Raw genomic sequence first — 57671 nt, 5'->3', positions numbered from 1 at the left:
GTGACGAATTCCATGCGTCTTCTGAAATTAGACGAACGGGTGCAGAAAATGCTGGTAGATGAGATGATTTCCACCGGACATGCCCGGGCCATATTGGGATTGGAAGATCCAGAAATGCAGTATATGGCTGCCCAGAAGATCTTTGACGAAAAGCTCAGCGTCCGTGAGACGGAAAAACTTGTGAAACAGCTTCTGAACCCCAAAAGGGTAACAGAAACAAACATGGATACTCAGACAGAGGCTATATACCAGACGTTAGAGGAAAAATTAAAAGGAATCGTGGGCACAAAGGTGTCCATTCAGAGAAATAAAAATAATAAGGGGAAAATAGAAATCGAATATTATTCACAGGATGAACTCGAACGAATCATTGAATTGTTTGAAACAATAAAATAAAGGGGAGAATTACAAATGAGCGCACTGTTTGAAAAGATGGGTGTGGATATGGGACTGATTGTCCTTCTGCTGATTATTCTGGTCATTGTATTGACAGTGATCACAGTGAGTATGTCCATTCGCCTGAGCCGGTTGAGCAGAAAATATCATAGCTTCATGAAGGGAAAAGACGGACAGTCCATGGAACGGGCATTTTCCCAAAAGTTCAAAGAAATTGACAAATTGGGGAGCCAAAGCGATAATCATCAGTATGATATCCATAATCTGAAAAAGCAGTATAAAAAGACATTAAACAAATACGGGATAGTGAAATATGATGCGTTTGATGACGTGGGAGGTAAATTAAGCTTTGCGCTGGCCATGCTGGACAGTGACAACACTGGTTTTATCGTAGATGCAATACACAGCCGGGATAATTGTTTTCTTTATTTAAAAGAAATTGTCAAAGGTGAATCCTATATTATGTTAAGCGATGAAGAGGTTGAAGCATTAAAAAATGCAGTTAACGACATTGATGAGGATATTATGTAAACTCTGCGAAAAATTATTTTAGAAATAAGATTCTGTACTTGAAAAACAGAAGACACTATTATATGATAAAAAGTAACGCCGGAATGGGAAACGCAGAATGCGGAAAGGGACTGTATCCGGCAGCAGGAGGAAATTATGTTAGACATTAAATTTTTAAGAGAAAACCCGGATATTGTAAAGCAGAATATCAGGAATAAATTCCAGGATGAGAAGCTTTCCATGGTGGATGAGGTAATCGCACTGGATAAGGAAAACCGCGAAATCAAGCAGGAGGTAGAAGCCCTCCGTGCGGAGAGGAACAAAGCCTCCAAAGAAATCGGAAAATTAATGGGGCAGGGGAAGAAGGAAGAAGCGGAGGCAGTGAAGAAGAACATAGCAGCTTCCGGCGACCGCATAGAAGCTCTGACAGTCCGTGAACGGGAAGTGGAGGAAGAGATCAGAAAGCGGATGATGTTCATTCCGCAGATCATTGACCCATCTGTACCGATCGGCAAGGATGACAGTGAGAATGTGGAGATCCAGAAATACGGAGATCCGGCGGTTCCTGATTTTGAAATTCCCTATCATACTGATATCATGGAGTCTTTCAATGGAATTGATCTGGACAGCGCCCGCCGCGTGGCCGGCAACGGCTTTTATTATTTAATGGGAGACATCGCCAGGCTCCATTCGGCAGTGATCTCTTATGCCAGAGATTTCATGATTGACCGTGGTTTTACCTACTGTGTGCCGCCTTTTATGATCCGCAGTGATGTTGTGACAGGCGTCATGAGCTTCTCTGAGATGGAAGCCATGATGTATAAAATAGAAGGAGAGGACCTGTATCTGATTGGGACAAGCGAACATTCTATGATCGGAAAATTCATTGACCAGATCATACAGGAGGATCAGCTTCCGTTGACTCTCACCAGCTATTCCCCCTGCTTCCGTAAGGAAAAAGGTGCGCATGGACTGGAGGAAAAGGGTGTATACAGAATTCACCAGTTTGAAAAGCAGGAAATGATAGTGGTGTGCAGGCCGGAAGAAAGCATGCAGTGGTATGACAAGCTGTGGCAGAATACTGTCGACCTGTTCCGCTCTCTGGACGTACCGGTGCGTACGCTTGAATGCTGTTCCGGGGATCTTGCCGATCTGAAGGTAAAATCCTGTGACGTGGAGGCATGGTCTCCCCGGCAGAAGAAGTATTTTGAAGTGGGAAGCTGTTCTAACCTGGGCGACGCCCAGGCAAGAAGATTAAAAATCCGTGTCCAGGGGGAAAGCGGAAAGTATCTCGCGCATACACTAAACAATACAGTAGTTGCCCCGCCCCGTATGCTGATCGCATTCCTGGAGAACAATCTGTGTGCCGACGGGACAGTCAGCATTCCAAAAGTCCTTCAGCCCTACATGGGAGGAAAAGAAAAGCTGGTGCCGGGCAAATAAAAGGCGAATGATGAAAAAAATAACAGAAAGGGGGTGCCAATATGCATAAATATTTAAAATCTATTGGTTTTACAAACCTGGATCAAAAAAGCGAGCTGGATAAATTACTGGCGGATGTGAGAGATCATTATGACAGGAAGAAAATTGTTGAGAACGAAGATCATCACCTATTTGCTGAGATTTCCAAGGAATATGGGTATGACTGCGGAATCACTGTCTGTGGAGAATATGATGAAGATGAGAATTTTCAGATGGAGTATTATTTCCCCTATTTTTCAGGTTCTCAGATCACGTCCTATGAGGAAATTGTTGTAGAACGCCATGCGGGAAAAGAATCCTATGCCGGCGCCTGTGATGATATGCGGGTTGGCATCTCACTGATTTTCTATCTGCTGAATGCAGGAGATTATATGAATGTGCGGCAGAACGGGATGCTGAGAGAACTGCAGACCTCATTGACACTGTCGGGGCTGGCCGCATCGGGTACGATCCTTCTTCCTGTATCGAAGAATGTAGAACAGAAAGAGGCGGATAAGAAGCTGTCCCAGCAGAGAAATTCACTGATCGCTGCAGCCCGGAACGGGGATGAAGACGCGATGGAGAGCCTGACCATGGAAGACATCGATATGTATACGATGATATCCCGGAGAATCCAGCATGAGGATGTATATACAATAGTAGATTCCTATTTTATGCCTTATGGGATTGAATGTGACCAGTATAATCTTATGGGTGAAATAACCGACTGTAATACGACTGTCAATTCACAGACAGGAGAGAAGCTGTACCAGCTGGGGCTCATGAGCAATGATATTCCATTGGATATCTGTATTAACGAAAAGGATCTGCTGGGCAGCCCGGAAGTGGGGCGTAGGTTCAAAGGAGTGATTTGGCTTCAGGGAATGATAAATTTCTGATAGATTTCCCATTGAAAAAAAGAACGATTTATAGTATGATAGTTATCGGGCATTAAAAATGCCCGATAACTGATAAGTTTCTGTAGCTCAGCAGGATAGAGCGTCCGCCTCCTAAGGAGGAACCAAGGTTATCACTTCTGGAAAAAACTTTCGAGTTCGAATCCAGTTAAGAAGGGTAAAAATTGACACAAAGGTGTTACCCTAAAAGGGGAGTGCTTTGATGTCACCAACATGAAAAATAATAGTAATTAACAGCTTGAAAAAAGCTGATAATTAAATAAAGGTTGCCATTACCAAAAAGCTGGAAAACCGCGTGTTTTCAAGGAAAAATGGCATTTTGTCTCGTTAGTTAAATGGATATAACATGGTCCTCCTAAGACTAAATTATAGGTTCGATTCCTATACGAGACGGCCAGTCAAAAGCGTTCGATTATTAGCAGAAATGCAAATAATGGGGCGCTTTTTTGATAAGAAAAATGCATGATTTTATTGCTTTGAGGATGATTTTCAGCTAATACAATGAAATAATTGTTAGCTGGCAGCTAATAAAAAATAGCGTTTTGCAAACAGACTGTATCAGAGATATTGCTAACATTTGGGGAAGTATCTGTTGTCACCAGTGATTTAGGGATGTAAAATACAGTAAATAAAAGGAAAAATCCTTTGCAGAATATAATTTGCAAACATATATTGGCTGAAACAATAGAGAAATATATTAGCTGTAGCTAATAGAAAACGAGATGCTCGTTTGGAACTGATTTCAAGAATAATCGGATCCAGACGAGCATTTTTTAGTCTGACCGAAGAAGGAGGAAATGATGACGGAAGTAACGAAAGAATTTATCCAGAAGAATGAAGATGAGAAGATCATTGAAATTGAGATTGAAAGACTCCGTTCTTTTAAAAATCATCCTTTTCAAGTGAAAGATGATAATGAGATGCATTTATTAAAAGAAAGTATTGAGAAGTACGGAATTTTCACTCCATTGATTGTCAGACCTGTACCAGATGGAGTTTACGAGATTATAGCGGGACACCGGAGAAGACATGCTGCTGAGTTACTGGGGTATCGAAAAGTACCGGTAATAATTCGTGTAATGAATGAAGATGAAGCTATTTTGAATATGGTAGATTCCAATCTGCACAGAGAAAAAATCAGTTTTAGTGAAAAGGCTTTTGCTTACAAAATGAAAAATGATGTACTGAAAAGAAAATCAGGCAGGAAAAAAGGCCAAATAGACCACAAAACGAAAAAGAAGAGAACAGTGGAGATTATCAGTGAAGAATGTGGTGATAGTCCGAAACAGGTACAACGGTATATTTCATTAACGAAACTAATACCGGAGTTTTTACAAAAATTGGATGATGAATTGATATCTTTTAATCCGGCAGTTGAAATTTCAGTGTTGAAGGAAGAAGAGCAAAAACAATTGTTGGAAGCTATGGATTATGCTCAGGCTGTTCCGTCTTTATCACAGGCACAACGGATTAAAAAGTTAAGTAAAGAAAACCAACTTACATTAGAGAAGATGCAGGAAATTATGAGTGAGATAAAAAAAGGTGAGATCACGAGAGTTGCTTTTACAAATGAGCAGCTTCACAAATATTTTCCAAGCAGATATACACCCGCCATGATGAAACGAGAAATTATAGCATTGTTGAAAATCTGGCAGAATGAAAATTGGGAGAAATAAATGGAGGAAAACAGTATGTGTAGAGTAATTTCAGTAGCAAACCAGAAAGGCGGAGTTGCAAAAAGTACAACGACTTTAAATCTTGGGGTAGGATTGGCAAGACAAGGAAAAAAAGTGTTATTGATCGATGCGGATCCACAGGGAAGTTTAACTGCAAGTCTTGGATATGTAGAACCGGATGATATTGGAACTACACTTGCAACTATTATGATGAATATTATCAATGACGAGGAAATTGCTGAGGAAGAAGGCGTTTTACATCATGAGGAACAAGTGGATCTCCTACCGGCCAATATTGAGTTATCTGCTTTGGAAGTAACCATGAGTAATGTAATGAGCAGAGAACTGATCATGAAGGAATATATTGATACGATGCGATCACGATACGATTATATTTTGATTGATTGTATGCCGAGTTTAGGCATGATGACTATCAATGCTTTAGTAGCTTCTGATACGGTTCTGATACCTGTACAAGCTGCATATCTGCCGGTTAAAGGACTTCAACAGTTGATCAGGACTATTTCTATGGTAAAGAAGAGATTGAACCGGAAGCTGACGATACAGGGAATTCTTTTGACAATGGTGGATTTTCGCACTAATTACGCCAAAGATATTGCTTCCAGAGTGAGAGAAACTTATGGATCTAAGATTTCTATCTTTGAAAATGTCATTCCACTATCAGTTAAGGTAGCTGAAGCAAGTGCGGAAGGAAAAAGTATTTATTGTCATTGTCCAAATGGAAAAGTATCTATGGCTTATGAAAATCTGACGCAGGAGGTTTTGGAAAATGAAAGGTAGAAGTGGAGAAAAAATCAAATTGACAAGCATTGATGAATTGCTGGGAGTAGTCAATGAAGAATCGGCAATGGAAATAGAAATCAACAGAATACATGCGTTTAAAGATCATCCTTTCAAAGTATTGGATGATGAAAAGATGGCAGATTTAGTAGAGAGTGTAAAGACCTACGGGGTATTGACACCAGTTTTATTAAGATCTGATGGTGAAAATGGATATGAGATGATCTCAGGTCATCGAAGAATGCACGCGGCTGTTAGAGCTGGATTGGAAACAATTCCTGCAATCGTGAGAGAACTATCGGATGATGATGCGGTCATTGCTATGGTAGATGCCAATATTCAACGAGAAGAATTACTTCCGAGTGAAAAAGCATTTGCTTATAAGATGAAACTGGATGCGATGAAGAGACAAGCTGGAAGACCGTCTCAGAAGAATTCTGGTCAAAATGACCAGAATTTTGGGAAGGTATCGCGTGATGTTTTAGCGGAAGAAGTTGGAGAAAGTTCAAAACAAATTCAGCGCTATATTCGCCTTACAGAATTGATTCCAGAATTATTAGATATGGTAGATGCAAAAAAATTGAATTTTACCATTGCCGTTGATATTTCCTATATTGATAAGGAGATGCAGAAATGGATCTACGAGTATATCCGGGATACAGGATTTATCAAACCAAAGCAGATTACAGCTTTGAGAAAACAGTTGGAAGAAGGAACTGTGAATCAGGGATTTATGATTTCGATTTTTAATAGCTGTATAGCAGTAAAAGCACCTGAACGAAAAGTGGTGTTATCAGGAAAGAAGCTCACAAAGTATTTTCCGGAAGATTATTCGGAAACGGATATGGAAAAGGTGATTGAGGCATTACTGGAACAATGGAAAAGAGAACAGGAATAAGGGGTGTCAAAATAAGACAACCCGAAGAAAGAAGAGATACAGAAGTTTAAAAAAAGGACTTCTATGAGAGAAAGGAAGGGAGGAAGATATATGGACAAAAAAATGAATTTTAAATATTTTTATGGAACAGAAGCAGACCAGTTTAGTTTTTACAGAATACCCAAAGCGTTATTGACCAATGACTGTTTTAAGGATCTTTCCAGTGATGCGAAAATCTTATACGGTTTGATGTTGGACAGAATGTCTTTATCCATTAAGAATCAGTGGTTTGATGAAGAAAATCGGGCATATATCTATTTTTCCATTGAAGATATCATGGAATTATTGAATTGTGGCAGAAATAAAGCGGTGAAATCTCTTCAGGAGCTGGATGATGAAAAAGGGATAGGTTTGATTGAAAAGCGTAGGCAGGGATTTGGAAAGGTTACAATCATCTATGTAAAATCATTTATTCAGGAGGAATGTGAGGAAGAGAAAAAAGAAAAATCAAAGATGGTGAAGTTTACAAATCAAACTTCTGTAGAGGAAGAAGAGACAGAAGAAATTTACATTTCAAACTTCAAGAAGTCCCAAAAACAAACTTCAAGAAGTCCCGAAAATAAACTTCAAGAAGTTTACATTTCAAACTCTAATAATACTAATATTAACAATACTAATCTTAGTGAGAATAAATCTAATCATATCGTATCTGCAGATGGGATAGGATCCGAAGAGGATGAGATGGAAACGTTACATGCGTATCAATCTCTGATCAAAGACAATCTGGATTATGATTCTTTGTTAGTGAGTCATCCTCATGACAAAAATCAGATTGATGAAATTGTGGATCTGATCGTAGAGACTGTCATGTGCAAGAGTGATAAAGTATTGATTGCAAGTAACTGGTATTCGGGAGCTTTAGTAAGAGGAAAATTCATGAAGCTGGATTATTCCCATGTAGAGTATGTGCTGCATTGTCTGGAAGGAAATACGAGTAAAATCAAGAATATCAAGAAATATTTACTTGCGGCATTGTTCAATGCCCCTTCAACGATAAACGGATATTACAGAGCAGAGGTAAATCATGATATGCCGTGGCTGGTAAGATAGGAGGATGGATATGGTTATTTTAAAATTGGCAGGAAGAGTGTTATTGGTTCCATTGTGGTTCATCATTTCAATCATAGGTGCCGGAGTGAAGCTGCTGGTACATATGGTGGCAATCGCAAAAAAGATATTGGGATTCGGAATTATGGCGTTGCTCATAGGAACAGTGATCTGTTACCAAGACTGGCTCCAGGCAGCTTTTCTGGCTTGTATGGGAGGTGTTCTGATTTCTATTTTATTTGCTGGAGAATTTATAGATACTGTAATCGACTTGCTTAGAGAAAAAATATGTGCATTGATTTTAGGTTAAAAAAGATGATGATAGTTGAAAGAGTCTTAGTGATTTCAGATGAAAATAGGGCCTCTCCACTTTAGGGAAACACATAGATTTAGCGGCAAATTATGGATGGCATCAGGTATTTTATGTATGCTTTGTGGACTTTTGGGGGAAAGCATGGCTGCATTGGTTGTGTATATTATAAGCATTATGGCAGCTGCAATCATTAGCATTCTCTACTCCTACTTTTTTTATAAGAAAAAGCTGGCAACCGGAGAAGGCTTAAAAATTCAGTATAATACAAAAAAAGTGTGATATATCTGATCATCGCAATTTCCGCTATTGTGTTTACTATATGGACTTTGTTTTGGGGAAGCATTCAGATTCGTTGTAATGATCGTGATTTTAACATTGAAGCAAAAGGATGGAATGATTATACAGGGAGTATTCGCAAATTGATAGTATTTCTTATGAAGAAAATGTATTGCAGAACGATAATGATTACAGAACTAATGGTTTTGGAAACCTGAAGTATGCTATGGGTAACTTCAAAAACGATATCTTCGGAGATTATATCCGCTATACTCATGCCTCCTGCCATTCATATGTTGTCGTGAACATAGATGGAAAAATATTAGTTGTAAATGGGGAAAATGACGCAGAGATAAAGGAAATCTATCAGAGAATAAGTGAGAAGGTGTCAAAGGAAAGAAAATAGTTGTCGGAAACGCTGAGAAGAAATTATTCTCAGTCAAATAACAAATTATTCTATTTTTCTCATTTAGCAAATCTGTTTTAATAGCGTTGACAAATGTGTAAAATGGAACGCTACATTGAATGCTGTGCAAAAGTCACCTCGAAAATCGTTCCCCCAGTCTTGCCTGATTTGATACAAATACTGCCATCATGTACTCTAACGATTTCACGGACAAAAGCAAGACCTAGCCCTACGCCACCCAGCTCCCGGCTTCTGGATTTATCCACACGGAAGAATGGCTCGAACACTCTCTCCCTAAGCTCCTTTGGTATTCCGCTTCCCGTATCTTCTACAGACAGATAAACATGCTTGTTTCTCTGATATGCGGTTACTGTAACCTGTCCGAGCGGATGATTATATTTGATGGCATTCTCAACCAGATTGTATACAAGCCTGTAAATAAGGATATCACTGCCTATCATAGTGGCATCCTCACATTTTCCAATCAGCTTTATATTCTTTTCCACGGCAAGAGGCTCAAGGTCTGCCAAAACCTCTTCAACAATAGCATCCAATATAATTTTATCATCCCTTCCCACCGTCTGAAGCTCACTCATGTCAAGAAGAGTCTTTACCATCCTGTTTAATTTATCATTTTGTTCCGTAACCATTTTTATGGTCTGCAAAGTGTCTGCATCATTTCCCGGGTGAGAGGCAGAATTATATAAATCAAGCTGTACCTGCATTAACGCTAATGGAGTACGCAGCTCATGTGCTGCATTTGCAGTAAACTGTCTCTGTATCTCAAATGCTTCCGACAGACGCTCAAGCATCTTATTATAAGAAATACCCAGCTGGTTCAGTTCCTTAACATTGTTTTCCTCTATTCTTGAATCAGACAGATTCCGAGCCTGTACCTCTTCAATTTTATCTGAAAACTCCCTGATTGGTCTGAGTGCATGCCCGCTTATAAAATAAGTGACGACACCTCCCAAAAGCGCCAGCAAAACCGTGATTATCAGACTGTTTCTTTTATAGTCGGCCTTATTATTGTACACCTGAAACGAAAATTCATCCGCAAACTCATCCCACTTATCGTCTGGTATGCTGATATATATTTCATCTGATTTGTTTCCTTTTTCATCCCACTGTGACTCTACCGCATCCTGCAGAGAATCGATGTAATGCACACCATTTTTATAGACAAACATAGTCAGGCAGCCACATATAATAGCAATACACAATGTAGTAATGCACGTAAGTCTCCACTGTAGCGACATTCTTTTCATCTGTCAGACTCCTCCCGTATTTTATAGCCTTCACCTACCTTGTTCTGAATGGGATCATATCCCAGCTTCGCCTTAAGCTTTTTTCTAAGTGAAGACATATGTACCCTGATTGCTCCGCTAAAGCTGTCTGCCGTGGCATCCCACACATGCTCTATCAGCTCCTCCTGACTCACCGGTCTGCCTATATTGATAAGTAAATATTCCAAAATACCATTCTCTTTTCTTGTCAGTGGAACCGGCTCTTCCTTTGCATATGCCTCGCGTTTAATCGTATCAAACTTTATTTCTCCGCATTTAAGACATATATCATTCTGTACAAATTTCCTTCTTGTCAGGCTTCTGATACGTGCCTCAAGCTCCTGCAGATGGAATGGTTTTTCCATGTAATCATTTGCTCCTGCATCCAGTCCCTCTACCTTATCAGCAATCTGACCTCTTGCAGATAATATCAAAACCTTAGTTTCATCATTGTATTTTCTAAGCTCCTTAAGAAGCTCCATGCCATCCATCCCCGGCAGATTCAAATCCAAAACTATCAGATCATAATTCTCCGACAGTATACATTCAAGAGCCTCTTTCCCATCATAACAGGTATCCACCTCATAACCGGCAGCATACAGACTCTTTGCAACCATATCACATATTTGTTTCTCATCCTCAACAATTAATAATCTCAAAATGTTCTCCTGCTTCTTAACAATAATTTTACAACCTATATTGTATAATACCAAAGTCAGCTGGTCAACAATACAACAAAAAGGAGCAACATTATGTTGAAATACCAAAAAACATGTCAAATCATTCTGCTTATCCTTGGTGTATCCATGATAAGCTATGGTGCAGTCAGAGGTGAGGCGGCTACAGTGCTTGGTAAAGCAATAAAACTATGTTTGGAGTGTGTCGGAATTGGATAAGGAAAAGAAATTACTATCAAGAAAACTGGCAAAAATACGTGGCTGGATACAGGCCGCAGCAACGCTGCTGACCAATATTCATATTCCAAATTTATTTAAGGGTAAAATATATCAGGGCAATGCAAAAACAGTATGCGTACCCGGATTAAACTGCTACTCCTGCCCTGCCGCGACAGGAGCCTGTCCAATAGGGGCATTTCAGGCAGTTGTCGGATCATCAAAATTTAAGTTTTCATACTACATAACCGGATTTTTTATTTTACTCGGTGTAACTCTCGGCAGATTTATATGTGGTTTTTTGTGCCCATTTGGATGGTTTCAGGATTTACTTCATAAAATCCCCGGAAAGAAATTATCCACAGCCAAACTAAAGCCTCTTAGGTACCTAAAATATGTCATTCTTATTGTTTTCGTTATACTTCTTCCGATGCTTGTAACGAACTCTATAGGAATGGGAGACCCGTTCTTCTGCAAATATATCTGTCCTCAGGGTGTTTTAGAGGGTGCTATACCGTTATCTATTGGAAATGCTGCTATCCGTTCTGCGCTGGGAAAGCTTTTTTCTTTCAAGTGTATGATTTTAATTGCAGTGATTGTACTAAGTATCTTATTTTACAGGCCCTTCTGTAAATGGATTTGTCCGCTTGGAGCAATCTACTCATTATTTAATAAGGTCAGCCTGCTCAAAATCACCGTTGATAGCAGCAAATGTGTCGGATGCGGTCAATGCTCAAAGGCATGTAAGATGGATGTGGATGTGTGTAAGACACCGGATCACCCCGAGTGCATACGCTGCGGTGCCTGCATAAAGGCCTGTCCGAAGGACGCCATCTGCTACCGGTTTATGGGAAAATCATGTCAAAAAAATGACAACAGATAGCTATTAAACATTTTACTATTATTTTAAAGGAGAAATTACTCATGAAAAACAAATTATCATTTATTTCTATTTTTACACTCTGCATAGCATTATCACTTACAGCATGTGGCGTAAAGCAAGCTTCCACAACAGATTCTAAGAACACTCAGACTGAAGCCGGCTCAGAAGCATCCGGCAAATCAGATTCCAGGCTTGATGATTTATATCAGCAGGAAAATCAGCTTTTTGCAGATCACGCTGATGTGTGGAACAAGGCATTTGGCATGATGAACAAAAGTGACGCCGATCCAAACGGAAATTATGCTGATTATCTTGCCGGTACCGTAGAATCAAACAAGAATTCATTCACAGACGATGAGCTTAAAACACTTAATGAGGATATTGAAACCATACGAAAAATCGAGGAACAGATAGCAGAGCTTGAAAACAAAAATACATCATCAGACGATAACAAGAAGGACAGCTCTAATGCCTCATCTGTATTCAGTGATTTTTCCGGTGAGGATTTTGATGGCAATAAGGTTGATGACAGCCTGTTTTCCGGTAATGCAGTAACAGTCGTCAATTTCTGGTTTACCGGCTGCAAACCATGTGTCGCTGAATTATCCAAGCTTAACGAATTAAATGATGCTATCAAATCAATGGGCGGAGAAGTTGTTGGCATCAACACTGAGACCTTCGATGGCAATAAAACAGCTATCAAAGAGGCTACCCCTGTTCTTGAAAGCCAGGGTGTCAAATATCGTAATCTGTCAATTGACTCCTCTAGTGCTGCCGGTAAATATGCCTCAGAAATCATGGCCTTTCCAACAACTATACTTGTTGACAGAAATGGCAATATTGTAGGCGAACCAATGCTCGGCGGAATTGATAACAAGGACAACTATGATGCCCTTATGAAGCAGATTCAGTCTGTAATTGATGCAGACAGCACAAATAAATAGAGGTCTACATATAAAAAGCTCCTGTGCATTGCACAGAGAGCTTTTTTTGAACATTACTATAATGTCAAGGAATCTTCTGCATCTACCCACATCTGTAAATTCCCATCAAGATACAGTCTCGCATATTCTAGTGGTTCATCAATGGCAAGTGTGTTTAATGCACAATCTGATCCGGGTGTGGTTCTCAAATTCTTTTCTGCTTCCCAGCAGTCAATGCGAAGCATATAGTCTGCACTGGTATAAACATCAATGCTGTTTCGTCCGGGATTATATTCTGCAAATATTGTTCTCATCGTATCTTATCTCCTTATCGTTCAATCAATTATTTGCTACAAGCCTTGCTGCGAATACCATGTTCTGAGCTGCTTCCTGAATGGTATAACTATTTAAAATCTTTGTCTCAATGTGATCCATAGGCTTGTTCCTCCTTAATCAATGCTTTCAGCAGAATGAGATAGTTGATGCAGTCTGTGATCTTCTCATCCCATTGTTCTAAGTCAAACTGGAGCAGAGAAGAGTAACACATGTCATAGAGAGATACGACATGCTTCGACATCATTCCAGCCAGAGCAGCCTTAGGTGTGCATCCCTGTAATGAGGCAGCGATTTTAAATGCACTCAGGCGGTCAATGCGGTCTCCTGTGTATTCTTTCTTCTTATGTGCCAGCACATCGGCACATTTTCGATATTGTTGTTCAAGGACAACATTAAATTCATTTTGTGTCATATTGTAATTCCTCCTTCGTAAAATGATTTATAATTCTGGTTCCTGTATCTTTTGTTTTTTTGGAACCTGGTTGTGGAGAATAGCTTCCACATTCTTGTCTACGGTTCTTAAATCTTGTGTCAGATCCTTTAGAGATCGGATGGATGATTTTTGCTGATCGATCTGATTCTGTAAGCTGGTTTTTTGCTCCTTCAATGTCTTGATGGAAAGCATCTTGCCATCTGGATAAAAAGATTTCAGCCAGTCACGTGCTTCTTCATATGCCTGAATTTCAGCGGTGTGTTCCTTTCGGAATCTGCCTTTGTTTTTTGCTTTTAAAAATTCGGTATAGATTGCTTTCTGTGCAAAATATTGTCCGGTGTAATGAATCTGACGGTTGATGCTTTTCAAATCTGTATTCATTTCCATAAGCCGATCTGTTGCCTGATCTAACTGTTTTTGAGATTTGGAAAAGGCATCTTTTAATTCGGTTTGGGTATTGTATCCATGTTCTTGCACGTAGATAATGGTATTTGCCATTTCCTGAAGATTGGATATTTTTACCCGATGAGCATATCCGGGACTTTGCATTGCTTTCACATTTTTCTGAAGATCCATCACCAACCGTAAATGCGATCTGACATAAAGAATGGTTATCGGATCTTTTCGTAAGAAGAGCTGTTCCAAATGTTCTTTGCCGTATTGAGTTCCCAAAGCCTTCTCTGTAATCCGTTTGTCCCGATCCGGATGGAGATACCGATATCTTCCTCTTTCTTCAATGACGGAAATCTGATATTTTTCAAAAAGCAGAGATTGGAATTCCTGAAAGCTTTTAGAATGCGAGCTGCATTCTTTGATGGCATTCCTAAGTTCCTGCTTCTGTGTCTGAAACATTGTGGCAGTTGGTTTCAACCCATCTGCAATGATTTTTTTGTTTGTCTCTTCTAATTTTTTCTGCCCGGATTTTTGAGCCATATATTCAGCCTGTGTGATTTTTGTTTCAGCCGGAGAGAGAAGATCAATCTGATGAAGTCCCTCCTGGATGCACATATCCATAATTTCCTTTTTGAAATAATTCAGGAATTTATTTGTGGATCGGTGTTTGTATCCGGCAATTTCTTCATGGGGCTTATCCATGTAACTCTGCCTTCTGACAGCTTCCTTACGGACGCTGTTGATTACAATGTGCGTATGGATATTGCCGGAACCATTGTGACCATCGGTATGTGTCACAATAAGAGCCTGATATCCGGGAAAAATTTTCTTTGCAAGTTCTAAAGATAGAGCCTGTGCTTTTTCTCCGGTCAGCCCACATTCTGATTTGTCATCTGGATCAAAACTGATGATATAGTGATGACTTTTGATTTCAGATCTGCTTCGGTTCTTTTTAAAATGTTCATTACATTCATAGCATTCAACATCAAAAGTATCGGGATTACAGTTGAGACCATCCACATATAATTCATCTCTTCGCAGTGGCCGATTAAATTCATCGAGAATCATTTTTCCGGTTGATTCATCATGCTGGAAGATGAGATAATTCAGAGCATCTGAATAGTTTGCATTCCGACTTTTAATATGTTTCACTATTGCCACGATAATCACCTATCATTTTTAGCAGGTCCTTTTTTAACCTATAGAGGTCGTAAAGACATTGCTGGATTTCGTTTGTTACAGATTTAGAGTACGCTCCTCCTGTATTGAAATATTTTGCGATCTGATTAAGATTAGAGCCGATTTTTCCATACTCTGCTAAGAGCATTTTTATTGTTTGGCTATCAATGACAACTTCATAGTGTATAGCCATTTTGTGATCTAAAATCAGGTTTCTCAGATAATCAGAACGGGATAATTTCGCCTGAGAAGCGGCATGATTGACTAACTCTAATTCAATGTCACTTAATCTTAAACAAATGATATTAGAGTGTTTCATTTCATTTCTTTTTTTCTTTGGTGCCATGTTCCTCCTCCCTTAATTGAGTGCTTCCAACTTTATGGCACTCCACTAGAAATATCAGCTGTCCCTTCTGATACTTCTGGTGCTGCGCACACATTTTATGTGGAAGCCAATCTGACATTTTGTGAATGTCAGTAACGAGGGTATGGGGAGCGTAATCCACATCAAGATAAAACTCAGAGTAATCGGAAAGCCAAAATGGCGATACCGTATTACTGGGTGGATCTTGCTCTTGAAAGATTAACCCTCTCATATAACGAAAGGCTCAGAGGGCAAAATACAGGGCGAGATAGAAAAAAAGTGAAAAAACTGCTATACTACCATTCAGGAACAATCAAAAAAGCGACTTTTAGAATAGAGGTATGAAGAAAATGGTAAAACCAATTATGAAAGATATATTTTTCCTGGGACAAAAATCTGAGCCGGCAACAAAAGCGGATCTCCAAGTAGGAAGAGATTTAATGGATACGTTAGCTGCGAACCGTGAGGGATGTGTTGGGATGGCGGCGAATATGATCGGTGTGAAGAAACGTGTCATTATTGTAAATATGGGATTTGTGGATGTGGTAATGTTTAATCCTGTATTGCTGAAAAAAGAAGCGCCTTATGAAACAGAAGAGAGTTGCTTATCTCTTCCGGGAGTACGCAAGACAACAAGATATCAGACGATAGAAGTTGAATATTTAGATATGAATTGGAAGAAACAGAATTTGAAACTTGAAGGTTGGACTGCACAGATTTGTCAGCATGAGCTGGATCATTTGGAAGGCATATTGATTTAAGTAGCGAGAATTTTACAGGAGTGATAACTTATGGGATCCGAAAGAACAGATGAATTATATAAGGTTTTACTCGGCAGAGGATATCCGAAAGAACTTTGTACAGAAATAGCCTATAAGAATTTGAATACAGATTATACAGCGACCAGGATGTTGGGATACTTGTATCGTTACACAGAGCCCAGACTGGAAGATGTGATAGATGAAATGATTGCAATCCTAAGTGACCGGGAAGAAATCATAAAGAAAAAAGAAATGGAACAGGCGCAGGCTGTTATAAATGAGATTTATAGAAATGGATTATAAATTTTTTTATTAGCTACCCTGTAAAAACTCTCTTTTTCCTTTCGTTATATAGAAGGATTTTTTTCCTTCCTATATGAAAGAAGAAAGAGGGTTTTTTATATGTCAGAAAAAAGATGTTATACCGTAAAAGAAATTCAGGAAATTTTAGATGTAAGCCGTCCGACGGTCTATGCAATATTAAAGAAAAAAGAATTCCGATGGATCCAGTTGGATGGAGGGAAGTACAGAATTTCAAAAAAGAGTTTTGATGACTGGCTTGATAATCAGCCGGAGTAAAAAATCTGGGATGTTGGTTGAGAGAAAAAGTCGCAATCGACATCCTAATTTTTTATTTGAAAATGATGTATGATGCAGAAAAGAAAGGAGTCGATCAGATGAATCAAGTTGTTGTAGAAGAAACTTCGTTTGAAGAAGTGCTTTCAGAAATAGAGGAAAACAGTAAATACAAGCGGCTTCCTCCGAAGGAAAAAACATGGATGACAGTTCCAGAGATGGGAATTCTTTTGGGATTAAAGAAGACAGGCAGATACTGGCTGGTTCAGAAAAATTATTTTGAATGCAGAGAAATCGCAGGACAGATGAGAGTGAATATTGCGAGCTTTGAAAAATGGTACGCGAACCAGGTGAAGTATCATAAAGTGAACGGAGAAGAACCGGGGAAAAACCTGAAAAAATGGTCTTATTCCATATCAGAAGTTGCCAAGATGTTGGGAATTAGTGGAACTACGGTTTATGATCTGATTAAACGTGACGGTATAAAAACAGTTACTGTTGATTACTGGATCAGGATTCCGAAAAAATCTTTTCAGGAATGGTATGAGAAGCAATCGAAATATCGCACACAGAAAGACAGGGAAAAGGACAAGGAGCTGGAGGGTACAACGATTACCATGCCGGAAATGGCAAGGCTTTTGGGAATTACAAGAGGTCAGATATATGAGATTTTGAAAAATTCCAAGTACAGTCATTTTTTTGAAACGGTTGTAATCGCAGAGAAGAAAAGGATTACAAAAGAGAGCTTTCAGAAATTTTTAGAAGGACAGGATCATTATAAATTGGATCCGGCCAACGATTATGAAGAACTGTCAATGGAACAAAATTTTAGTCTGGCAAATTACAGGCGAAAGAAATTAGCCAAAACCGGAGATCGTAGTAAGAATGGAAATCTGAGTTATCTGACATTTGATGAGGCAGCGTTTCTTGCAAAGGTCAGTAGAGGGATGATTTACAAATGGATGGATGATGGGAAATTTTCAGCAGTGAAGATTGGAAACATATCCAGAGTAAAAAGAGATGAATTTGAAGCTTGGTTGGAAGAAAGGAAAGGGAATTAGCATGGCATCGATCAGAGAACGAAACGGAAAATTTAATGTGATCTATAACTATAAGGATGATTCCGGTAAACGGAGACAGAAGTGGGAAACATATGATACAAAAGCAGAAGCAAAGAAGCGAAAAAGAGAAATCGAATATAAACAGGAAATGGGCGCACTTGTTGTGAGAAAGTGCAATACATTGTCGGATCTGCTCACGGAATACGTTTCTTTGTATGGAAAAGAAAAATGGGCATTATCCACTTATGAAGGGAATGTAGGGCTGATCAGAAATTATATTGAGCCTATGATTGGCTCTGTAAAACTTTCGGAGATCAACACTCGTTTTATGGAAAGATATTATCAGGGGTTGCTGCAGACAAAAGCAGTCAGAAATCCGGTGAAAGGGAATAAGAAAAATGAATTTGTTTCTGCGAGTACCGTCAGAGAAATTCATAAGCTGCTTCGCAATTGTTTTGAGCAGGCAATCAAATGGGAGATGATAGAAAAAAATCCTTGTACTTATGCAACGGTGCCGAAACATAAATCACAGAAACGGGAAATCTGGACAGCAGAAACCTTGATGTATGCAATGGATGTCTGTGAAGACGAACGGTTGAAGCTGGCAATCAATCTGTCATTTTCCTGTTCCCTACGATTAGGGGAATTGCTTGGTTTGACCTGGGACTGTGTAGATATTTCTCCGGAAGCAATCGAAGAAAATCGTGCATACGTTTATATCAATAAAGAAACACAACGGGTAACAAAGGAAACTCTGAAAAATCTTGAAGGGAAAGATGTGTTGCTGGTATTTCCTTCGCAACATAAGACCAACAAAACTGTTCAGATTTTAAAAACACCAAAAACAGAGAGCAGTATCCGTAAGGTATTTCTTCCAAAGAGTGTTGCAAATATGTTGGTTAAATGGAAAGCGGAACAGGACGAAGTAAAAGAAGTCTTAGGCGAGGAATATATAGATTATAACCTGGTGATGGCAACAACTTTTGGAAATCCCATTGGTACCGGAGCAATCAGGGGGCAATTAAATAAACTGATCGAAGAACATAATCTTCCGCCGGTTGTCTTTCACAGTTTGAGGCATAGCAGCGTGACATATAAATTAAAACTAAATGGTGGAGATATCAAAGCGGTTCAAGGGGATTCCGGGCATTCACAAGTGGATATGGTAACAGATGTGTATTCCCATATTATTGATGAGGATCGAAGACGAAACGCAGAATTATTTGAGGAAGCCTTCTATGAAAAGAAAAATTTGGATCCAAAGATGCGAGATGAAACAGCAACTCAGACAGTAGATGTACCAGAAGATGTAGATGCAGAGCTTCTTGCAAAAGTATTGGCAAATCCGGAAATGAAAGCATTGCTGGCATCGTTGGCAAAGACGATGAAATAATGAAAAATAGTGAAAAAATAGTGAAATATTAGTGGAAAAATAATTCACAAAACGATATAATATATATTGATTGAATGGAGGTGGATACTGTGATAAAGGTCACGTTAACGAATGAAATTTTAAAAAGAATCTCGGAAATTGATGAAAATCGTTTTTCTCTCAGTACGATAGAAATGCCACCTATTACAAAAAATAGACTTAGAAAAAACTCCAAGAAAAAAAGTTCCTATGCTTCTAATAAGATTGAGGGGAATCCGTTGACTGAAAAACAGGCAAATGAAGCCATTGATAGTGATCCTCACAAACATTTTTTAAAACCAGAACAAGAAGTTCGTAATTACTTTCTGGCCTTAAATCTTTTGGAAGAAAAGTTGAAAAAGAAAGAAATTTTTTCAAAAGAAATGATTCTTGAAGTGCAGGCAATAGTTGAAAAAGGTGCTTCAAAAGAAAAGATAGGATTAAGAGGTCCTATGCCCCCAGGTGTATTGTTTGCAGTATATGATTCCGAAACGGGAGTACCTGAATATATTCCACCAGAGTATATAGATATTCCAGTATTATTAGAGGAACTTGTCGAATATGTAAATACCACAGATGATCATCCGCTGATCATTGCTGCTGTAGTCCATTATCAACTGGTTACTATTCATCCTTTTGAAGACGGAAATGGAAGAACTGCCAGACTGATGTCAGGATATATTCTTGATTATTATGGATACGGTTTTAATGGAATTGGTTCTCTGGAGGAATATTTCGCCTATGATCCAGATGAGTATTATGCATCGCTGCAAATGGGATTACCTGCATTGTATTATTCAGGAAGAGAAAATCCTCCTCATCCGGAAATTTGGATTAATTATTTTTTGAAAATGATGGAATTGTATTCTAAAAAGGTATATGAATTATCGAAAGTATCAGGGAACGATGAGTTAGAGGGGAGCCTGTCCTATTTGAATGCAAAAGAAAAAGAATTCTTAGCATTCTTGTTAAAAAAGCGATTATATGAATTTACACCAATTGAAGTAAGTAAAATACTTGGTGTAACAAACAAAACGGTTATTAATAGATGTGCGAAACTTTCAAATAATGGATTCCTGATTCCGATTATTGTCAAGACAAGAGTTCGCTCTTATCGGTTAAGTGATTTTTCAAGAATAAATGAAAAAAGGATTTTGAAGAAATTGATATAGTTGAAGTATAAATAATATTTCAATAGTAGTCAAAACACCGTAGACAACCAGTCTAAAGTACGGTATTATATGTGTAGAAATCAATTCAATTTCATATTGTTTATCATTCTCGAATGCTTGAAGGATGGTAGCCATATTTTTCATATTGATGGTGACACGAAGGTATCCCCCAAGTGTTAGCTGATGCAAATAATCTGCTAATAAACAGACCTTATCTAAGGCATCTATGTGGGGTACAGAGATTGACTTGATTTGACTCGGAAGTAGAAAAAAGCCTTGACTTTCAAGGGCTTATAATGATAGTTCTTGTCCGGAATTGACAGCACCTATTCGCTCTCCTAAGCGGAAGGCCAGCGGTTCGAATCCGCTCAGGAACGTTAGAAAGAAGATGCCGGAAGTTTTGTGGTTACAGAACTTCCGGCATCTTCTTTCTGCTGCTTTGTTCGGGGAATCACCGCTGATCCCTGTAATCCCCTTTCGTCCGTCTCAGGAGCCATGCACCGCCGGCCATCAGCGCAGCTATAGCGATAGCCACGGGAGTGATAGTAGTTTTACCTTCTTCTGAATTTGTGCCCTCTTCCACGGGTTTAGCGGACTGTCCTGTTACAGATGAGCCTGACTCTGGCCCGGAAGTGCTGACGGCGGAGGAAGGCTCCGGAGATGAAGCATATGCGGGTTGTCCGGTCAGGGTAAAGCAGATGGAGGCTGCAGCCGCCAGCAGAGAAAGCCTTCGGATGAAAGGCCTGTGCTTTTCTTTTATCATTTTATAACCTCCTTTGTTCTGCTAACTGCCTGCTCCGGTCGTTTTCGATCCATTCATCCAATGTGAGGGGGATGTAATCGGAATACATACAGAAACAGTTAATCAACTGAAAAGGGATGACTATTTCTTCCCCTCCCCGCACGGTCCGTGTTACATTGCGGATGGAATCCCGGTATTTCTCTATCAGCCGCTGATCGAAGGTGTCGTGGACATGGCCGTAAAGCATGTAAGTGCAGGGCTTTTCTGCCTTGTCAAATCGGTATTGCCCGTTATAACAGAGAAGCGGGTAGTGCGACAGTATGACCTTACGTTTCTGGTCGTGAAGCTCTTCATAGGGCTTTATCCATTCAAAAAGCTCCTGGCGGAACCGGCGTCTGCGGACGACGCTGTCGTGGTTCCCCAATATCAGGTATTTTCGCCCGTTTAACTGTTCTAGAAGGAAATTGGTCTGCTCTGCGGTCCCCAGAGAAAAATCTCCGAGAACCACCACCTCATCTTTAGTGCCGACCTTTCTGTTCCAACGCTGAACCATCAATTGGTTCATAGAATCCACATCTTTAAACCCCCTGCAATCCATGGAGGTGTTCATACTTTCGTGAAAAAAGTGACAGTCAGAGATATAATAGCGCATTAAGCAAGCTTCCTTTTCAGCATATCAGGATTCGACGCGTACATGAGAGCAGTATCTTTAGAAATGGTGCCGCGCCTATAGTAATCGGCCAGACAGGTGTCCATGGAATACATGGTGCTGCTTCCAGATGCGGAATATAGCATACCGTCTATCTGCGGTACCTTGTTGTCCCGGATCATATTCCGGACAGCAGGATTGACCGTCAGGAATTCAAAGGCGGGCATGCTGTGGCCTTCAGTATCCGGAACAAACTGCTGTGAGATAACGGCTTGCAGCGTCATGGAGAGCTGTACGGCGATCTGTTGCTGCTGGTTGGCAGGAAAAACGTCGATAATCCGGTCAATCGTGTTGGCTGCGCCGATCGTGTGGAGCGTGGAGAATACCAGATGTCCTGTTTCCGCGGCAGTCATGGCGATCTGCATAGTCTCATAGTCTCTCATTTCTCCAAGCAGAATGACGTCCGGACTCTGGCGCAGGGCGGCACGTAGGGCCGCCACATAGCTTTCTGTGTCGGTGTTGATTTCACGCTGGCTCACAATGCTCTTGTCATGGCGGTGAAAGTATTCCAGAGGGTCTTCCAGCGTGATGATGTGTTTTTCTGCCGTGTGGTTGATATGGTCAATGATGCAGGCCAAAGTTGTGGATTTACCGCTTCCGGCGGGTCCGGTGACCAGAACAAGCCCTTTGTTCAGCTGGCCCAGGCTGATGATGCTGGAAGGAATATGCATTTCTTCCGGCGTGGGGAGTGAAAAATTAATAATCCTGATTACGGCGGCCAAGGATCCCCGCTGCTTATAGGCATTCACCCGGAAACGGCAGATGCCGGGCAACGCAAAGGAAAAATCATCATCTCCGGTCGTATGCAGACGATCCATGTCCCGTTCTTCAGCCAGGTGATAAATATCCTGAATCATCTGTGAAGTGTCTTCCGGAAGGAGGCGCTGCCCATCCTCTGTCAGAAGCTGTTCATCCTTCCGGTAAGAGAGAGGGCGCCCCGCGATGATAAATAAATCAGAGGCATGAAGCTCTGCCGCATGCTGCAGTATATTTTTAGTGTCCATAATATTAATGTTCCTCCTGGTCTGGTCTTCACTCCTGGAGAACCGGAAGATGTTCGTCGCCCTCCCAGTCTTCTGAGGAAATCTCTTTAAATTCAGTTATCTGGCAGTAAGCTCCTTCGGCCTCATCCGGTCTGCAGGGAGTGAGGACAACTCTGAGCAGCTTTTGTTCATCGACAGGGACAGATATGGTATAAGTCTCCGGCAGCTCTGCATAAGTTCCATTTTCCCACTTTAGCTTCAGCTGCTCTGTGATTCCGGCAATCTGCCGGTTGGCTTCACTAGAGGCGGCGTAGTAAGCTGTGGTCCTGTCAGCGATCTGACGGGTAAAGGCTGCGTCCTTGTTGGTGCTGATAAAGGAAAGGGTCGCAAATGTTACCATACACAGAACGATGAAAATCGTCAGTATGGATACGGTTCCCATATTCATCACCGGGTATCTGGTCTTTTTCATCAGTCATCCCCCTTGTAATGTTCTGCCTGCAGTGTGTAGATAACTTCATCTGCGCTGGTTACGGTAATAGCGGCGGTAATCATTCCCCGGTCAGATGAAAGCAGCACTTCCATCTGAAATGAGGATAAAGAAGATGGGCAGGGATTCCAGGACTGATCGTAATAGACGCGGAGCGTCCGCCCGTATGCCTCGCCGCCTGGAAAGCAGCTTATCAGTGATTCCGGCGTACCGTCGCTCACCTCCAGTGCTTCCGCCGCGCTGGAAGCTGCCAGAACAGCCTGGTTCAGGGCGGCAGTGTTGTCGCTCTGCAGTTTGGCCTTAGCGAATAGCTGGATGCAGACAGCACTTGCAATTGAAAAAAACAGGATAGAAATAATAATTTCCATCAGAAAAATATTGGATCTCCGTTGGATTCTGCGCTTCATGAAGCCCCTCCTTCCCCGGTGCTTGAAGGATGAACCAGAACGGAGGAGGCAGTCCCTCCGCCGTCAGTTACGGTTATCCGGAACAGGGAACCGCCCAGATCCTCAAAGGAGAGAGTGGCGTCCTGAATTAGGCTGGTGCCGTCCCGGGCGTCAGCGGAGCTTCCGTCCCGGATAAACAACTCCTTCATCTCACCTCCGCTGGAATAGATATAGGTCGTATAAGAGATGTCCTGATAGTCAGAAGCAATCAGAAGGGCAGGGGTACCGTCGTTCAATTCCCCGATGGAGATGCCCCCGTTTACATCACCCTGGCGTATTTTCTCCATGATGTAGGAAAGGGAGGTCCGCATTCCGTAGTTGGCATCTGAAGCTTTTTGGGTATTCCGGTAAACATTGGCGCCAATAACGATTACAAATACAGCAGAGATTAAAAAAACGCAGAACAGGGCAACTGTGAATAAAAGCTCTGTAACATGTTTTTTTTCTTTTGCTTTCATAAGCTGCCTCCTATTGTTTGCGAATAACGGTAATGTCGGGCATCATATTCTGCCCCTCTGTCTGATAATCGATGAAAAAACGGGATTCATCATAAACGATGTTGTAACGGGACAAAAGCTGTTCCAGATTCTCCGGATAAGAGCCCTCCACCGCATAACAATGTACGGCGCCCTGTGTCAGCGCCTGCTCCAGGTTTTTCTGCTGTTCTTCCAGAGATCCGCTGGACAGAGAGTGTATGGCGGAAAGGAAAAGAAAGATGAGCAGAAGGAATATAATCACGGACAGGTAAATATTCCTGCCTCCAGATGTTTTCTTTGCACCAAATCTTGCCATGCAGAACCTCCTACATACCTGAAAGTATTCCCATCAGCGGCAGCATGACGGACAGCAGAATGACTCCTGTAATTACCGACAGAACGGCAACCAGGGTCGGCTCGAGCACCGCCATGGTGGCGGCCAGACGTCCGTCCAGTTCTTCCTCATACCTGACTGCAATATTCTGCATGACTTCATCCAAGGTACCGGTTTTCTGAGCTACAAGAACCATCCGTCCATAAATGCCAGTGAAAATGCCGGATTGAATGAGGGCGTCGGACAAGGCCTCACCTGTTTCCAGCTTTTCCAGACAGTCCTGGAGTTTCTTCTGGAAACGTGTTCCCTCGGAAAGCCTGCCTGCCATAGAAATACTTTCCTCCGGTGAGAAACCGCTGGAAAGCAGGAGGGACATACCTCCTGCAAACCGGCAGGAAGCAGTCAGGTCTGCAAACTTCCTGGAAAATGGGAGGTGGCCGCTGACTGAAGCGAGCCGGGCCTGTCCGCTCTGGGTTCTGGTCAGGTACAGCGCCAGCACTGCCAGGATGAGGATCACGAGGATTAACACAATCCCGTAACGGTTCAATACATTGCCAAATTCCATCAGGCTCCGGGATGCCCAGTTCATCTCTGCGCCCAGCTGAGTAAAGACTTGCTGGAATACAGGCAGCACCTTAGAGAGCAGGACTGCAACCACTACCAGCATCATGATCAGCATGACCATAGGATAGGTCACGGCACTGCGCACCGATTCGGCAATTCCGGCTTCCCGCTCATAGAAGGCGGAAAGAGAAGTCATGACCTTATCCAACTGGCCGGACTGCTCTCCGATACGGCACATCTGCAGAAAATATGCGGGAAACACGCCGGTAGCTTCAAGGGCGGCTGCCAGCTGCCCTGTCTCAGCCAGCGAGTCATAGATGGCCGTAAGGATCTTCTGGTCTTCCGCAGACGTGGCTTCTTCTTTCATAATGGCAATCCCCTCAAGGGAAGATATCCCGGCCCGGAGAATCATTGCCATCTGGCTGCAGAAGGAAGCGATTTCCGAATGGGAAAGACTTTTAGGATTTTGTTTGTGTGTCATAAAGGCTCCTTTCCATCTCTGTCAGCGGGAGTATTTTACAGTATAGTTGGTTCCGTCTCCGATGTAATCACGCAAATCTGACGCATCATTCGAGGCGCCCAGGGTCGGATCCATCAGAGACCAGCTTTTCCCGTCGAACTGAATAATGTTGTCTATCCATCCGGTTTCGTTGATATAAGTGCTGATCCAGGCATGGTAGATATCTCCCGAATAACCGATTTCCAGCTTGGTGGGGATGCCCTGGGAACGGAGCATCGCTGTCATCAGAGCGGCGTAATCAAAGCAGATCCCCTTACCGGTATCCAGAGTCTCATCTACATCAGGCAGATAGCCGCTCTGTACGGTACGGGCTTTCTCTTCATCATAGGTAACATGCGTGATCACGTAATTATAGACAGCTGTGATGACATCCAGGCCGTCGGACGCTCCGCCAGCCAGTTCAGATGCTTTTATAACTGCTTTGGTGGAGGCAGTGAACCAGGTGTACTGGTTCGGGTAAAGGAAGGGCTGGAATTCGTCCTTCAGTTTTACGTCTATTGTCTGCTTAAAAAGGTTGGAATAGAGCTTATCCTGCACATGTTCTCTCACATCCAGTGTGTAGGTACCGTCTCCTCCAGTCAGCGGAAGTGCCATATAATCTTCAGAAACCGGAAGGTCGTAGGTGTAGCGCACGTCATCAGGGGTGACGACAAAGAATTTGACCTTGTCAGAGGGACCGCTGTACCTCACCATGATGTAACCATTTTCAGTATGGGAAGCATCTATTTCAAGCCCTCCTTCCTGGAAGGCTGCCTTACCGCCGGCTGCAGGGATCAGCACTTTTGGCGTATTGTCCCATTTGCCGGCGGCGGGGGCCTCAGAAGCTGCGGGCTTAGTAACAGCAGGGGAAGATACCGGGGTTTTTCCTGGCCTGTTCTGGCCGGTTAAAGGGGTATCCTTCTGGTTGCCGCAGCTGCAAAAAAGCAATATAACCGAAAGCAGACAGGTCAGTAACAGACCATTCAGGTGCCTGCGCATTACCGTTCTCCTTTCTTCGTGTATATTTCCATATCAGATTAAGAACTATTTTATCATACCACAACAGGGCGGGGAGGCACAAGATTTTAGAGGCTTTTCATAAAAGAGTTGTAATGGTTTTTAGATTATTATAAAATGGGAGCAGTTAATGATGTTTAATGGCGTCCGGGTAAAAGACAGGAGGAAACAGCATATGATCTATGCTCAGTTTTTTGCACAATTTCAGATGGCAGAAGAAAACGTGCCTCTGAGTCAGGATCAGATACGATCCGATATGGTAACAAAATTACTTTCTTATATGATTTATCACCGTGGGAAAAACACCAGTGTCCAGGAGCTGGCAGAGGTATTGTGGCCGGATGACAGGAGCGATAACCCTGCGGGTGCGTTAAAGAATCTGATGTACCGCCTCCGCAATATACTGAAGAAAACCTGGGGAGACAGGAACTTTGTCATTACGGGCAAAGGCAGTTATCAGTGGAACCCTGAACTGCCTGTCGGCGTGGATGCTGAAGAATTTGAAAAGCTATGTACGGAGGCTAGGGAAGAGTCCGATCCGGAGCAGAAGATTCTGAAAGAAAAAAAGGCGGTGGCCCTTTATAAAGGAAGATTTTTGCCGGAATTTTCAGATGAGTATTGGATCATGTCCCTATCGGTCTATTATCACAGCCTGTTTTTATCTGTGGTAAAAGAGCTGGCGACGCTTCTTGAGGCGGAAAACCAGTTTGAAGAGATGGAGAGAATCTGCAGGAAGGCAATTGAGATGGATTCACTGGATGAGGAGCTGCACTGCTGCCTGCTCAGGGCGTATATCGGCGGTAATAAACAGAGCCTGGCGGCGGAGCATTACCGGGAGACAGTGGAACTGCTCTATGACAATCTGGGGGTCAGGCCTTCAGAAGATCTGCAAGAGATTTATGATGAGATGATGAAACAGCTTCACGACCAGGAAGCTGATTTGAACGTGATACAGGAAGAATTGCGGGAGGCGAAGGAGAAAAGAGGGGCCTTTTACTGTGAGTACGGTGTATTTAAGAAGACTTATGAACTGGAAGTGCGGCGTGCGGGCAGGATCGGGATGTCTATCTATCTTTCCATAATCACGCTCCATACGGAAGCAAAGCTGGAGAAAGGCAGTGTGGAATACCTGTCTGTCATGAGCGGAGGAATGGACCAGATGCAGGCGGTCCTTCTGAACTCGCTGCGTTCGGGAGATGTGGTAACGAGATACAGTACAAGCCAGTTTCTGGTCATGCTTCCGGGCTGTCAGTATGAGAACGCACGGATGGTGCTGGACCGGATAAACTATAACTTTTATTCTATTAAAAAACATGCGAAGGTGCGAATTCAATATAGTTTAGATGAATTGAACCTGGATTAGAGGAGGGTCAGCCATGGATGGTAAAAATATGGAATTTCAGCCGACATTTCTCCGGGTCTGTATAGACCAGATGGATCTGGAAAAGGGGGAGGTTTCTGGCTATATAGGAGGGGTTGGCCTGCGGGATATTCATTCTTTCGGAGATACTCCCGGGCTGTTGCTCCTGATTGACCAGCTGCTGGATCAGATCGGGAAGCCTCAGGCCACCCGGAGATCCCGGAGCTTTCGGGAGAACTCCGGCACAACTGCCGGCGGCTTTTGCCTGAATCCCCCCAGATATCACACATCTGAAGAAATCAGGGAGCTGAAGGGAGAGTGTAAGACCGTGGATATCCAGATCATCACCAGGCTGCACAGCAGCTGGCAGGGATTTGTATATAACAGTGAGGGTGAGGTATCCGGTAAGTTTTCCAGTGATTTACAGCTCCTGGGCTTAATATTAAAGGAAAAATTGAAATAATCCTCCGTCTGTATGACCACTGCGTGACTGAGATGCAGTATACTGAAGACAAATTATGAATCGTGGAGCAGTTTGCATAAGGTTCCGGATTTCTTTTGTATACTCTGGAGTATAGAAAGGTAAGGTGTATAAGAATGGCAGATTTCAAGAACAAAGCCGCGAAAATGGGCGGACAGTCCTTTGTCGTAGATATTAAATGTAAGCAGAATCACACCTGGCAGGGCAACGTGACCTGGGTGGAGCAGAAAAAGACCCTTCCTTTCCGCAGCGCCCTGGAGCTGCTGAAGCTGATGGACTCAGCGATGGAGGCGATGGCGCCTGAAGAGGAGAAACCAGAAGACTGGCAGTGACCTGTATCTATACAGTTGTCGTTTTGAAGGGCATTCAGATTGGTAAAAATAGGAGGAAGAGGCATGAAGAGTAAAATGAAACGGACAATAGCTGTTTTTTTGACAATGCTGATGCTGCTGACTTCCAACTCCAGCGTGCTGTCGGTTATGGCAGATGCTGCTGGAAGCGGAACGGAGACATCGGCTTCGTCATCGGCAGCGGAGGATACAACAGATAACGGTGCGGCGACGCCAACGGTGAGTCCCTCTGACGGGCCGGTGACAGACCCTGTAACTTCGCCGGAACCCACGGTCACGCAAGAGCCTGCGGCTACACAGGAACCGGCGGTTACTCCTGCACAGGAAGCTGCCTCTGAGACACAATCTTCCCGGCCGGCAGCTGTGAACAGCCTGAAAAGCTACGCGGCGCCAGCGGCGGAGGAGAATAAGAACTTTGAATTTGAGGCATCCATCAATACAAGCGGAAACCGGACAGCGGATGTACAGTCAGGTGATACCTTCGACTATATACTGGGATATACGGTTCTGCCCCTGACGGGCGGAGCCAATTATACCGCGGTTACGATTCAGATCCCTCTGGATGGGACATTTGCTAACCGCTTATCTGTAGTGGGCGATGAAGCAGGAATCGGCGGATTGTCGGTAACCGGTGAGGATGTCCAGTCGGCCTATGTGAGGAGGAATACACTTTATATAGGTCTTAAGACGACTCTGACCACAGGAACTGGCCGCCGGATTACGATTAAGTTCCAGACTTCTAATTTTGAGTGGGAGGAAGGTTCCGAGATCCAGCTGAATCCTACGCTGACAGGAAGCGTCAGTGACGGCACGCTGGTGACCGGCTCTCTGGTCAGCGGCAAGGAAGCGAAGGTGACAGTCAGAGCCAGTGACGGATGGGACATCACCAAATCTGTAGGAACTGTGACCTCTGACGATGATTATTATTATGTTCCCTATACGCTAAACCTTCAGAATACAGACAGTTCCGGGAAGGTCAGTGATACCGACCGCATGGGACGCCTGAAGCTGGCGTCCGGCATTGTGATCCAGGATGTGCTTCCCGGGGCGGATTCCGGGCAGATGAATGATGATGGAGAGCATATCGGCTATCCCCAGGGCGGCGCGGCGGCAGAGATTACAGATGTATCCATGAGCAGCGGTGACGGAACCACGGTGACACTCCAGCAGGGGACGGATTATACTTATACTCCCGGAGATACAAGTATCACATTGAACCGCACGGCAACAGCATCTGAGGACGGAGCGTATATAGGGGCGGGAACCCCGGTGAACACCACTTATACATATACGGTGAAGTATCCGAAGATGCCGTACCTGAGTCCATCTAATGTGCCGGCGGCGGAGGAATACTGGCTGCAGAACGCGGCAAATCTCAAATATACGCTGCTAGGACAGCCGGAAAAGACCGACAGTGATACCGCCGAGATTGTCCTGGGTGAGAAATCAGATCAGGCCGGCTTCCAGAACCTGACGGTCCGGAAGCATGTACAAATTGGCTCAGAAGAATATGAATACAGCGAAGGCCGTTATGGAACCGTAGCCTTTGCTCTTTATACAGATGAAGAGTGCAACAATATTGCCTATAATTATACAGGTACCTCTCTGGCGGGTGCGGAGCAGAAGGTAGGTTCCGGAGGAAGCGTGTCCTTTTATCAACTCAGCCCGGGCACCTATTACCTGAAAGAGACAGTCAAGGGCAACGGGCTGGAAAACGCTGACGACGTGGTGAAAATAACGCTTGCGGAGGATGGTACAGTTACTGTCGGCGCGGATGAGACGACGGCAGAAGTGCACAATAACCAGGTTGTGGTGACCAACACAGCGGATACCTATGGCAATGTAGAATTTTATAAATACGGCAAGGATTCTGAAGGTGCAACCAAATCCCTGAAAGGAACGGCCTTCGTCCTCACGGATCAGAAGGATACTTCAAAGGTGTATGAGGCAGTTTCGGATAAAAATGGAAGAGTATTCTTTGAAGGAATTCCGGAGGGAACCTATACACTCCAGGAGACGAAGGTAACTGACAGTGATTACCTGGTCAATGACCAGAAGATCACTGTGACAGTAAAAGGCGGACAGATCAACTATCCGGTGGGGCTTCCGAATGCGGATGGACTCTCGAATGTTGGCGGGGCCCCTGTCTTTGAAAATATTTCAGGCAAGGGTAAGTTTCGGTTCTTAAAAGTAGACAGCCAGGAGACAGATGTCAATCTGGAAGGAGCGAAGTTTGAGCTGTACGGCCCTTATGACAGCCAGCTGACGGAGATTCCAGAGGGAAGCGATCCGGTGCAGATGAATGGTTCTGACTATATACTTGTCAGCGGGTCAAAAGCGGTCACTTCCAGAGCGCTCGAGGCAGGATATTATATACTGAAAGAGATTGAGGCGCCCACGAACTACGCGATCATCGGGGATGGACTGACCTCTGTGCTTGTGACAGCGAACACAGTAAATGAAAATACCTACATCATTAAAAATGATGAAAAAGTAAAGCTGGTAATTAATAAGGTGGGGACGATTCAGTCCAGCAGCGGCCAGACAGTGACAACGGAACAGCTTGCCGGCGCAATTTTTGAGATTTATGACGATCCGGACAGCGATACGCCGATAGCCACAGTAGAGACATATCTGGACGGGACGAAAAATTCTGTCAGCGGAATCAGGCAGCCGGACGGAAGTTTTACAGATCTGTATCTGGCTCCCGGCGCCTATTATTATAAAGAAATAACAGCCCCGGATGGCTATGAGGTGAATGACACCTCAAAGCATAAGGTTCAGCTTTCAGACGGCAACAATATATTTAAAGTGACAAATAAAGCCATATACGGCCAGATTATTCTTACTAAGACGGACAGGGTTAATCCGGATGCGAAGCTGAGAGGGGCCAGGTTCCAGGTATTCCAGGATGAAACGTGCCAGACTCCCCTGACGGACAGCAGCGGTGCGGAAGTATTTATGGTTACGGATACTGAAGGCAGGGCGACAACCACAGTCCCTGCGGCAGAGACTGGCAAGACGGTTTATTACCTGAAGGAGGTTAGCGCTCCGGATGGCTATGTACTCTCAGACGAGATAATAAAGGTAGAGGTGGAAGCGAACCATCAGACGGAAGTGACTGCCGAGAATGACCAGTCACGCTCCATTGAAGTCACTAAAAAGGATTCTGTGACAGCGGGAGTTCTGGGCGGAGCATCCTTCGAGCTTTATGGGCCTTATGACGGGGATACATTGACCGCTGAAGAAAAAGCGGACCTGAACAAAAGTTCGGACACTTATATAGGAAAGAAAACAACGAATACCAGCAAGGGCCAGTGTACCTTCTCAGGGCTGGAGCCTGGAAAATGGTATTATTTGAAGGAAGTCGGCGTACCGTCTGGCTATAAGCTGAGCGCTGAAGTCAAATCAATTAAGACGACAGAGGCCTCCAGCGCCAATATGCGCGTGTCGGTCGATTTCAGGAACGACCGCCTCGGAAAGATTATCGTCCAAAAGACTACTAATATGGATGCGGGAAGCCAGGGCACGCTGCCGATGGCAGGCGTTACCTTTACGCTCTACAGGGCGAAATTCGAGGACGGTCAATGGCAGGCGGACGGGGGCCAGATTGCTTCCGGTATAACTGCACTGAGCGGCGGAGCAGCTTCCGTTGTCTTCGACAATCTGGAGCCAGGTGATTATCTGCTTCAGGAAACTGTTCCTGAAGGCTATGAGCCTGTGGCGGATATTCACGTTCAGGTGACGCCCGGCTACAACCAGACCGGCTATAACAACGACCATACGACAGTTGTCAACAATGTGACGACAAAGGGTAAACTGGAACTGGATAAGGTTTCCAGCACCAACAGCAATACCCATATAACTGCCACCTTCGCAATCTATAGGAATGACGGCAGCGGCCAGCCGGAGGGAGAAGCTCTGGGTACCATAACCACAACAGGTAAGAGCGGCCAGTATGCTGCAACCGGTTGGTTGGAGGCGGGAGATTATGTATTGGTGGAGACAGAGGTCAACGGAAACTATACGCTGGATGCGGTTCCTGTTCCGTTCTCTATCGAAGCCGGTAAGACTACCAGCCTGACGGGAGACAGTGCGCTTACCAATGCTCCCAAGGGACAGGTGAGATTCCACAAATATGCGTCCTTTGGCCTGACAGGCCAGGAAGGCCAGACTGTGGAGTATGATCTGACCGGAGCGGTCATCCGCCTATACAAAAAAACGGGTGAGAATCCTGCTGCAGATATCACCTCAGAGAATTATGAATCTCCGGCAGATGTGATCAATCTCACTTCATCAGCTACGGGCGTTTCCAGGCTTTTGGATGCAGGGGATTACTGGATCGTAGAAGCTTCCTTCCCGGAGGATTACCATGCCGGTACAGATGCCGTATCTTTGACGATCGGCGGAGAGACCGTATGGGTGGTCGGGTCCTGTGAGATCACGCCGGGCCAGACCGCGGGGAATGACAATGAAATACCTGTTAAGAATTATACGGATAAAGGAAAGCTTCGCATTAATAAGAGGGATTATAACAATCAGAACCGTCTGCTGGACGGCGCCCAGTTTGAAGTTTATAAGACCTGTGATGAGGGCACTGTAGGCGCGGTACAGGCTCCGGACGGAGCGTGGGTAGTGAAGGTTCAGGTAACTGCTTCCACAGACGACAGAGGCTATATTATGGAATCGGGCACACACGGAACCGGTTCGGCTCTGTCCATTGATATTGAGGCGGGAACCTACTATATTAAGGAAGTTGACCTGACGAAGGTAAATCAGCAATACGGCGGCACATGGTATCCGTATGGCGGAGAATGGAGCGGACCGATTACGGTTACTGAGGGGAAAGAGACGGGCACGGATTTCCTGAACTATCAGATGACAGGTCCGGGAACGAAGGTTTCCGATACCGGCGCCACCCTGAAAGGGGCTGTATTTGCTGCGTTTGAGGACAGCACTTCTGCCGGAAGCTTTATTTCTTACCTTAAGAGTCTGAACCTGGCTGTAAATGTAGATAACAGGATGCAGCTGGCAAAGGATCTGAAGGCGGAAGCGTTCCTGCAGCAGCATGGAATAGCAGAGGTATCCAGTGTGTCCGGCTCTAACGGCCAGTTCGAGTTCGAGTCCCTTCAGCCGGGAAATACCTATTATATTGTTGAAGCGGTCGCGCCGGAAGGTTATGCCTTGGGTTATACGGCTTATACGGTTGTCGTCAAGGATGACGGCAGCGGATTTACATCGGCGCTTCAGGTGGTGGACTACAAGCTGGGAAGGCTTACCGTGAAAAAGGTGACAGAGCTTAACGGTGAGACGTATACCGTGGCCGGTATGGGCTTCAAGGTATATCAGGCGGTTGAGGATGCCGGCGGAAGCTATGAGTCTTCCGATGGAACAAAGTACACCAAGGCATCTGAGACGCCCCTCGCTTCGGGAACTACAGGAAGCGACGGAATCTATACGTCGGTGCTTCTTGAGGCCGGGTTCTATATTGTAGAAGAGACAGAAGCTGACCTGCCGGCAGACAGTCCGGTTAGCATGCCGTCTGATGTGAAAGATACCTATCGGGTGATAGAGGTTGAAGCCGGGAAAACGGCGTCGGAGGCAGTATTTAATAATCCGGCGGTCTATGGAAAGTTTATTTTCAAGAAGGTGGACCAGAACGGGAAATTAATAACAGGGACAGATGTGAAGTTTAAGCTGTACCGCCAGGCGGCAGACGGCCAGAGCTGGGAACAGGCAGGCGATGAAATCACGGCTCCCAAGACAGGGACGGGAATCTATGAATCAGGTTTCCTGCCGGCGGGCAATTATAAGCTTGTGGAAACGGCAGCATCGGGATATACCATTCAGTACGGAGAAGATCATCCGTTGGCCTTTAGCATTGAAGGAGGAAAAATCACAGGCTCTGTTGCAGGAAATGACGTACCTTCCACAGAAGCCGGACTGGATCAGCCGCTTGTGCTGACGAATGTTAAGCAGGGTTCGCTGAAGCTGCTAAAGGTTGGTATGTTTGACGGCGGCGTTTATGACAGCAATCTTCAGGGTGTGGAATTCACTCTCTACACAGACAGCAGCTGTGCTGAAGAGTCCAAGGTATCCTCCAGGACTACCAATGGAAGCGGGATCTGCACATGGACGAATCTGGACGCAGGCACCTATTATCTGAAGGAGACTGGTACAAAATCCGGGACGGAGGCCGGCGACGGGAAATATACATTATCCGAAGCTGTCCGCACGGTTGTGATCGGAGCCGGAGAAAGTGTGGCGCTGGATGACGCGGATGGAGACAGCAGACGGTTTGAAAATGATACCGCCTACGGAAAATTCCAGGTGTGGAAAACCGATGCCAATGACGGCAGCGGACTCGGGGGCGCAGTCTTTGAAATTTACACGGATGAAGGCTGTATGGACAGAGCTAAGGATATCAGAGGCGCTAACGCATCTGTTACGACAGAGGCTGAAGGAACAGGCACTTCACCGTTACTTCCTGCGGGAGCTTACTATCTGAAGGAAATCACTGCCCCGGACGGCTATGCCGTTGATGTGGAACATGCTGTGACAGGCCCCTACATGGTAACCTCTAATGCGGTTACGGCGGCAGGCAGTGATATCACGAATACAAAGCTGTTTTCTATTACGGTGAACAAGAAGGTTACCGGGACGGACAACGTTCTGCCGGGAGCGAAGATCGCTCTGTATGATGACGAAGACAAGGCAAAGGGAGGCGCAGAAGCAGACGCTGTTGATGTGCAGAATACCGACAGCAGCGGTCGTGTCAGATTTACTAACCTGAGATTTGCGCAGATTGCACAGACCTTTTATGTGAGGGAGCTTGCAGCGCCCGCAGGATATGACGTGAATACGGAGATCTATGAGATCACGGTGGCCTATAGCCGGGATCAGACAGAGTTTACCTTTGAGAAAGACGGAGGAGTTCTGTATAACGACAAGCTGGGGACTGTGACAATCCATAAGCAGGGTTCCTGGCAGGGGATTGATGATACGGCGCAGGTTTCCGTTGATTTGAGCGGAGTTACCTTCTCGCTTTATAAAGTTGAGAACTGTGGGGAGGTCCACAGCGCGGATGCCCAGGCAGCCGCGGAGATAACTACTGACAGCCAGGGCCTGGCTTCCAGTAAGGGACTGGAGGCTGGATGGTATGAGCTGGCAGAGTCCAAGGTTCCGGAGGGCTATGCCCAGGCGCCCAGCTATTGGGTACAGATCACCAACAATACGGAAACAAAGACGGTTTACGCAGCCGATGGAAGTACCCTGGAAGATGATATCATTACCAATCATCCGGCAAAGGGACGTTTCACGCTGTATAAGTACGATGGATCGGAAACAGAGGCTGCCGGCGATCTGACTCAGCTGTCCGGTGCAGTATTTAAACTGGAAAAATTCAATGGCGACACATGGGAAGTGTACAATCCGGATCAGCCAACGTTCACTATGAACAGCCATGAGGGAGATTCCTCCTATACTTCCGGCTATCTGGAGCCGGGACAGTACCGGATCACAGAGGTGACGGCGCCTGTCTACAGCTATACGGACTCTTCCAGCACACAGAAGGTCATTACCTTCTCACTGTTGGAGAAACCCATGGAATTTTCCATTGAAGCCGGAGTGACCAGGAAGCTGACGGCCTATAACAGCCCGAAGGGCACCATAACACTGACGAAATACGGTGTGGACGGAGACGGAACGACAAAAGCGGTTCTGTCCGGCGCGACTTATAAGCTGTACCGGGATGAAAACTGCGAAAATGAAGTTGAAGGTTCTCTAGGTACCACCGATACAAATGGAATCATCACATGGACGGAGCTGGATCCGGGAGATTACTGGATCAAGGAAACCGCGGACGGTGAAAATGCTGTAAACAGCCAGGGATATGGAATTACGGATGAAGCGAAAAAGGTGACCATCGAAACCGGCGCGCTGGTGACAGAGGTAAAAACCGGAGTCCTGGATAAGACGGTTAGCTTCGAGGATCCGTCAAATGCAGGAAAGCTCCGTATTCTGAAGACCAACGAGGACGGCACAAATAAACTGACGGGAGCTGAATTCAAGATCTATGCCAAAGATGCTTCCCAGGCAGACGGATGGAACCGGGAGCCGCTGCAGACGCTGACCATCACCAATGCGTCTGAAGGCGTGGTATCCGATTTCCTCCCGGCGGAGGCAGGCGGTACTGAATATAAGATTGTGGAGACACGCGCGCCGGAAGATTATACCCTGGACAGCGACCTGTCCGTAACAGAGCGGGTGGTGACGGTATATCCCTTCCACACTCCTGCGGAGGCGGAAGATGATACACAGAACTGCTTGGTGTTTGCCAATAAGAAAGATGATTCTATCACCGGACTGGGCGGACAGATCCATAAGCAGATCCGGGAAGCCAGAGCGGATGATGATGAGACTACATTTACCGACGGTCCTGTGACGGCTGCGGAAAGCCTGCTGAACAGCGAGTACCATGTAGAATTTAAGCTGGACGGCTATGCTGACGGAACGAATGAAAAGCCGGTAAAAGATTTAACAGTGACAGACAACAGCATCGGCCTCCAGTACATTGAGAAAATTAATGACGGGGCAGAAGCTTACAGAGACCTGACGGCTGCAGACCGGGATTACTCTATCAATTCTGTTACCGTAAATGCATCGGCCAACGGCGATATCCGGGAAAAAGCGGGGGCGGTCATCTATGCCCAGTACTCCATGGATGAGAAAACTGCCGGCATCTGGAACGAGGTAAAGACTTTAGCTGACATTTCAGAAAACCAGACGGTTCAGTTTGACCGGCCGGTGGTCGGTGTAAAAGTAGAATATACGAACGTCCTTGAAAAATTCGAGAGTGACGGAATCCTTCTGAATGTGACCTTTGCCAACAGGGGCGAATGGTCCACGGAAAATGATCCTGAGGTACGCCGGGTCAATAATACGGCGTCCATCACCTGGAAAGATACCTATCTGGATGCTGCCGGGCAGGAGCAAACGAGAGAATACAGCCTGAATTCTAACCAGGTGATTGCGGATATTCCTTCCTTTGTCAATAAGATTCCGGAGATCCAGGTGAAGACGGAGATCACGGACAATAAGCAGACTTTTTATTCCGGAGATGAAATTAACTTCCGGGTGACAGCTGAGAACATGTCCGACGATGACCCGGAGAAAGTCCTGAGGCAGGCGGTGCTGTCGTTCAAGCTGCCCGCACAGACTACCCTGGATGAAACACAGTGGGAAAAAGGCTTCCTCGTGAAGAAAATCAGTGCGGACGGCGCATCGGTGGTTATCCCATCCAGGATGTACAATCTGACAGCTACAGAAACGACGGCCGCGGAGAGATATTACGGAGGGGATTCTTATGAGGAAAGCGGACAGTATCCCACCACTCAGTATGCGTTTGAATTTGCAGACAGTGATTTAACCAGGCTTGCGCCGGGTGAGCGGATTGAGATTGAGTTCACAGGATATATAACCTATGAACAAAAGCCAGGCTTTAACCTGGTAATTCCGGCATACCTGAGCAGCACGGCAAAAATCCCGAAATCTGCGGAGAATCCCAAGGGCCTGAGTTTTACCCCTTATAGTCAGGTTTTGTATGAAAATGACGTTACTGACGGAATGATCAGCAATGACCTCAGCTATGTGAATGATACAGACACGGCTTTTGTGACCAATACGACCGCTGTGCAGCTGCTGAAAGAAATCGGAGTGAAGAATTCTGACGGAACAATTACCTGGCTGCCCAGGGGTGAAGTGGCAAAAGTGCATCCTTCCGAGGAAATATATTACCGGCTCACGTTATACAACTATTCAGATACCTTTATTGAGAAGGCAAAACTGGTAGATATTTTCCCGTGTGCAGATGATACGTATGTACTGAGCAGCGGAGAGATACGGGGAACAGATATTCCTTTTGGAGAAGGCTATGAGGATATGAAGCTCCTGGAAGCGTCCGGCGAGGAGGATAAGGGAGCGGTCACCTGGTATTCCACAGATTACGACTGGAGCACCCGGAGTGATGATGAGAGAAGTGGAATTCTCCAGCCCATGTATTATAAGGCTTCTGACTGGAGCCAGGGATGGACGGCAGGCGTCAGCACAGATGCGTCAGCTCTCGGAATGGAAATTGACTTCACAAATGGAGGCGTTTCGGAAGGGCTGGCATCGGCAGGTACTTACCAGATCGTGCTGACTATGAAGACGCCGGGTTATACGGCTGATAAAATCAGTGAGTATTACGGTAAATATATGGATAATTCCGCTGCTGTCAGTGTCGTGAAGCAAGGCTCTTCCGCACTGGTGACAGAGATACCGCTGGAGGATCAGGCGGAACCCAACAAAGTGCGGGCGACTATGGATCTTCCAACCGGCGCCATCGGAGATTATGTCTGGTTTGACAGGAACCTGGATGGAATACAAGATCCGGAAGAAGCAGCGGTAGAAGGTATGACTGTAGAGCTGTGGCAGACGCGCTATTATGAGTTCAACGGATCAGTCCGACGCGATATCCAGAAAGTGGGATCGACACAGACCGATCAGGACGGCAGATATCTGTTTACAGGGCTGGCGTGTCAGTATCTGGCCAACGGAGCAGAGGAAGGATCCACAGATCCGTCGGATTACGTGGGCAGCGAGTATTATACCTATCAGGTAAAATTTGTCCGGGGTGACCGGTATGCGGGATATACGTTTACCCAGCAGTATGCCGGAGATAATCTTGAAGCTGACTCTGATGCGTCAGCCAGCGGGGAAAGCGGTGACGTCACACTGAGTATCAGCTCCAATCCCGACGGAACCCTCAGCGGGGAAACTAATCTGACGATTGACGCGGGGATTGTCCAGGCATATGCCATCGGGGATTATGTATGGCTGGATACCAACTGCAATGGCGTACAGGATGATGGAGAGGCCGGCGTACCGGATGTACCTGTGTTCCTGTATAAAGTCGGCGGAGCTGACGGAGAGGTTCAGACGGACCAGGATTATGTGGCGCGCACAGTGACAGACAGTGAGGGCCGCTACTGGTTTGAAGGCCTTATGGAAGGCTATTATGTAGTGGAATTTGATATTAGCAACCTGAAGAAGCAGAATGGCGGCGGTTATACCTACCGGTACGACTTTACTTCCTGCGGCGATGTGGCGGCCGGAGAATCAGGCACTGATTCTGACGCCCGCATCAATGTGGATGAGGACGGAAGAATTCGGAGGACAAATGTCATCAGCCTCACAGAGGAGGATTTGAACAGCCAGGGTATTTATAACCGGACGGATCCCAGATGGGATGCCGGCCTGGTGGTGTACAGCGCTATTGGAGGATTCGTATTTGACGATCAGGATTATGATGATCTTCAGAGCATCTACATTCCGCTGGAAGGAACTCTGGTAGAGCTTTATGAGGTAGTGGCTGACGGATCGCTTTCGGAACAGCCGATGGCCAGCCAGACGGTTGGCGCGGACGGCACTTATTATTTCGATCATCTTGCTTTCGGTACGGAATATAAGGATTACAGCGTGAAATTCACGTATCCCGCAGGCTATTACGGCGTGGAGGCCAACGCTGACGGCGACAATGGTACATCTGATCCCGCGCAGGATTCTGATAAAGATTCTGATGTGAACCGGTTTGACCTGAAGGAAGATGGAAGCGGCGCAGACAGGACCTATGGATATATCAACAGGATACGGCTGGGCCAGGATATAGTGACGACCACCTGGGACGCCGGCGCCAGAATGTACAGTACGATAGGCGATTACGTTTGGATTGACGAGAATAAGGACGGCATTCAGGATCCGGAAGAGACTCCTGTTCCTGGCGTGATTGTGGTGCTTCAGAGCCGTAAGGACAGTGAATCCGAATGGGAATATGCGGCTTATACGGTGACTGATGAGAATGGGCGATACGAATTTACAGAGCTTGAGAGCAGCAGCAGAATTACAAAAGAATACAGGGTTGTATTTAATCTTTCGGAAAATACCCATATCACAGCCCTGAACAGCGGCAATAACAGCGCTGTAGATTCTGACGCCATAGGAACCTATATGAAGGATATTACCCCTCTGGTAACACCTGAGCAGACACATGCAGGCGGATACGTGACCACGTATATCAAGCCTGGGTACGGTGAGACTGATCTGACCTGGGATGCCGGTATCATTAAAGTTTACGGCGCCATCGGAGATTATGTCTGGTATGACGACGATCACGATGGAATACAGGATGAGGATGAGAAAGGAGTCGCAGGAGTTCCTGTAGTCCTTGAAATGAATACTTCGGGGAATTCCCGGGATGAAAGCGCCTGGGTTGCGGTCGGAAAGACTACGACAGATGCAGACGGAAAATATCTCTTTGAAGGCCTGGAAGCCGGATATTACCGGGTAAAATTCCAGATACCGGAGGATTACGTGAATACCCGTTATAACCGTGGTACCGGAGATAACGGAGATGAGATCGATTCCGATGCGTCGAGGAGAGCCGGCGACCGCTGGTATTACACCTCAGCCTTTTATCTGAATGAAGGTGCGGTAGATCTGACCTGGGATGCCGGTATCTATAAGCCGACGACCCGGACAGAGAGGACGACGACACGTACTCCGGTAAACCGGGTAACAAGGGTCAGAACCACCAGATCCGGCGGCACGAGGACCGGCGACAATACGCAGACGATTCCGTACGTAGTGTTAGCATTTGCAGGACTTGGCGGATGTATCGCTATCGTGGTTGTCCGTAAAAAGAAAAAAGGGAATAAAAGTGCATAGGATGCACCCTATGTAAAAGCAGAATGGCTGTCCCGGGGCTAAAAACCCCCCGGGGCAGTTGTTTTTTTGAAAAAGTTTCATAAAATTACTATTTTTAATGCTATGTGACGCTTGTGTGACCGCAGACTATTATTATTAGTATTAAGAAATGACGTGAACTCATAATGTTTTTCCCGCAGGGCATCCCGTAATGCAGGCTCCTGACGGGACGTGGGAACAGCTTGTACTGTTCCGCAAGGTTTAGATAGAAAGTTGGAGGTAATTATTATGAAGAAAAGGTTGCTGACTTTTTTAACGGCTATTGCACTGATAGCAGGATGCATCGCAGTACCGACTGTTGAAGCACAGGCCGCCACGGTTAATGTATATTCGGCAGTATCACCGGATCCGTCTTATCAGGTGTTTTACATCAGCACTGACGACTGGGCACATACAAGATATGACCTGTTCGACGGAACAACATGGACATATGACCAGAGGCTTAATTCTTCAAGCGGAGAGCTTCATCTGGATCCCAGGGTTGATTACGACATATATGTATATCAGGTAGATGACAGCGGGAATTACGTGGAAGGAACAGAAGTATCAGCCAGAAGTATGCTGGCTCATGATTATACAGTGAGCTATAACCTGTATGACGCTTCCGGAAATCTGGTAAAGACCACAACGGAAGAGACTGGCACAGTTGCGATAGATGATTCTTTTGTATTTACAGCGGACGAACAGATTGAAGAAGACGGTATGGAGTATGATCTGTCTTCTGCATACAGCCAGCTGCCCATATCTTATGGAACCGGCAGATATACCTTCGATTACAGCGCGTATAATCCGGCAGCTATTGAAGCCTGCGTTTATTATGTGGATGACAGGGGTAATGTACTGAAGACGAATCCTATCGCTCTGGAGTATTATGGGGGCAATGTTACTTTTAACGTAGAGAAAAACATCACAATAGACGGCAGAAGTTATACCAAGTTCAGCGGTCCTGACACTGTTACCCTGAATTATTTCAGCCCGGTTCTGGATTATGATATTGTATATGTGGAAGACGAACCGGCGGTTTCCTATCCATACACAGTGAAGATTAACTATACAGACAGTGCTACAGGAGCCGTTCTCGGCACCCAGTATGAGACAATCACTGCGGAGGACAGTTCTGTTGACGAAGTACAGCTTACGGTTCCTGGTTCCCTGGAGATCAGCAGTAACGGAAGTGTATTCTACTATCACGCAGATCAGACAGTTATCGGCCACGATCCGGAAGGAACTGTAAGAAGCTATGATGTTCCTTATTCCCTGTTTGATCAGCAGACGCCCTATTATTGGGATATCCGCCTGGTGGATTCCGCCAGCGGAAGCCTTCTTGATGAAACCCTCATTGAGATTCCGGTTGATGAAACAAGATCCTACACTCCGGAAGCACAGATAAACGTGAATGGAACGGACTATATACTGGACGGCGCAATGTCCGCTTCCTATGATCGTCATTATGATGATCCGAGCAGCCGGATTCTCTATGTGTACTATAACCAGGTAGGGACCGTTATTGATTCTGAACAGGTTGTAAATATTTCCTTCAGGAGTGTTTCAGACAATACAGTGCTTTTCAGCGAAGAAGTAACGGTACCGGCCGGATCAAACTACAGCAGAGAGATTCCGGATACCTATGATGCCAATGGTACCCAGTATGTGAAGCTGGCGGGACAGGATGAAGCTCTGGTTTACAACTACAATACTCCGCAGAGGGATCTGACAGCATATTACAGAGACGTCAATGATCTGCAGAACGTGGATACTGTCGTTACCCAGGAAGAGACCATCTATTATGATGTACCGGTAATAGAAGAAGAAACGGTATTAACTCCTGTTACGGTAATTACGAATCCTACGACAGGAGAGACACAGACCTATACACCGGCGGGAGAACTGGTTGATCAGACAACCACAACACCGACAGAAGAAATTGAAGATGAGCAGGTACCACAGGGAAATCAGGATCTGAATCAGAGCAAGAACAACAATAGAGACACTCAGGACAATGCAGGCACAGAAAACATTGATGATGAAGAAGTTCCAAAAGCAAATCAGGATCTTACAAGTAAATCAGGGGTGAATCCTTTCCTGATCGGTGGAATCAGTGTGGCCGCTGCTGCGGTTCTGGTTATCCTCTACATCCTGATCAGCAAGAAGAGAAAGGAAAACGGCAGAAAATAATGAAATGATAGTATCCGCATACTTCAGAGTATCCCGGATATCATGAGGTTGTAAAATAAGTCTTCAATTAGGAATCGTTGGTTCCGGCAAATGCCGGTTCTGGCGATTCCTTTTTTTAACATCTATACATTTTAACAGCCCCCTGTCAGCACATACTCACAAGGCACCCCGTAATATATGTGCTCCTAACGGGGCAGGGCATGTGCAACGGGATACTCTGTGGCAAGAGCAGATTAAAAAAATCAGGGTGGTTTGTAAAGAACAGTTATGATATAATAAGCGTTAAAGGAGAAACGTTCTGATCAGGCAATACTTCAACGGAATTAGACATAAATAGGAGAAACTGTAAATGAATAAAGATCAGAAATCAATGAATAGTCTGCAGATTCAGACTTTCGGCTATTTAAAGGTCTTCGGTTCAGAGGGGACGCTGGATGAGAAAGAAATACGCTCTGTTATGGTCAGCAAATTGCTCGTTTATATCATATTCCACAGAAAAAAAGCGCTGACGGTACAGGAGCTGTGTGAGGTGTTGTGGCAGGAGGGAGGGAGTGATAATCCTGCGGGCGCGCTGAAGAATCTGGTATACCGGCTGAGGATGTGCCTGAAGAAGATTTGGGGAGACTATGAATTTATAATTACCGGAAGAGGTACATACCAGTGGAACCCTGAAATCAATCTGGAAGTGGATGCGGAAGCTTTTGAATATTGGAAGAAAAAAGGAAATGCTGCTAAGGATGATAATGAAAAGATCTATTGCTTCCAGAAAGCCAGTGATTTGTTTAAGGGAGAATTCGTTCCTGTCTTGTCAGAGGAATACTGGATCACGTCTCAGGCGGCATATTATCATTCCTTATATTTGGCAATGGTCAAGGAGCTGGCGGGTCTCTTAGAGAAGGAACAACGGTATCAGGAGATGTCTGAGCTGTGTAACAAGGCTGTGACAGCCGATGAATTGGATGAAGAATTGCACATTTACTATATACGTGCGCTGTTGGGCGAACAGAAGCAGAATCTCGCGTTAGAGCATTACCATATGGCGGTCAGGGTCCTGTACGAAAAATTAGGTACGAGCCCGTCGAAAGAGCTTCGAGAAGCATATGATGAGCTTTTGAAGCAGACCAACGAGAAAGAATTGGATATTCTGGTCATACAGGAGAAGCTCCGGGAAGAAGAATCCGAACAGGGGGCGTTTTACTGCGAATTTGGTGTTTTTAAGAAAGTTTACGGGCTGGAGATCAGAAGAAGCAGAAGAATGGGGATTTCCATGTATCTGCTGTTGATCTCTCTGCATAACAGAGAAAAGACTGATCAGGAATCGGCTGAATATCTGCGGTCAATGAATAAAGCCATGGACAGGATGCAGGATGTGCTGATTCATTCTCTCCGTTCCGGCGATGTGGTTTCAAAATACAGCAGTTCGCAATTTATTGTGATGATTGAAACGTGTGCTTATGAAGTAGCGCAGTTGGTTGCTGGCCGGATAGAAAAGAATTTTTACGCTGACAGAAGGGGAAAAAGGCGGAAAGTTAAAATTCAATACAGTCTGAATGAGGTCTTTTAAGCGGAGACTGTCCCAGAAAGGCGGGAGGGACAGTCTTTTTATTACATAGAAAGGTGGTTCTGCGACTGCAACCTTTTGGCAGGCTGCGGACTGTTATAGGCAGAGGGGTTAGTTGAGGGAATGGACGGATGAGCTTACAGATTTTCAGAGGAGACAGAGAAGAAGGGCGGACGGCATACCGGCCGGATATAGAAATATTATTTCAACAATACTCGGATATGGTATATAAGATCGCCTGGAACCAGACTGGCAACTATCATGATGCAGAGGATGTGTTTCAGGATGTATTCGTTCAGTTAATTCGCTACCAGTCGTCGATCCGCTCAGAAGAACATGCCAGAGCCTGGCTGATCCGGGTCACCGTTAACCGGTGCCGGAAGCTCAGTGGATCGGCCTGGAACCGTCACAGGGCGGAATTAGACCCTAATCTCACCGCGCCGGAACGGGCAGATCCTGAGCTATGGGAGGAGGTGGCGAAGCTTCCGGATAAATACCGCCTGGTGATCCACCTCTTTTACTATGAGGGAATGAAGATACAGGAGATAGCGCGGATTCTGGAATGCAGTGACGGTACGGTGAAATCCCAGCTTTCCAGGGCGAGGGGTATGCTGAAGATAAGTTTGGAAGGAGGTGGGTATGTTGGGTGATAACCGTTACAGGAAGATGATGAAAGGCAGCGTTCCGGAGGAATTAAAGCTGCGGACCTGGCAGGCCATGCAGCAGGAGGCTTTACGGCAAAAAGCGGCGCAGCAAAAAGGGGCAGAGATTCCAGACGCCGTCCATAGAAGACGGATGCCCTTATCAGGCAAGTGGATCGGCATAATCGCTGCTGCGGCATGCGTTGTCCTGATTCTGGCAGTTACGCTGAACAGCAGATACGATGGAATTACCTACGGAGAAGGCCGGCCCGCCAGCATCGCCGATCGGCAGAACCTTTACTTTGGAGTGGGCATGCATCTGAAGCAGCCCTGGGAGAAGCAGCAGTTTGAAGAGTGGAGCGGTGAAAAACTGGAGCTTTCCGGTCTGCCGGAAGGGATTGAAGAGGTATCCTGGGAGGCCAGAGGCTACTATAAGAACAGGGAACTGTTGGCGGGAGCAGAGGCATCCATTGAATATGAAGGAAAAGATGGGGAAATTTATTCGCTCAGATATGTCAGCGGTCTGCCGGAAGGATTTGAAGCCAATACCCGGATCGGCGGCCGGAAAATATACGTCTATGAACTGGAGGAAGGTGGCTATGGCGCCGTTTTTCAGGGAACGGAGCAGGAGTTAACAGGAGAAATAACAGCCGGGAACACGAATAAAAGAGATTTTGAGAATGTTTTATATAAATTTTTTAATGAATGATGCAACCTTATGGGAGGTTAAGGACTGTTCTAATCAGAGATACATCAAAAGGACATGAAAAGGAGGGAGAAGACAATGAAGAAAAGATCATATATTATTACAGCACTTCTTGCTGTCTCCATGCTGGCCGCCGGGTGCAGCAGCTCCGCGGAAACTATTGTCTCTGGTTCAGGCACGGAGAGCGGAAGCGGGCGGTTGAACGTAGACAGTCAGCGGAGCGAAGATACAGAAGAGCTTGAGACTGCCGGAGTAACAACAAAGCAGCTGGCAGGTGAAGTAAAGCAGAAATACGCTTCAGAAGAAAAATATGAATATGCAGAGCCGCTGCTGGATATCCCAAGAGACCAGAGCTTTCAGTTTACCATTGGTTTCGACCCTGGTGAAAAGGGGATGACCAGCTTTGGGGAAATTATCAAGATCTGTGAAGAAAGCGATCTAACCCACACACTGCCATATATGGCGTCCTGGGATGAGGGATCAGAGAACACTTTTACAATCCGGCCGCCAAGGAACGGAGGGCTGCAGGTGAGCTCCTATGATATGGAGGATGCCCCTGGTTACGATTCGGAGAGCAGTTATCTCTTTGACAGAGGAGAAGGGATGGATTGGGGCAACAGAGGTACGCTGTACATGGTGCAGATGGTAGACCTGGAGACAGGAGAGCCCCTGGAAAAGCCGGTTGTTACCGTAATGACAGTGAAAGGGGAGCTGGATGCCCCGGATGTGACCCTTGACCAGACTGACGACGGAGTCGCCAGATTCCAGTGGGAGCCGGTAGAAGGAGCGGAGCAGTATTACATCATGGAAATGAGCCGCAGCGAGACAGGCAGCTTTATCCCGGGTACAGTGGTGGGAACTTCTGCCGATACCAGCTGGACGGCTCCTGCGGAGGATAACTGGGGAGATGTCTATGCGGCGAATACCCGTTTCAGGACCTTTTCTATTTCAGAAGATGACTGGCTGAACCAGCATATGGTGGAGGCATATAAAGACCAGTATGACCCGGCCGACGGTCCGGTCCGGGAGAACTCGGAATACATTAACTATTACGGGGTAGTAGCGGTGAACCAGCAAGGGACCTCTATGGTCAGCCAGATCTTCTGTGAAGATGACCTGGCGAAGCTGCTCCCGTATAACCTGGCTTATAATACGGAGAGAGGCAGCGAAGACGGGTATTCAGCCTATACGGCGACTCTTGATACAGCGCCCGCGTACCGGTGGATCACTCTATGCGACGGAAGGCTTTCCCAGAGGCTGATTCATTATAAAACGGACGAGGCGTCAGAGGCAGACGCCACGTATGCGGAAATGGACGATGACGGCAACATCATCAGCGCAGAACATCGGAATGTGCTGGAAATCCCTTATGTTGTGGATGGGACCCCTTTTTCAGGTTCTGTGAAAGTGGAAAACTATAAAAAAGGGACATGGAAGAAGGATATACAGGGCCTGGCAGAACGGCAGGAAAAGCTTCGGAGTAAGACTGGAAACGTGACTGCTGAAATTGAGCAGGATGAGGAAGACGAAGACAGTTCTGAAGCAGAGATGAAGGTGAAAGACGGCTATCAGGTGACTGCCAACAGCGCGCTCAGCGAATACCTGGCAATTAGTATGCTGAACGGTGTGCGGAAGATTGATCTTTCGGAATTTCCAGAAAGCTCTGATACAGTGATTCTGACAGACGCTTGGGAAGAAGCTTATTACCAGAATCCGCTGATTCTCGGAATTGACGGTATATATCTGTCCAGAGACGGCAAAAGCCTAAAGGTAAAATACCAGGAGGGCGGAGAAGAGCGCCGCAGGAAGCAGCAGGAGATCATAGATCAGGTGGAGACGGTCACCAGCCGGATCATCAGCAGCGGCATGTCGGATCTGGAGAAGGAACTGGCTATTAACAATTATCTCTGCGAGAATGGAACATACGATTACGATGCACTGGATAACGCTGAACAATATGGCTATCAGAGGGTCGATCCGGAATACAATGATGCGTTTACACCCTACGGGATTTTGATAGACGGGAAAGGGGTTTGCGCCAGCTATGCCGGTTCCTTCAAGCTTCTTGCAGATGCCGCCGGTCTTAAGAGCATTGTGACCACCGGATATCTGGACGGAAGTCTGTCACATGCCTGGAACCGGGTGGAGATAAGCGGTGCATGGCAGACGGTCGATGTGACCAATAACGACAATGATATGCTGTCCAATGCCCTTCTGAACATGCCGGATTATGCCGTGGCAAAGACCCTAATAGAGGATACCTCATACGTGATTGACAGCAGGCTGGGCGATTACCGGTCAGATCTGGAAAAGGATGAATATTACCATTTACAGAACCGGTTCTTTTCCATTGATGACATCGCGGATGAATTGACTGCCGAACTGGAGAAAAACGGAACTGCAGTGCTGCGGACAAATTATGACCTGGACGACAATGATTTTTATGAGATAGGAAACCAGGTCATAGAGAACACGCAGGATGAGGATTTAAAAGGATTTTACTGGATGGGAGTTATCTATCTGGAAAAATAAATAGAAATGAAAGAAGAGGAGAAATCATATGAAGAGAAGAGTTAAAGCCTGTCAGGCAGGGGCGCTGCTGCTGGGAGTAATGTGCATACTGCCATTCACCGGATGCGGCAAGGAAACACCCCAGAGTCTTGCGAAGAGCATGGCGGCAAACCTGGGAAAAGTGGAGTCCGTGGAAATGAGTGTAAAGCTGGATTTTTCAGCCGTCATAGACATGAGCGGCATTTCGGATGAGCTTGGAGAGATGGAAATGTCCATGGGCATGGATACTGATATGGAAACAACGCTGGACCCTGCGGCCGCATATGCAAAGGGGACTGTCAGCATGTCAATCATGGGCCAGGAAGAAACACAGGAAACAGAGTCTTATACCGTCATAGAAGATGGCGAGATGGTAACCTATACCCTGGCGAACGGCCAATGGATGAAATCTGTCAGTGAAGAGGCAGACAGCGATATGCTGAATCTCTCCCTCTATGAAGCCATCGCTGACGGGGATCTGGAGGTGGAAATGGATGAGGATTTTGCCAGCGTTAATGATAAAGACGCCTACGTGCTGCGCGTGAACCTGAGCGGCGACGATCTGAAAGATTTTATAGATACCTCCATGGACAGCACAGGAATGCTGGACGATGATGAAATTGACTGGGATGATATCAAAGCCAAATTAAAGGTATACGTATATAAAGATACCAAAATGCCTGCAAAAGTCAAACTGGACTGTAAAGACCTGGGAAGCGCCATGATGGATGCGTCCATGGGAAGCAGCGGAGGCGCCGTGGAAGTCAAAAAATTTGATCTGGAGCTGATATTCAATGATTACGACAGTGTAAAAAAAATAAAGGTACCGGATGAAGCAAAAGAAACTGCTACAGATGAAGATTACAACGGTATCCTCGATGGCCTGGACGATGAGGCGAATGATTTGAACGATGGCAAGAGCGGTACAGACGGTCAGCAGCCGGGAGACACCGGCAATACAGGCAGCGCTGAGGATGACGAGCTGAAACCCGATGCTGACGGAAATTATACCATTAATTCCGACGAAGGCGGACACGCCGCAGTAATCACCTTAATGGACGGCCAGGAATTCTCTTATGCGTCAGACGGCTACCTCTCATCCATGAGCACCGATTATTCCAAGCCCTCTGTGGACATCACCTACAATTTTGTAGAATATTACTCGTTGGATGAAATGGCGGAAGATGCGACAGACTGCAGCTGGATGGGCGATTACAAGGAATACGCCAACGTCACCCCCGGCCAGGTACAGGAGATGACTGTGAATGGGATGACAGTATACTGGGCGAAAAATACCTATGACTACGACAGCGGCTATGGCGCGACACATTTTGAAGAATACAAAGGCTGGGTACAGACGGGGGATATCCTCTTCTCCATAGAAGTAGAAACCTACGGCAGCGACGGTTCCCAGATGACAGTGAGTGAAAAAACACTGGAAGAAGCATTTCAGAAAGTGAAAGTAAGTTAAATTGTACTTGTTGTATGTCCCGCAGAAATATTGTATACTATAAAAGTAGCAGGTATGTGTTCTATACCCTGCCACACAGTCTTACTATCTGACGGGAACAATACGGTATGAATTATATTGTGTTTGATCTGGAATGGAATCAGTGCCCCTATGGCAAGAACCGGGAGGTTAAGACTCTTCCTTTTGAGATCATTGAAATCGGCGCAATAAAACTGAATAAAGACAGAGAATATGTGGACCGGTTTCATAAAATCATCAAACCTGTGGTCTATCCGAAGCTTCACTTCAGAACGAAGGAGATTGTCCATCTGGATCAGGATGCGCTGGAGAAGGGGGCTCTTTTTCCAGATGCGCTCAGAGAATTCCTGTCATGGGCGGGGCCGGAGTCACAGTTTTGCACCTGGGGAACGATTGACCTGGTGGAGCTGCAGCGGAATATGAAATATTACGGGCTGCTTTCTCTGCTGAAGGGACCGCTTCATTATAATGACGTCCAGAAGCTGTTCGCTGTCAGCTATGAGGATATGAGAAGCCGGCGTTCTCTGGAGTACGGCATTGATTTTTTGAAGCTGGAGAAGGACCTGGATTTCCACAGGGCGCTTTCAGATGCCTGGTATACGGCGGAGATCTTCCAGAAGATTGATATGGACGTCGTGCTGGCCTATGATTCCATCGATGTCTATCAGAATCCGAAGACTAAGAAGGAAGAGATACACGCGGTGTATAACGGATATTCCAAATTTATCTCCAGAGAATTTAACACCAAGGAAGAGGCCATGGCGGACAGGGAGGTTCTGGCGACCCATTGCTGCCTCTGCGGTAAGAGCGCCAGGAAGAAGCTGCGCTGGTTCTCTGTTAATTCAAAGAACTATTATTGCATCGCCATCTGCCCGGTTCACGGCTACATTAAGGGTAAGGCCCGGATGAAGCGGACAGACGAGGGGAAAGTCTACGTGGTCAAGACCATAAAGGTGAGCAGTGAGATGGAAGCGGAGGAAATCCGCGGAAAAAAAGATGAGCTGCGGGAAAAACGCCGGAAAAAACGCCATGAAATGACTTGACAATTGCTGAAAATTATACGTATAATGATACCAACTTGAGTAAAAACAATGACGGAGACAGTATGCTGTTCGCGAAAGGCAAAGCGATCCGGTGAGGGTGAGAGACCGGAGCGAATAGGAGCAGCAGAAGATCACTCCTGAGTTGCCAGCTGAAATTACGGAAGACAGGACTTCCCAAGAGTAGGCGCGGCCGCAGGTCCGGCGTTATAAGGACAGCATATGACAGTATGTAACAGGTGGTCAGCGAATGAATGTACGGCATTCGTCCTATTACGGGACGAGTGCCGTTCGTAGTATAAGGAGGAAATTATGTACCAGAAAGTAGACACGAACCTGAACTTTGTAGAAAGGGAAAAGAAAACCGAAAAGTTCTGGGAAGAACATCAGATTTTTGAAAAGAGCATGAAGGAACGGGAAGGCAGTCCGATGTATACATTTTATGACGGTCCTCCGACCGCCAATGGGAAACCCCATATCGGCCATGTGCTGACCCGCGTCATCAAAGACATGATTCCGAGATACCGCACCATGAAGGGCTATGAGGTGCCGAGAAAGGCCGGCTGGGATACCCATGGACTTCCCGTGGAGCTGGAGGTGGAGAAGAAGCTGGGGCTCAACGGCAAAGAGCAGATCGAGGAATACGGCATGGAGCCGTTCATCAGGCAATGCAAGGAGAGTGTCTGGAAATATAAAGGCATGTGGGAGGATTTTTCCAATACGGTCGGATTCTGGGCCGATATGGAGCATCCCTATGTCACCTATGAGAATAGCTTTATTGAATCCGAATGGTGGGCGCTGAAGAAGATCTGGGAAAAAGGCCTGCTCTACAAGGGTTTTAAAATTGTGCCCTACTGTCCGCGCTGCGGGACTCCGCTGTCCTCACAGGAGGTTGCTCAGGGCTATAAGACAGTGAAGGAACGCTCGGCGATCGTGCGGTTTAAGGTAGTCGGGGAAGACGCTTATTTCCTAGCATGGACTACGACTCCCTGGACGCTGCCCTCTAACCTGGCATTGTGTGTAAACCCCGGAGAGACCTATTGTAAGGTAAAGGCGGCTGACGGCTACACCTATTATATGGCAGAAGCGCTGCTGGACCAGGTACTGGGTAAACTGACTGAGGAAGAAGATCAGAAGCCTTACGAGGTTCTGGAAAAATATAAGGGCACCGATCTGGAATACAGAGAATATGAGCCGCTCTTTGCCTGTGCGGGAGAGGCTGCCGCGAAGCAGAAGAAAAAAGCTTTTTTTGTGACGTGTGACAACTATGTCACCATGACAGACGGTACCGGAATTGTTCATATAGCCCCGGCATTTGGTGAAGACGACAGCCGGGTGGGAAGGGATTACGGCCTGCCCTTCGTTCAGTTTGTTGACGGACAGGGGAATATGACAGAAGAGACACCCTATGGGGGCATCTTTGTGAAGAAGGCAGATCCCCTGGTGCTGGCCGACCTGGATCAGGAAGGCAAGCTATTTGACGCGCCGAAATTTGAGCATGAGTATCCCCACTGCTGGAGATGTGACACGCCGCTGATCTACTATGCCCGTGAATCCTGGTTCATCAAAATGACGGCTGTAAAAGAGGATCTGATCCGGAATAACAATACGATTAACTGGATTCCGGAAAGCATCGGCAAAGGCCGGTTCGGGGACTGGCTGGAGAATGTCCAGGACTGGGGCATTTCCCGGAACCGTTACTGGGGAACACCCCTAAATATCTGGATCTGTGAAGACTGCGGTCACATGCATTCCATTGGCAGCATTGAGGAACTGAAATCCATGTCCGGTAACTGTCCGGATGATATTGAGCTGCACCGTCCGTATATCGACGCAGTGACCATCAAATGCCCGGAATGCGGCAAGCTAATGCATCGTGTGCCGGAGGTCATTGACTGCTGGTTTGACTCAGGCTCCATGCCTTTCGCGCAGCATCATTATCCCTTTGAAAATAAAGAGCTTTTTGAGAAGCAGTTCCCGGCTCAGTTTATTTCTGAAGCCGTGGATCAGACAAGGGGCTGGTTCTACTCCCTGCTGGCGATATCTACTCTGCTTTTTAATAAAGCGCCTTATGAAAACGTAATTGTGCTGGGCCATGTGCAGGATGAAAACGGCCAGAAGATGAGCAAATCCAAGGGGAACGCGGTAGATCCATTTGACGCGCTGGAGACCTATGGGGCCGATGCGATCCGCTGGTATTTCTATGTGAACAGTGCGCCCTGGCTGCCCAACCGTTTTCACGGGAAAGCCGTAACAGAGTATTCCCGCAAGTTTATGGGTACGCTTTGGAATACCTATGCATTCTTCGTATTGTACGCCAACATTGACCAGTTTGATCCGACGCACTATCAGTTGGATTATGCAAAACTTTCCGTTATGGATAAATGGCTGCTTTCCCGGCTGTATTCCACGATCCGTGAGGCAGACAGCGATCTGTCTAATTACAAGATCCCTGAGACTGCCAGAGCGCTGGAGGCTTTCGTGGACGACATGAGCAACTGGTACGTGCGTCGCAGCAGGGAGCGTTTCTGGGCTAAAGGGATGGAACAGGACAAAATTAATGCTTATATGACGCTGTACACTGCTCTGGTGGAGTTTTGCAAAGCGGCCGCACCGATGATTCCGTTTATGACAGAGGATATTTATCAGAATCTGGTGAAGACGGTGGATCAGTCTGCCCCGGAGAGTATTCATCTGTGCGATTATCCCAAGGTGGAGGAAGGGTGGATCGATAAACAGCTGGAAGAGGATATGGGACATCTGCTGGAGATCGTCGTCATGGGCCGTGCCTGCAGGAATGCGGCCAACATCAAGAACCGCCAGCCTATCTCCAGAATGTATGTGAAGAGCAGCTTCTCTCTGTCCGAATTTTATAAGACGATTATTGAAGACGAACTGAACATAAAGGCAGTCGAATTTACAGACAGCATCAGTGAATTTATTACCTACACCTTCAAGCCCCAGCTGAAGACCGTAGGTCCGAAATTCGGAAAGCTGGTAGGGGCGGTCCGGAATGCGCTGGGGAATGTTAACGGAAATGCAGCGATGGACCAAATCCGTGCAAACGGGCAGTTGAAGCTGGACATCAACGGAGAGGAAATTATATTATCTGAAGAGGATCTGTTGATTGAGTCTGCCCAGAAGGAAGGCTATGTCACTGAATCTGACCAGGCGATCACCGTGATTCTGGATACAAATCTGACTCCGGAACTGATTGAAGAAGGCTTTGTCCGTGAGATCATCAGCAAAATCCAGACCATGCGTAAGGAAGCAGGGTTTGAAGTGATGGACAGAATTCATGTATTTGCAAAAGGAAATGAGACGATTTCCAGAATCCTGACTGAACACGGCGACGAGATCCGCTCTGAGGTACTTGCTGATCAGATTGTGCTGGGCGAGACCAGGGGCTACGAGAAAGAATGGAATATCAATTCCGAAAAGGTAACCATGGCGGTAGAAAAAGTTTAAGCATCGATGGGAGGAACCAGGATAAGCATGCTGAATCCGATATTTAAGAAGGAAAAATTTAAGAAAAGTGTAAGAGAAGAAGTGAAGAACCTGTTCCGCACAACCCTGGAGGAGGCAAACAGCCACCAGATCTATCAGGCAGTGTGTTATGTGGTGAAGGATGTCATCATCGATAACTGGATGAAAACCCAGAAGGTTATGAATGAGACAGATCCTAAAATCGTATATTATATGTCCATGGAATTTTTGACCGGCCGTTATCTGGGCAATAATCTGCTGAACCTGACGGCATATGGAGAGGTAAAGGAGGCCCTGGATGAGCTGGGCATTGATCTTAATGCCATTGAGGACGAAGAGAGGGACCCGGCCCTGGGCAACGGAGGGCTGGGCCGCCTGGCCGCCTGCTTCCTGGATTCCCTGGCGACGCTGGGGTATGCCGCTTACGGCTGCGGCATCCGTTATCACTATGGGATGTTCAAGCAGGAGATCCGCGACGGCTATCAGGTAGAAGTACCGGACAACTGGCTGAAGGACGGAGGCTATCCCTTCGAGCTGAAACGGCCGGAATACGCCAAAGAAATCAAATTCGGAGGCTATGTGCGGGTATCCTACAACCAGGAGACCGGAAGGAATGATTTCATCCAGGAAGGCTATCAGTCTGTGCGGGCAATCCCCTATGACCTGCCCGTTGTCGGCTACAATAATAATGTGGTAAACACCCTGCGTATCTGGGACGCGGAGGCCATTAATGATTTCCAGCTGGATTCCTTCGACAAGGGGGATTACCACAAGGCAGTAGAGCAGGAAAACCTGGCCCGGACCATTGTTGAAGTGCTGTATCCCAATGATAACCACATGGCGGGCAAGGAGCTTCGTCTGAAACAGCAGTATTTCTTCATATCTGCCAGCGTTCAGACGGCGATTCAGAAATATAAGAAGAATCACGGTGATATCCGCAAGTTATATGAGAAAATTACATTCCAGATGAACGACACCCATCCGACGGTAGCGGTGCCGGAGCTGATGAGGATTCTGATGGATGAAGAGGGACTGACCTGGGACGAGGCCTGGGAGGTGACCACCAGGACCTGCGCCTATACCAACCACACGATCATGGCAGAAGCTCTGGAGAAATGGCCGATCGAGCTGTTTTCGCGGCTGCTGCCAAGGGTGTATCAGATTGTGGAGGAGATCAACCGCCGGTTCTGTGAGCGTGTCCGCGCCCAGTATCCGAACAATGAGGAGAAAATCCGCAAGATGGCTGTGATCTATGACGGCCAGGTGAGGATGGCCAATCTGGCCATCGTGGGCGGCTATTCTGTAAACGGAGTGGCAAGGCTGCATACGGAGATTCTCGAAAAAAGAGAGCTGAAAGATTTCTATGAGATGATGCCGGAGAAATTCAACAACAAGACAAACGGCATCACCCAGCGCCGTTTCCTGCTTCACGGCAACCCGCTGCTTGCAGGCTGGGTGACGGAGCACGTGGGAAAGGAATGGGTGACAGACCTTTCCAGGAACAAGGGACTCACAGTCTATGCCGACGATGAGAAGGCCCAGGCCGAATTCATGAACATCAAATATCAGAATAAGGTGAGACTGGCAAAATATATCCAGGAACACAACGGAGTAGAAATAGATCCCCGGTCCATCTTTGACGTACAGGTAAAGCGGCTGCATGAGTACAAACGCCAGCTGCTGAACATCCTGCATGTGATGTATCTCTATAATAAGATCAAAGAACATCCGGAGCTGCCCTTCTATCCCCGGACCTTCATTTTCGGAGCGAAGGCCAGCGCCGGCTATGAGCGTGCTAAATCTATCATCAAACTGATTAATAATGTGGGCGGGGTCATCAACCACGATGAAACCATCAAGGGGAAACTGAAGGTAGTATTTATTGAGGACTATCGTGTCAGCAACGCAGAGCTGATCTTCGCGGCGGCCGACGTGTCCGAGCAGATTTCCACCGCCAGCAAAGAAGCCTCCGGAACCGGCAACATGAAGTTCATGCTGAACGGCGCCCTGACCCTTGGAACAATGGACGGCGCCAACGTGGAGATCGTGGAAGAGGTCGGTGAGGAAAATGCGTTTATCTTCGGCCTGACCGCAGACGAGGTGATGAATTACGAGCAGAACGGCGGCTACAATCCGATGCAATACTTCAACAACGACCCGGATATCCGCCAGGTGCTGATGCAGCTGATTAACGGGATGTACTCAGGCGGGGACATGAACATGTTCCGCGATATTTACAATTCCCTGCTGAACACACAGAACTCCAGCCGTGCCGACATGTACTTTATACTGGCAGACTTCAAGTCCTATGCGGCGGCCCAGGAGCGTGTGGAAGCCAAATACCGCAATGAGGCAGCCTG

Annotated in this window: 48 protein-coding genes, 1 tRNA gene and 1 pseudogene (2 of these 50 only partly in view); 34 read left to right on the top strand and 16 right to left on the bottom strand. The window is 45.9% G+C overall.

The window, feature by feature from the left end; translation table 11 throughout:
- The 12 genes from H9Q79_RS13865 to H9Q79_RS13810 all read left to right on the top strand — a co-directional run.
- Window positions 1-396, top strand: the 3' end of a protein-coding gene (locus H9Q79_RS13865) for a ParB/RepB/Spo0J family partition protein (RefSeq protein WP_118644262.1). 546 nt of this gene lie to the left of the window's left edge; the window shows 396 of its 942 coding nt (coding positions 547-942); the start codon falls outside the window, past its left edge; it ends in the stop codon at window positions 394-396.
- Between the two features lie 15 nt (window positions 397-411).
- Window positions 412-927: a DUF4446 family protein gene (locus tag H9Q79_RS13860; RefSeq protein WP_118644264.1), complete on the top strand. Its 516-nt coding sequence runs from the start codon at window positions 412-414 to the stop codon at window positions 925-927.
- 135 nt (window positions 928-1062) lie between these two features.
- A complete protein-coding gene (gene serS / locus H9Q79_RS13855) occupies window positions 1063-2349 on the top strand; it encodes a serine--tRNA ligase (protein ID WP_249328536.1) in 1287 nt (428 codons plus the stop codon).
- Window positions 2350-2390: 41 nt separating this feature from the next.
- Window positions 2391-3266 (top strand): DUF3881 family protein, encoded by an 876-nt coding sequence (locus tag H9Q79_RS13850; protein ID WP_118644266.1) that lies wholly within the window; start codon window positions 2391-2393, stop codon window positions 3264-3266.
- 339 nt (window positions 3267-3605) lie between these two features.
- A tRNA-Arg gene (locus H9Q79_RS13845) sits at window positions 3606-3677 on the top strand.
- 407 nt (window positions 3678-4084) lie between these two features.
- The gene (locus tag H9Q79_RS13840; protein ID WP_118644268.1) at window positions 4085-4960 is read left to right on the top strand and encodes a ParB/RepB/Spo0J family partition protein; all 876 of its coding nucleotides are present in this window, start codon (window positions 4085-4087) and stop codon (window positions 4958-4960) included.
- A 15-nt stretch (window positions 4961-4975) separates the two neighbouring features.
- On the top strand, window positions 4976-5761 hold the full coding sequence (locus tag H9Q79_RS13835; protein ID WP_118644394.1) for a ParA family protein: 786 nt from the start codon (window positions 4976-4978) through the stop codon (window positions 5759-5761).
- On the top strand, window positions 5751-6659 hold the full coding sequence (locus H9Q79_RS13830) for a ParB/RepB/Spo0J family partition protein (protein WP_118644270.1): 909 nt from the start codon (window positions 5751-5753) through the stop codon (window positions 6657-6659). The genes H9Q79_RS13835 and H9Q79_RS13830 overlap by 11 nt, the downstream gene beginning before the upstream one ends.
- A 90-nt stretch (window positions 6660-6749) precedes the next feature.
- Window positions 6750-7748: a DUF6017 domain-containing protein gene (locus tag H9Q79_RS13825; protein ID WP_118644272.1), complete on the top strand. Its 999-nt coding sequence runs from the start codon at window positions 6750-6752 to the stop codon at window positions 7746-7748.
- A 10-nt stretch (window positions 7749-7758) separates the two neighbouring features.
- Window positions 7759-8055, top strand: coding sequence for a hypothetical protein (locus tag H9Q79_RS13820; RefSeq protein ID WP_009263534.1), 297 nt, complete (start codon window positions 7759-7761; stop codon window positions 8053-8055).
- Window positions 8056-8094: 39 nt separating this feature from the next.
- Window positions 8095-8337: an SdpI family protein gene (locus H9Q79_RS18540; RefSeq protein ID WP_334298964.1), complete on the top strand. Its 243-nt coding sequence runs from the start codon at window positions 8095-8097 to the stop codon at window positions 8335-8337.
- 169 nt (window positions 8338-8506) lie between these two features.
- Entirely contained in the window at window positions 8507-8740 is a 234-nt protein-coding gene (locus H9Q79_RS13810; RefSeq protein WP_249328534.1) for a hypothetical protein, read from the top strand.
- Window positions 8741-8850: 110 nt separating this feature from the next.
- Here H9Q79_RS13810 and H9Q79_RS13805 read toward each other — a convergent pair whose 3' ends face one another.
- Window positions 8851-10008: a sensor histidine kinase gene (locus tag H9Q79_RS13805; RefSeq protein ID WP_118644274.1), complete on the bottom strand. Its 1158-nt coding sequence runs from the start codon at window positions 10006-10008 to the stop codon at window positions 8851-8853.
- Entirely contained in the window at window positions 10005-10685 is a 681-nt protein-coding gene (locus tag H9Q79_RS13800) for a response regulator transcription factor (RefSeq protein WP_022024520.1), read from the bottom strand. Before H9Q79_RS13800 ends, H9Q79_RS13805 begins: the two co-directional genes overlap by 4 nt.
- Before the next feature lie 93 nt (window positions 10686-10778).
- Here H9Q79_RS13800 and H9Q79_RS13795 point away from each other — a divergent pair, with 93 nt between their 5' ends.
- Genes H9Q79_RS13795 through H9Q79_RS13785 form a run of 3 tightly spaced genes read left to right on the top strand, consistent with a single transcriptional unit; the run spans window position 10779 to window position 12746 of the window.
- A complete protein-coding gene (locus H9Q79_RS13795; protein ID WP_009263530.1) occupies window positions 10779-10922 on the top strand; it encodes a CD1871A family CXXC motif-containing protein in 144 nt (47 codons plus the stop codon).
- Window positions 10915-11802, top strand: a complete 888-nt coding sequence (locus H9Q79_RS13790) for a 4Fe-4S binding protein (protein WP_009263529.1) — start codon at window positions 10915-10917, stop codon at window positions 11800-11802. Before H9Q79_RS13795 ends, H9Q79_RS13790 begins: the two co-directional genes overlap by 8 nt.
- A gap of 41 nt (window positions 11803-11843) precedes the next feature.
- Window positions 11844-12746, top strand: a complete 903-nt coding sequence (locus H9Q79_RS13785) for a TlpA disulfide reductase family protein (RefSeq protein WP_249328533.1) — start codon at window positions 11844-11846, stop codon at window positions 12744-12746.
- Window positions 12747-12802: 56 nt separating this feature from the next.
- Here the strand turns inward: H9Q79_RS13785 and H9Q79_RS13780 are convergent, their stop codons facing one another.
- The 5 genes and pseudogenes from H9Q79_RS13780 to H9Q79_RS13765 form a co-directional block, all read right to left on the bottom strand.
- Entirely contained in the window at window positions 12803-13039 is a 237-nt protein-coding gene (locus tag H9Q79_RS13780) for a DUF6061 family protein (RefSeq protein ID WP_074731292.1), read from the bottom strand.
- A 40-nt stretch (window positions 13040-13079) separates the two neighbouring features.
- A pseudogene (locus tag H9Q79_RS18535) lies at window positions 13080-13160 on the bottom strand (FAD-dependent thymidylate synthase); the annotation flags it as partial.
- Window positions 13147-13473, bottom strand: a complete 327-nt coding sequence (locus tag H9Q79_RS13775) for a hypothetical protein (RefSeq protein ID WP_004606466.1) — start codon at window positions 13471-13473, stop codon at window positions 13147-13149. The pseudogene H9Q79_RS18535 and the gene H9Q79_RS13775, both read right to left, overlap by 14 nt.
- A gap of 27 nt (window positions 13474-13500) precedes the next feature.
- Entirely contained in the window at window positions 13501-15048 is a 1548-nt protein-coding gene (locus H9Q79_RS13770) for a relaxase/mobilization nuclease domain-containing protein (protein ID WP_118644276.1), read from the bottom strand.
- Window positions 15026-15412: a plasmid mobilization protein gene (locus H9Q79_RS13765; RefSeq protein WP_033143206.1), complete on the bottom strand. Its 387-nt coding sequence runs from the start codon at window positions 15410-15412 to the stop codon at window positions 15026-15028. The genes H9Q79_RS13770 and H9Q79_RS13765 overlap by 23 nt, the downstream gene beginning before the upstream one ends.
- Window positions 15413-15780: 368 nt before the next feature.
- Between H9Q79_RS13765 and H9Q79_RS13760 the strand changes: the two genes are divergently transcribed.
- The 6 genes from H9Q79_RS13760 (at window position 15781) to H9Q79_RS13735 (ending at window position 20411) form a co-directional block, all read left to right on the top strand.
- Complete coding sequence (locus H9Q79_RS13760) at window positions 15781-16191, top strand: peptide deformylase (protein WP_118644396.1); 411 nt, start codon at window positions 15781-15783, stop codon at window positions 16189-16191.
- Window positions 16192-16221: 30 nt separating this feature from the next.
- Window positions 16222-16494 carry a hypothetical protein gene (locus H9Q79_RS13755; RefSeq protein ID WP_118644280.1) on the top strand — a complete coding sequence of 91 codons (273 nt, stop codon included), beginning with the start codon at window positions 16222-16224 and terminating at the stop codon, window positions 16492-16494.
- Window positions 16495-16593: 99 nt separating this feature from the next.
- Window positions 16594-16770, top strand: coding sequence for a helix-turn-helix domain-containing protein (locus tag H9Q79_RS13750; protein ID WP_118644282.1), 177 nt, complete (start codon window positions 16594-16596; stop codon window positions 16768-16770).
- Between the two features lie 98 nt (window positions 16771-16868).
- Entirely contained in the window at window positions 16869-17828 is a 960-nt protein-coding gene (locus H9Q79_RS13745; protein WP_118644398.1) for a helix-turn-helix domain-containing protein, read from the top strand.
- 1 nt (window position 17829) lies between these two features.
- Window positions 17830-19221, top strand: coding sequence for a site-specific integrase (locus H9Q79_RS13740; RefSeq protein WP_249328532.1), 1392 nt, complete (start codon window positions 17830-17832; stop codon window positions 19219-19221).
- 89 nt (window positions 19222-19310) lie between these two features.
- Window positions 19311-20411 (top strand): Fic family protein, encoded by a 1101-nt coding sequence (locus H9Q79_RS13735; protein ID WP_118644286.1) that lies wholly within the window; start codon window positions 19311-19313, stop codon window positions 20409-20411.
- A gap of 451 nt (window positions 20412-20862) precedes the next feature.
- Here the strand turns inward: H9Q79_RS13735 and H9Q79_RS13730 are convergent, their stop codons facing one another.
- The 9 genes from H9Q79_RS13730 to H9Q79_RS13690 are packed head-to-tail and all read right to left on the bottom strand — an operon-like array spanning window position 20863 to window position 26653.
- Window positions 20863-21174, bottom strand: a complete 312-nt coding sequence (locus H9Q79_RS13730; RefSeq protein ID WP_249328531.1) for a hypothetical protein — start codon at window positions 21172-21174, stop codon at window positions 20863-20865.
- 1 nt (window position 21175) lies between these two features.
- Complete coding sequence (locus tag H9Q79_RS13725; RefSeq protein ID WP_118644290.1) at window positions 21176-21805, bottom strand: metallophosphoesterase; 630 nt, start codon at window positions 21803-21805, stop codon at window positions 21176-21178.
- The gene (locus tag H9Q79_RS13720; protein ID WP_118644292.1) at window positions 21805-22866 is read right to left on the bottom strand and encodes a type IV pilus twitching motility protein PilT; all 1062 of its coding nucleotides are present in this window, start codon (window positions 22864-22866) and stop codon (window positions 21805-21807) included. The genes H9Q79_RS13725 and H9Q79_RS13720 overlap by 1 nt, the downstream gene beginning before the upstream one ends.
- Window positions 22867-22894: 28 nt before the next feature.
- On the bottom strand, window positions 22895-23317 hold the full coding sequence (locus tag H9Q79_RS13715; protein WP_118644294.1) for a hypothetical protein: 423 nt from the start codon (window positions 23315-23317) through the stop codon (window positions 22895-22897).
- Window positions 23317-23742 (bottom strand): hypothetical protein, encoded by a 426-nt coding sequence (locus H9Q79_RS13710; RefSeq protein ID WP_118644296.1) that lies wholly within the window; start codon window positions 23740-23742, stop codon window positions 23317-23319. Before H9Q79_RS13710 ends, H9Q79_RS13715 begins: the two co-directional genes overlap by 1 nt.
- The gene (locus tag H9Q79_RS13705; RefSeq protein WP_118644298.1) at window positions 23739-24239 is read right to left on the bottom strand and encodes a DUF4860 domain-containing protein; all 501 of its coding nucleotides are present in this window, start codon (window positions 24237-24239) and stop codon (window positions 23739-23741) included. The genes H9Q79_RS13710 and H9Q79_RS13705 overlap by 4 nt, the downstream gene beginning before the upstream one ends.
- A 10-nt stretch (window positions 24240-24249) precedes the next feature.
- The gene (locus H9Q79_RS13700; RefSeq protein ID WP_118644300.1) at window positions 24250-24573 is read right to left on the bottom strand and encodes a hypothetical protein; all 324 of its coding nucleotides are present in this window, start codon (window positions 24571-24573) and stop codon (window positions 24250-24252) included.
- A gap of 10 nt (window positions 24574-24583) precedes the next feature.
- Window positions 24584-25636, bottom strand: coding sequence for a type II secretion system F family protein (locus tag H9Q79_RS13695; protein ID WP_249328530.1), 1053 nt, complete (start codon window positions 25634-25636; stop codon window positions 24584-24586).
- Between the two features lie 21 nt (window positions 25637-25657).
- Window positions 25658-26653: a transglutaminase-like domain-containing protein gene (locus tag H9Q79_RS13690; protein WP_249328529.1), complete on the bottom strand. Its 996-nt coding sequence runs from the start codon at window positions 26651-26653 to the stop codon at window positions 25658-25660.
- Between the two features lie 193 nt (window positions 26654-26846).
- On the opposite strand from H9Q79_RS13690, the gene H9Q79_RS13685 reads away from it, so the two are divergent.
- The 13 genes from H9Q79_RS13685 to H9Q79_RS13625 form a co-directional block, all read left to right on the top strand.
- Window positions 26847-28034, top strand: a complete 1188-nt coding sequence (locus H9Q79_RS13685) for an AfsR/SARP family transcriptional regulator (RefSeq protein ID WP_249328528.1) — start codon at window positions 26847-26849, stop codon at window positions 28032-28034.
- 13 nt (window positions 28035-28047) lie between these two features.
- Complete coding sequence (locus H9Q79_RS13680) at window positions 28048-28494, top strand: hypothetical protein (protein ID WP_118644310.1); 447 nt, start codon at window positions 28048-28050, stop codon at window positions 28492-28494.
- 134 nt (window positions 28495-28628) lie between these two features.
- On the top strand, window positions 28629-28844 hold the full coding sequence (locus tag H9Q79_RS13675) for a hypothetical protein (protein ID WP_118644312.1): 216 nt from the start codon (window positions 28629-28631) through the stop codon (window positions 28842-28844).
- Window positions 28845-28907: 63 nt separating this feature from the next.
- Window positions 28908-41624 carry a SpaA isopeptide-forming pilin-related protein gene (locus tag H9Q79_RS13670; protein WP_249328527.1) on the top strand — a complete coding sequence of 4239 codons (12717 nt, stop codon included), beginning with the start codon at window positions 28908-28910 and terminating at the stop codon, window positions 41622-41624.
- A gap of 267 nt (window positions 41625-41891) precedes the next feature.
- Window positions 41892-43838, top strand: a complete 1947-nt coding sequence (locus tag H9Q79_RS13665) for a hypothetical protein (RefSeq protein WP_118644318.1) — start codon at window positions 41892-41894, stop codon at window positions 43836-43838.
- A 349-nt stretch (window positions 43839-44187) separates the two neighbouring features.
- Window positions 44188-45402, top strand: a complete 1215-nt coding sequence (locus H9Q79_RS13660) for an AfsR/SARP family transcriptional regulator (protein ID WP_118644320.1) — start codon at window positions 44188-44190, stop codon at window positions 45400-45402.
- 128 nt (window positions 45403-45530) lie between these two features.
- Entirely contained in the window at window positions 45531-46049 is a 519-nt protein-coding gene (locus H9Q79_RS13655; RefSeq protein ID WP_118644322.1) for an RNA polymerase sigma factor, read from the top strand.
- Window positions 46039-46749 (top strand): hypothetical protein, encoded by a 711-nt coding sequence (locus H9Q79_RS13650; RefSeq protein WP_249328526.1) that lies wholly within the window; start codon window positions 46039-46041, stop codon window positions 46747-46749. Before H9Q79_RS13655 ends, H9Q79_RS13650 begins: the two co-directional genes overlap by 11 nt.
- Before the next feature lie 75 nt (window positions 46750-46824).
- Window positions 46825-49278 carry a transglutaminase domain-containing protein gene (locus H9Q79_RS13645; RefSeq protein ID WP_249328525.1) on the top strand — a complete coding sequence of 818 codons (2454 nt, stop codon included), beginning with the start codon at window positions 46825-46827 and terminating at the stop codon, window positions 49276-49278.
- 28 nt (window positions 49279-49306) lie between these two features.
- On the top strand, window positions 49307-50767 hold the full coding sequence (locus H9Q79_RS13640; RefSeq protein ID WP_118644332.1) for a DUF6612 family protein: 1461 nt from the start codon (window positions 49307-49309) through the stop codon (window positions 50765-50767).
- Between the two features lie 107 nt (window positions 50768-50874).
- On the top strand, window positions 50875-51828 hold the full coding sequence (locus H9Q79_RS13635) for a 3'-5' exonuclease (RefSeq protein WP_118644334.1): 954 nt from the start codon (window positions 50875-50877) through the stop codon (window positions 51826-51828).
- 309 nt (window positions 51829-52137) lie between these two features.
- Window positions 52138-55293 (top strand): isoleucine--tRNA ligase, encoded by a 3156-nt coding sequence (gene ileS / locus H9Q79_RS13630; protein WP_249328524.1) that lies wholly within the window; start codon window positions 52138-52140, stop codon window positions 55291-55293.
- Window positions 55294-55320: 27 nt separating this feature from the next.
- A protein-coding gene (locus tag H9Q79_RS13625) for a glycogen/starch/alpha-glucan phosphorylase (protein ID WP_249328523.1) crosses the window boundary here: on the top strand, window positions 55321-57671 show its 5' portion. 112 nt of this gene lie beyond the right edge of the window; 2351 of the gene's 2463 nt are visible here — the first part of the coding sequence; its start codon is at window positions 55321-55323; the stop codon falls past the right edge of the window.

Origin of the sequence: Wansuia hejianensis (assembly GCF_014337215.1) — a bacterium.
Taxonomy (GTDB): Bacteria; Bacillota; Clostridia; order Lachnospirales; family Lachnospiraceae; genus Scatomonas; species Scatomonas hejianensis.
Note: the sequence above shows the minus strand (reverse complement) of the source record. Positions and strands in the feature narration are given on the sequence as shown.

What these genes read in the sequence shown, in the direction of transcription:
- H9Q79_RS13640 (WP_118644332.1), top strand. Translation starts at nt 49,307, where the DNA reads ATGAAGAGAAGAGTTAAAGCCTGTCAGGCAGGGGCGCTGCTGCTGGGA.
- H9Q79_RS13745 (WP_118644398.1), top strand. Translation starts at nt 16,869, where the DNA reads ATGAATCAAGTTGTTGTAGAAGAAACTTCGTTTGAAGAAGTGCTTTCA.
- H9Q79_RS13650 (WP_249328526.1), top strand. Translation starts at nt 46,039, where the DNA reads ATGTTGGGTGATAACCGTTACAGGAAGATGATGAAAGGCAGCGTTCCG.
- H9Q79_RS13740 (WP_249328532.1), top strand. Translation starts at nt 17,830, where the DNA reads ATGGCATCGATCAGAGAACGAAACGGAAAATTTAATGTGATCTATAAC.
- H9Q79_RS13775 (WP_004606466.1), bottom strand. Translation starts at nt 13,473, where the DNA reads ATGACACAAAATGAATTTAATGTTGTCCTTGAACAACAATATCGAAAA.
- H9Q79_RS13715 (WP_118644294.1), bottom strand. Translation starts at nt 23,317, where the DNA reads ATGAAAAAGACCAGATACCCGGTGATGAATATGGGAACCGTATCCATA.
- H9Q79_RS13730 (WP_249328531.1), bottom strand. Translation starts at nt 21,174, where the DNA reads ATGATAAAAGAAAAGCACAGGCCTTTCATCCGAAGGCTTTCTCTGCTG.
- H9Q79_RS13665 (WP_118644318.1), top strand. Translation starts at nt 41,892, where the DNA reads ATGAAGAAAAGGTTGCTGACTTTTTTAACGGCTATTGCACTGATAGCA.
- H9Q79_RS13795 (WP_009263530.1), top strand. Translation starts at nt 10,779, where the DNA reads ATGTTGAAATACCAAAAAACATGTCAAATCATTCTGCTTATCCTTGGT.
- H9Q79_RS13660 (WP_118644320.1), top strand. Translation starts at nt 44,188, where the DNA reads ATGAATAAAGATCAGAAATCAATGAATAGTCTGCAGATTCAGACTTTC.
- H9Q79_RS13830 (WP_118644270.1), top strand. Translation starts at nt 5,751, where the DNA reads ATGAAAGGTAGAAGTGGAGAAAAAATCAAATTGACAAGCATTGATGAA.
- H9Q79_RS13720 (WP_118644292.1), bottom strand. Translation starts at nt 22,866, where the DNA reads ATGGACACTAAAAATATACTGCAGCATGCGGCAGAGCTTCATGCCTCT.
- H9Q79_RS13670 (WP_249328527.1), top strand. Translation starts at nt 28,908, where the DNA reads ATGAAGAGTAAAATGAAACGGACAATAGCTGTTTTTTTGACAATGCTG.
- H9Q79_RS13680 (WP_118644310.1), top strand. Translation starts at nt 28,048, where the DNA reads ATGGATGGTAAAAATATGGAATTTCAGCCGACATTTCTCCGGGTCTGT.
- serS (WP_249328536.1), top strand. Translation starts at nt 1,063, where the DNA reads ATGTTAGACATTAAATTTTTAAGAGAAAACCCGGATATTGTAAAGCAG.
- H9Q79_RS13765 (WP_033143206.1), bottom strand. Translation starts at nt 15,412, where the DNA reads ATGGCACCAAAGAAAAAAAGAAATGAAATGAAACACTCTAATATCATT.
- H9Q79_RS13655 (WP_118644322.1), top strand. Translation starts at nt 45,531, where the DNA reads ATGAGCTTACAGATTTTCAGAGGAGACAGAGAAGAAGGGCGGACGGCA.
- H9Q79_RS13725 (WP_118644290.1), bottom strand. Translation starts at nt 21,805, where the DNA reads ATGCGCTATTATATCTCTGACTGTCACTTTTTTCACGAAAGTATGAAC.
- H9Q79_RS13690 (WP_249328529.1), bottom strand. Translation starts at nt 26,653, where the DNA reads ATGCGCAGGCACCTGAATGGTCTGTTACTGACCTGTCTGCTTTCGGTT.
- H9Q79_RS13635 (WP_118644334.1), top strand. Translation starts at nt 50,875, where the DNA reads ATGAATTATATTGTGTTTGATCTGGAATGGAATCAGTGCCCCTATGGC.
- H9Q79_RS13700 (WP_118644300.1), bottom strand. Translation starts at nt 24,573, where the DNA reads ATGGCAAGATTTGGTGCAAAGAAAACATCTGGAGGCAGGAATATTTAC.
- H9Q79_RS13785 (WP_249328533.1), top strand. Translation starts at nt 11,844, where the DNA reads ATGAAAAACAAATTATCATTTATTTCTATTTTTACACTCTGCATAGCA.
- H9Q79_RS13780 (WP_074731292.1), bottom strand. Translation starts at nt 13,039, where the DNA reads ATGAGAACAATATTTGCAGAATATAATCCCGGACGAAACAGCATTGAT.
- H9Q79_RS13850 (WP_118644266.1), top strand. Translation starts at nt 2,391, where the DNA reads ATGCATAAATATTTAAAATCTATTGGTTTTACAAACCTGGATCAAAAA.
- H9Q79_RS13825 (WP_118644272.1), top strand. Translation starts at nt 6,750, where the DNA reads ATGGACAAAAAAATGAATTTTAAATATTTTTATGGAACAGAAGCAGAC.
- H9Q79_RS13755 (WP_118644280.1), top strand. Translation starts at nt 16,222, where the DNA reads ATGGGATCCGAAAGAACAGATGAATTATATAAGGTTTTACTCGGCAGA.
- H9Q79_RS13750 (WP_118644282.1), top strand. Translation starts at nt 16,594, where the DNA reads ATGTCAGAAAAAAGATGTTATACCGTAAAAGAAATTCAGGAAATTTTA.
- H9Q79_RS13820 (WP_009263534.1), top strand. Translation starts at nt 7,759, where the DNA reads ATGGTTATTTTAAAATTGGCAGGAAGAGTGTTATTGGTTCCATTGTGG.
- H9Q79_RS13805 (WP_118644274.1), bottom strand. Translation starts at nt 10,008, where the DNA reads ATGAAAAGAATGTCGCTACAGTGGAGACTTACGTGCATTACTACATTG.
- H9Q79_RS13840 (WP_118644268.1), top strand. Translation starts at nt 4,085, where the DNA reads ATGACGGAAGTAACGAAAGAATTTATCCAGAAGAATGAAGATGAGAAG.
- H9Q79_RS13705 (WP_118644298.1), bottom strand. Translation starts at nt 24,239, where the DNA reads ATGAAAGCAAAAGAAAAAAAACATGTTACAGAGCTTTTATTCACAGTT.
- H9Q79_RS13695 (WP_249328530.1), bottom strand. Translation starts at nt 25,636, where the DNA reads ATGACACACAAACAAAATCCTAAAAGTCTTTCCCATTCGGAAATCGCT.
- H9Q79_RS13645 (WP_249328525.1), top strand. Translation starts at nt 46,825, where the DNA reads ATGAAGAAAAGATCATATATTATTACAGCACTTCTTGCTGTCTCCATG.
- H9Q79_RS13675 (WP_118644312.1), top strand. Translation starts at nt 28,629, where the DNA reads ATGGCAGATTTCAAGAACAAAGCCGCGAAAATGGGCGGACAGTCCTTT.
- H9Q79_RS13860 (WP_118644264.1), top strand. Translation starts at nt 412, where the DNA reads ATGAGCGCACTGTTTGAAAAGATGGGTGTGGATATGGGACTGATTGTC.
- H9Q79_RS13760 (WP_118644396.1), top strand. Translation starts at nt 15,781, where the DNA reads ATGGTAAAACCAATTATGAAAGATATATTTTTCCTGGGACAAAAATCT.
- H9Q79_RS13685 (WP_249328528.1), top strand. Translation starts at nt 26,847, where the DNA reads ATGATCTATGCTCAGTTTTTTGCACAATTTCAGATGGCAGAAGAAAAC.
- H9Q79_RS18540 (WP_334298964.1), top strand. Translation starts at nt 8,095, where the DNA reads ATGAAAATAGGGCCTCTCCACTTTAGGGAAACACATAGATTTAGCGGC.
- ileS (WP_249328524.1), top strand. Translation starts at nt 52,138, where the DNA reads ATGTACCAGAAAGTAGACACGAACCTGAACTTTGTAGAAAGGGAAAAG.
- H9Q79_RS13835 (WP_118644394.1), top strand. Translation starts at nt 4,976, where the DNA reads ATGTGTAGAGTAATTTCAGTAGCAAACCAGAAAGGCGGAGTTGCAAAA.
- H9Q79_RS13710 (WP_118644296.1), bottom strand. Translation starts at nt 23,742, where the DNA reads ATGAAGCGCAGAATCCAACGGAGATCCAATATTTTTCTGATGGAAATT.